Below are 57,671 nucleotides of genomic sequence, written 5' to 3'. Positions count from 1 at the left end.
GCTCCATGAGCAGGTTGTAGACGCTGAGGTCGAGGTCGTGCGGGCTGACACCCACGCCGACGGAGGCCGCGCCCTGCGGGTCGAAGTCGACGAGGAGCACCCGGCGGCCGTACTCGGCGAGCGCGGCGCCGAGGTTGATCGTCGTGGTGGTCTTGCCGACGCCGCCCTTCTGGTTACACATCGCGACGATGCGCGCCGGTCCGTGGGACGCCAGCGGCACGGGGTCGCGGAAATCGGGCATCGGTCGCCCGACGACGTCGGTACGCGGCTCCTCGACCTGCCCGGCCGGACTGCCCGGGGTGGGACTGGCCGCGGAGGCCGCGGCCGGTGAGGCGTCGCTCGTGGTCGTCTGCGTCATGATGTCGCTCCCGAGTCCCTCGCTCACCTGCGTCACGCTACCCCAGGGCCTCCCTGGTTCCGGGCGGCACGCCGGGCGCGGCGCGTGTCAGCCGAGCGCCCGCGGGTGCGCCGCGGCGTACACCTCGCGCAGTGCCTCGGGCGTCACCATCGTGTAGATCTGCGTGGTGGTCACCGACGCGTGCCCCAGCAGCTCCTGGACCACGCGCACGTCGGCGCCGCCCGCGAGCAGGTGCGTCGCGAAGGAGTGCCGCAGGGTGTGCGGCGAGACGTGCTGGGTGAGCCCCGCGCGTCCCGCCGCCGCCTGCAGCACCGACCAGGCGCTCTGCCGCGAGAGCCGCGCGCCGCGCGTGTTGAGGAACAGCGCCGGGGTTCCCCGGCCCGCCGACGCGAGCGGCGCGCGGGCGCGAACCAGGTAGGCCTCGAGTGCCGCGCACGCGTACGAGCCCACGGGCACGACCCGCTCCTTGTCGCCCTTGCCGCGCAGGCGGACGACGCCGCCCTGCGCGTCGCCCGCTTCGACCTGCCCGCCGATCCCGGGGACGCTGAGCAGCCCGTCGACGTCGTCCACGTCGAGGCCCACGACCTCGCTGATGCGGCCGCCGGTCGAGTAGAGCAGCTCGAGCAGCGCCCGGTCGCGCAGCGGGACGGCTCCGTCCCCGGCGCCGGCGGCGTCCAGGAGCCGGGCCACCTCGTCGATCGACAGGGCGTGGGGAAGGCGACGCAGCGCGCTCGGCGCGTGCACCTGGGAGGCCGGGTCGGCCCGGGTCGCCCCCTCGGCGTGCGCGAACCGGTGCCAGCCGCGCACCGCGGCGAGCGCCCGGGCGGTCGACGACGGCGACAGGGTCGCCCCGCCGTCCGTACCCTGACGCAGCACCAGCACGTACTCCTCGACGTCGCGCTCCCCCACGTCGTCGAGGGTGCGACGGTCGGTCGCGTGCAGATGGCGGGCGTACCGCGCGAGGTCCCGGCGGTAGGCGGCCACGGTGTTGGTCGACAGCCCGCGCTCCACGCCGAGGTGTGCGAGGTAGCCCTGCAGCGCGCTGGTCAGCGCGGGCGGCAGGGGCAGGGCGGGCGACGAGTCGGGCACCGGCCCATCATGCCGCGCGACGGCGACTTCTCGGATCGTCGGACGCGATCGTCAGAACGGCAGGAAGACGTCGACCGCCACCGCGATGAACAGCACCGTGAGGTAGGTGATCGAGCCGTGGAAGACCTTCATCGCGCCGAGCTTGCCGCGCTCGGGGTGGTCGGCGCGGCGCAGCATCGCGACCACGAGCCACAGGAACCACGCGCCGGCGGCGACAGCCACCACGGTGTAGGCCCATGTCATCCCCGCCAGCGGGACGAGCACGAGCGAGCAGGCGATCATCGCGACCGTGTGCGCGACCATCTCGATCGCGACCCGGCGGTCGCTGGCGACGACGGGGAGCATCGGTACGCCCGCGTTCGCGTAGTCCTTCTTGAACTTCACCGACAGCGGCCAGTAGTGCGGGGGCGTCCAGAAGAAGATGACGCCGAACAGCGCGAGTGCAGACCAGCTGAGCGACCCGGTCACCGCGGCCCAGCCGATGAAGACGGGCATGCAGCCCGCGATGCCGCCCCAGACGATGTTCTGCGGGGTGCGCCGCTTGAGGATCATGGTGTAGCCGACGACGTAGACGGCGATCGCCCCGAACGTCAGCCACGCGGACGCGACGTTGACCAGCAGCGCGAACCACACGAGCGAGACGACGCCGAGCGCGGTGGCGAAGACGAGCGCGGAGGGGGGTGCGATCTCTCCGGTCGCGAGCGGCCGCCGCTTGGTGCGATTCATGACCTTGTCGATGTCGCGGTCGAGGTAGCAGTTGAAGACGTTGGCCGAGGCGGCCGCCAGGGTGCCGCCGACGAGGGTGAGGAGCACGAGCCACAGGTCGGGCAGGCCGCCCTGGGCGAGGATCATCGTGGGCAGCGTCGTGACGAGCAGAAGCTCGATGATCCGCGGCTTGGTGAGCGCGACGTACGCACCCAGCACGTCGCGCCAGCCCTTGCGCGGCCCCGCGTCCTGGTCCTCGGCCGGCACGCCGGACTGGTCGGACTGGTCGGACCGTTCGGCGTCGGCACGCTCCCGCCGGGCCCGCACTGCCGCTCGGGTCGGCGTCGACGGGTGGGACGTCGTGGTGCTCGTGGTGCTGCTCACGCGCGTGCTTGTCCGTTCTCGGCTGGGGTCCGGGGGGTCTCGGCTGGGGTCCGGGGAGCTAGTGCGACGTGGGACCGCCGCCGCCTCATCGTACGCCGAGGTGCTCCGCGTGGTGGCCCGGGGCGACGTGGCGCGGTTGTGAGAAATGCCCGCCTGCGCTCCGGTCGACGTCCGCTCACCAGGTGGGACGAACGACCCCGGGACAGGCGCCGCGGGAATGCACGGCGCTAGGGTGGTGCTGCACAACGGTGAAGACCTCTTCGCGACATGTCCACACGGCCTGTCCGGGGCAGCCTTCGCCACCATGCCCCGCCGTAGCGTCGACACGCGCGCACGACCACGTGGCCCGCCACGTGCGCCGGCGCGCGGAGTAGTCCCCAGTGGCGTACGACGCGCCGGCGCCCCGTACCGGCAGAGCAGCAGCAATCACCCGGGGCTCGCTCCAGGCAGGAAAGAGGCACATCTGTGAACGCGTTCGACCCCGTCGTCGCCCCGCTCGAGTGGAATGAACTCGACGACCGTGCGGTGAAGACCATCAAGGCGCTGGCGGCCGACGCCGTGGAGAAGGTCGGCAACGGCCACCCGGGCACCGCGATCTCCCTGGCCCCCGCCGCGTACCTGCTCTTCCAGAAGACGATGCGGCACGACCCGGCGGACCCGCACTGGGTGGGTCGTGACCGGTTCGTCCTCTCCGCGGGGCACTCCTCGCTCACGCTGTACCTGCAGCTCTTCCTCGCCGGTTACGGCATGGAGCTGGCCGACCTCGAGGCGCTGCGCACGTGGGGCTCCCAGACCCCCGGCCACCCCGAGTACCGCCACACCCGCGGCGTCGAGATGACCACCGGCCCGCTCGGCCAGGGCCTCGCCTCGGGGGTCGGCATGGCCATCGCCTCCCGCCGCGAGCGGGGTCTGCTCGACCCGGACGCCGCGCTCGGCGAGTCGCCCTTCGACCACCACGTCTACGTCATCGCGTCCGACGGCGACCTGCAGGAGGGCGTGACCTCCGAGGCGTCGTCCCTCGCGGGCACGCAGAAGCTCGGCAACCTCGTCGTGATCTGGGACCAGAACAAGATCTCGATCGAGGACGACACCGACATCTCGTTCACCGAGGACACCGTGGCCCGCTACGCGGCCTACGGCTGGCACACCCAGCAGGTCGACTGGACGCAGGGCGGCACGGGCTACGCGGAGGACGTCGATGCCCTCGCCGCCGCCCTGGACGCGGCCAAGGCCGAGACCGACCGGCCGTCGTTCATCGCGCTGCGCACCATCATCGGCTGGCCGTCGCCCACCAAGCAGAACACCGGTGGCATCCACGGCTCGGCCATGGGCGCGGACGAGGTCGCGGGCCTCAAGACGGCGCTCGGCCTCGACCCGGCAGCCTCCTTCGCCGTCGACGACGAGGTGCTGGCGTACACGCGCGCCGTGGCGGACCACCAGTCCGAGCAGCGCGCCGCGTGGGACCGGTCGTACGCCGCCTGGCGCACGGCGACGCCGCAGGGCGCGGCCCTCCTCGACCGCCTCGTGGAGCACGACCTGCCCGAGGGCTGGACCGACGAGCTGCCGGTCTTCGAAGCCTCCGAGAAGGGCGTCGCGACGCGCGCCGCCTCAGGCAAGGTCCTCACCGCGCTCAAGGACGTGCTGCCCGAGCTGTGGGGCGGCTCCGCCGACCTCGCGGGCTCGAACAACACGACGATGGACGGCGAGCCGTCGTTCATCCCCGTCGAGCACGCGACCAAGAAGTTCCCCGGCCACGAGTACGGCCGCACGCTGCACTTCGGCATCCGCGAGCACGGTATGGGCGCGATCCTCAACGGCATCGTGCTGCACGGCCTGACCCGCCCCTACGGCGGCACGTTCCTGCAGTTCGCCGACTACATGCGCGCCTCCGTCCGTCTGGCCGCGCTCATGGAGATCCCGACGACGTTCGTGTGGACGCACGACTCGATCGGCCTCGGCGAGGACGGCCCCACGCACCAGCCGGTCGAGCACCTCGCGGCGCTGCGCGCCATCCCTGGCCTCGACGTCGTGCGCCCCGCGGACGCCAACGAGACCGCCTGGGCCTGGCGCGGCATCCTCGAGAACACCGCCAACCCGGCCGGCATCGTCCTGACCCGTCAGAACGTGCCGACGTTCCCCCGCGGCGACGCCGGGTTCGCCGGCGCCGAGGGCACGCTCAGAGGTGCGTACACGCTCCTGGACGCCGAGAACGGCGAGCCCGACGTGATCCTCGTGGGCACCGGCTCCGAGGTGCAGCTCGCGGTGCAGGCGCGCGAGCTGCTCGCCGCCGAGGGCGTGACCGCGCGCGTCGTGTCGATGCCGAGCCGCGAGTGGTTCGACAAGCAGGACGCGGCGTACCGCGAGTCGGTGCTGCCGGCGGCGGTCAAGGCGCGCGTGTCCGTCGAGGCGGGCATCGCCCAGGGCTGGCGTGACGTCGTCGGCGACGCCGGCCGCAGCGTCTCGCTCGAGCACTACGGCGCGTCGGCGGACTCCCAGACCCTGTTCCGCGAGTTCGGCATCACGTCGGAGGCCGTCGCGGCCGCCGCGCGCGAGTCGATCGCCGCGGTGCGCGGCACTGGCGACGCCGCCTGACCGCTCGTAGATTCCCAGGGTGGGGCGTCGGCCACCGGCGCCTCACCCGGCCCCCTCGAGACATCACCGGCGAGGGGCCTCCGACTTGGAAGGACGTCCGATGACGCAGAGCACCGTCCCCGCACCCATCACCGACCTGACCGGAGCCGGGGTGTCCATCTGGCTCGACGATCTGTCGCGCGAGCGCCTGCGCAGCGGCAGCCTGGCCGCGCTCGTCGCGGAACGCGGCGTGGTCGGCGTCACGACGAACCCGACCATCTTCGCCAAGGCCATGTCGGCCGGCGACGCCTACGACGAACAGCTGACCGAGCTCGCCGGCACGGACGTCGAGTCCGCGGTGGAGACCATCACCACCGACGACGTGCGGGCCGCGGCCGACCTCTTGCGGCCGGTCTACGACGCGACCGACGGCGTCGACGGCCGCGTGTCCATCGAGGTGGACCCGCGCCTGGCCTACGACGCCGACAAGACGGTGGTCGTCGCGGAGCGGCTGTGGCGCACCGTGGACCGGCCCAACATCTTCATCAAGATCCCCGCGACGGTGCCCGGGCTCGACGCGATCTCGCGCACCCTCGCCCAGGGCATCAGCGTCAACGTGACCCTGATCTTCTCGCTCGAGCGGTACCGGTCCGTGCTCCAGGCGTTCGCGATCGGCCTCGAGCAGGCCCGCGCCGACGGTATCGACCTCGGGCCGATCGGGTCGGTCGCCTCCTTCTTCGTCTCCCGCGTGGACGGCTCGGTCGACGCGGCGCTGGAGAAGGTCGGCACACCCGAGGCGCTCGACCTGCGCGGTCAGGCCGCGATCGCCAACGCGCGGCTCGCCTTCGAGGCGTACGAGCAGTTCCTCGCCACGAACGAGTGGCGCTCGCTCGCGGCGTCCGGCGCCCACCCGCAGCGTCCGCTGTGGGCCTCGACCGGCGTGAAGAACCCCGAGTACCCCGACACGCTGTACGTCTCCGAGCTGGTCACGGACGGCGTCGTGAACACCATGCCCGAGCCCACGCTCCAGGCGTTCGCCGACCACGGCGTCGTCACCGGGGACACGGTCCGCGGCACCGCGACCGCCGCGCGCCGCACGATCGACACCATCGAGTCGTTCGGGATCTCCCTCTCGGAGGTCACCGACCACCTCGAGACGGACGGCGTGCGCAAGTTCGAGGACTCCTGGACCGAGCTCCTGGACACCGCGTCCGCCGGGCTGCAGGCGCAGGACGGCTGACCCGCCCTACCCGGGGCGCCCGTGGCGCGCCGGGGTGCAACCCTCTCCCGCCCGCACGACGAAGAACGGTGCCCACCTCGTGAGACCGGCCAAGATCACCGCCGACCACAACCCGTTGCGCGACCCCCTCGACCTGCGGCTGCCCCGCATCGCCGGCCCCAGCGGCCTGGTGATCTTCGGCGTCACGGGCGACCTCTCGCGCAAGAAGCTCATGCCCGCCGTGTACGACCTGGCGAACCGGGGCCTGCTGCCGCCGGGCTTCGCGCTCACCGGCTTCGCCCGCCGGGACTGGGACGACCAGGACTTTGCGGAGGTCGTCCACGACGCGGTCAAGGAGCACGCCCGCACGCCGTTCCGCGAGGCCACCTGGAAGCAGCTCGCCGAGGGGATCCGCTTCGTCCAGGGCTCCTTCGACGACGAGGACGCCTTCGAGCGCCTGCGCAAGACCGTCGAGCAGCTCGACGCCGAGCGCGGCACCGGCGGCAACCACGCCTTCTACCTGTCCGTGCCGCCGAGCGCCTTCCCCCTGGTGTGCCGCCAGCTGTCGGAGTCCGGTCTGTCGAAGTCTTCCCAGGATGCCTGGCGCCGGGTCGTCATCGAGAAGCCGTTCGGGCACGACCTGGAGAGCGCCCGCGAGCTCGACGCGGTGGTCTCGCAGGTCTTCGACCCCGAGTCGGTGTTCCGCATCGACCACTACCTGGGCAAGGAGACCGTCCAGAACCTCCTGGCGCTGCGGTTCGCGAACCAGATGTTCGAGCCGCTGTGGAACGGCAACTACGTGGACCACGTGCAGATCACCATGGCCGAGGACATCGGCATCGGGGGGCGGGCCAGCTACTACGACGGCATCGGCGCCGCCCGCGACGTGATCCAGAACCACCTGCTGCAGCTCCTGGCGCTCGTCGCCATGGAGGAGCCGGTGAACTTCGACGCCGAGGCCCTGCGCGCCGAGAAGATCAAGGTGCTGTCCTCGGTGCGCCTCCCCCGCGACCTGGGCCGGCACACGGCCCGCGGCCAGTACGCCGCCGCGTGGCAGGGCGGAGAGAAGGTGCCCGGCTTCCTCGAGGAGGAGGGGTTCAACCCGCACTCCACGACCGAGACCTTCGCCGCGGCGCGCCTCGACATCGACAACCGACGGTGGGCGGGCGTCCCGTTCTACCTGCGCACGGGCAAGCGGCTGGGCCGGCGCGTGACCGAGGTCGCGGTGGTCTTCAAGAAGGCCCCGCACCTTCCGTTCGAGTCGTCGCTCACGTCCGACCTGGGCAGCAACGCCCTGGTCATCCGGGTGCAGCCCGACGAGGGCGTCACCCTGCGCTTCGGCGCCAAGGTGCCCGGCACCGCGATGGAGGTCCGTGACGTCACGATGGACTTCGGGTACGGCCACTCGTTCACGGAGTCCTCCCCGGAGGCCTACGAGCGGCTCATCCTCGACGTGCTCCTGGGCGACCCACCGCTGTTCCCCACCCGCGAGGAGGTCGAGCTGTCCTGGCAGGTGGTCGACCCGATCACGTCGTACTGGGCGAGCAGGGGCAAGCCCGAGCCGTACCCGTCCGGTACCTGGGGCCCCCCGTCCGCCGACGCCATGATGGCGCGCGACGGCCGCACGTGGCGGCGCCCGTGAGCCCCGACGACGCAGCCGCCCCCAGCCAGACCCGACACACCGTCGACGTACGGACCGGCCTCGACCGAGGAGAGCCCCGATGATCATCGACATGCCGGACACCACGGCGAACGCCGTCGGCAAGCGACTCACGCACCTGCGCGACGAGGGCGGCGCCGTCGCCCTCGGGCGTGTGCTGACCCTCGTGGTCGTCGCCGAGGAGGCGGACATCGAGGACGCCGTCCGTGCGGCGAACGAGGCCAGCCACGAGCACCCGTGCCGGGTCATCGTCGTCGCGTCGTTGACCCAGGACGACGGCACCCCCCGGCTCGACGCCGAGATCCGGATCGGCGGGGATGCCGGTGCGTCCGAGGTCCTGGTGCTGCGCGGGTCGGGACCCATGGTCGAGCACACCGACACGCTCGTCATGCCCCTGCTGCTGCCCGACGCGCCGATCGTCGTGTGGTGGCCGGCGGGCGGCCCGGTCGACCCGTCGTCCTCCCCGCTCGGCGCGATGGCGCAGCGGCGCATCACCGACACGACGACGTCCGGTGAGCCGGTCGCGATGCTGCACCGCCTCGCCGACACGTTCGCCCCGGGCGACACCGACCTGGCGTGGGCGCGGGTCACGCTGTGGCGCGGGCTCATCGCCGCGGCCGTGGAGCAGCCGCCCTTCGAGCCGGTCACCGCGGTGCGGGTCGAGGGCCAGGACCAGCACACGTCCCTCGACCTGCTGGCGGCCTGGCTCGGACAGAAGCTCCGCTGCCCCGCGACCGTCGTGCGCACCGACAGCGACGACGCCATCACGCGCGTCACGCTCGATCGCAAGAGCGGGCCGATCGTCCTCGACCGCCCCGACGGGCGCGTCGTGACGATCACCCAGCCGGAGAAGCCCGAGCGCCGCATGGCCCTGCCGATCCGCGTGCTGAGCGAGGCGCTGATCGAGGAGCTGCGGCGCCTCGACCCCGACGAGCTGTACGGGGAGGTCCTCACCAAGGGGCTGGCCCGCGTCGAGACCGTGCAGGCGAGCGCGTGAGCCACGACGCGTCCGCGCCGCTCGTCGTCGTCCACCCGGACGCCGGCCTCCTGGCGGAGGCGACCGCCGCACGGCTCCTGACCCGGCTGCTCGACGCGCAGTCGGTCCGCACCCCGGTGCACGTCGTCCTGACCGGCGGCACCGTCGGCATCAGGACCCTCGCGGCGGTCGCGGCCAGCCCGCTGCGACCGGCCGTGGACTGGTCGGGGGTGCACCTGTGGTGGGGCGACGAACGCTTCCTCCCCGACGGCGATGGCGACCGGAACGAGACGCAGGCCCGCGACGCGCTGGTCGACGCGCTCGAGGCGGAGTCCGGGCTCCCGGCCGACCACGTGCACGCGATGCCGGCGCTCGGCGCCGTCATCGACGGTCGGCCGGTGACCACGCCCGAGGAGTCCGCCGCCGCGTACGCGGCGGAGCTCGCCCGGTTCGACGGGACGGCCGGGGAACCGGCGGCCGTGGCCGTGCCGGCCTTCGACGTGCTGCTGCTCGGGATGGGCCCGGACGGGCACGTCGCCTCCCTGTTCCCGGGCCACGCCGCCCTCTCGGCGAGCGGCGCCACGGTCGGGTTGCACGGCTCCCCCAAGCCCCCGCCGGAGCGCGTCTCGCTCACCTTCGACGCCGTCCACCGCGCCCGCGAGGTCTGGGTCGTGGCAGCCGGCGCGGAGAAGGCCGCGCAGGCCGCCGCCGCACTGGCCGGCGCGGACGTCGTCGTGGTCCCGGCGGCCGGCGCGCGGGGCACCGAGCGCACGCTCTGGCTCCTCGACGCCGCCGCCGCGGCGCCCGCCGACTGACCCGGGCGGGGCGGCCCCCCGTCCGCCGGCGAGGGGCCGTCCGCCGGGACGGACTAGCTCGCGGACCGCTTGCGGGCCGCCAGGAGCCTGCCCGGAGTCTCGTCGTCGAACTCGGCGAAGAACTCCCCCACGCGCTCCGTGAGCTCGGACATCCCGTCGCACGCGAAGAGCGTGGGCTGGTAGTGCGAGATGTCGTACTCGACCGTGCCCATGGAGTAGAAGTCGAGCGGGAGGATCGTGGCGCCCCGGAACTCCTCGATCTCGCCGTAGGAGGACAGCAGGCCGGCGCCGTAGCAGCGCAGCTCGCCCTCCTCGTACATCACACCGAACTCGATGGTGAACCAGAAGACGTCCGCCACGAACTGGAGGCCCTCCGCGGTCTCACACCGCCGGGCCGCCTCCCCCGCGCGTCGCTTGACCTCGGCGATCGCCGGGTTCGCCAGCAGGTTCCCGTGCCCGACCACCTCGTGGATGATGTCCGGCTCCGGTGTGTAGAGCGGCTGCGAACCGTGCCGCAGGTACTGCGTGGAGTGGAAGACGCCGTCGGCGAGCGAGCCGTAGAACACGTCAAGGGGCACGAGCCCGGCGGCCGGGTGCAGGCGGAACCTGCTCAGCCGCTCGAGCCCCGCGCTGACCTCGTCGAGCTGCGGGACGTGATCGGTCGGCAGGCCGAGGGCCTCCTTGCCCTCGAGGAACCCGCGGATCGCGAGCCGCTCGTGCTTCGGCGCAAGCTCGGTGCACACCGTGCGCCAGATCGCGTTCTCCGCGTCCGTGTAGTCCACCTGCGGCACCGGGTCCCCCGGTGACCAGCGCAGTGCGGGGCCGGCGATGAGTTCGCGCCGGCGCCGGTACTCGGGATCCTTCGCACCGGGGTGGTCGTCGGCAAGGTGCACCGTGACGCCGTTCTCGTCCTCGGTGACAGGGGCGTAGAGCTGACCTTCCTCAAACATGCCGACAGACTACGCCCGGCGCACCTGTATCGACAGGTGGGACGCCGATGTGGCGTTGCGGCAGGTCAGCCGGCCCGGCGCAGGCCCGACCGGCGTGCCCGCAGCGTCGCGAGCGCCTCCTCCAGCAAGGCCGCCCCGTCCTCCTCGGACCGGCGTTCCTTCACGTAGGCGAGGTGCGTCTTGTACGGCTCGTTGCGGGACGGCTCCGGCGGGTTCGCCGCGTCGAGCCCGGCAGGGAACCCGCACCGCGGACAGTCCCAGAACTCCGGGGCCTCGACATCCCGGTTCGCCGAGAAGCTCGGCGTCGTCTCGTGCCCGTTGGCGCACCAGTAGGAGACGCGCACCCGCGGTGCCGCCTCCCCGCGCTCGGACTCTCCCAACGGGCCCGCGCCCACGCGCGAGCCCCGGATCGCATGACTGGCTGTAGCCACGTCTTGTCGTCCTCACCTTCGACTGAGTGGGCGTCTGCCCACGGACGATCTTCGTGTGCCCCCGCACCGACCCCTGGGGGCCGACGACGGTCGCGGCGCGCGGCCGGGCCTCAGCTCACCCGCGTGATGAGACCGAGCAACACGACCACGACGAACCAGACGAGCGCGAAGCTCACCGTGATCCGGTTGAGGTTGCGCTCGGCGACACCCGAGCCGCCCGCGGCGCTCGAGATCCCCCCGCCGAACATGTCGGACATCCCGCCGCCCTTGCCCTTGTGCATCAGGATGAGCAGGGTCAGGAAGCCGCTGGTGATGACCAGAAGAACCTGAAGGATGATCTGCAACGCGTTCACGATGTCCTCGGCCGTCCTCGTTCGTCGTCCGTCCCGCAGGACGGGCCCGGCTCCGGGACGTCGTCCCGGCCGGGTCAAGAGTAAGTGACGGACGCCTCCCGAGGCGAACACCGTATTTTTCACGGTGTCACGATCTCGGAAGGCGTCCGGCCGGGTGTCCGGCTTAGCGCCGCGGCACCCGCAGGGTCACGCGACGTGCGACTGGTAGCGCGCGATCTTCGCGAACTCGACGGGGTCCAGGCTCGCGCCGCCGACGAGGGCGCCGTCGACGTCGGTCTGGGACATGATCTGCGCGACGTTGCCCGACTTCACGGAGCCGCCGTAGAGCACGCGCACGCCGGCGGCAAGCTCGGCGTCGTACAGCTCGGCGAGGCGCCCACGGATCGCGCCGCAGACCTCCTGCGCGTCCTCGGGGGTCGCGACCTCGCCCGTGCCGATGGCCCACACCGGCTCGTACGCGATCACGACCGTGGCCGCCTGCTCGGCGAGCACACCATCGAGGGCCGCGTCGACCTGCGCGAGCGTGTACGGCACCTGGTCGCCCGCCTTGCGCACGTCCAGGCCCTCGCCCACGCACAGGATCGGGACGAGCCCGTGCTCGAAGGCCGCGCGGACCTTCGCGCCCACCAGGACGTCGTCCTCCGCGTGGTACTCGCGGCGCTCCGAGTGGCCCACGGCCACGTAGGTGCAGCCCAGACGCTTGAGCATCGGACCGGAGATCTCGCCGGTGTACGCGCCGGACGCGTGCGTCGACAGGTCCTGGGCGCCGTAGCGCACCTCGAGCTTGTCGGCGTCCACGAGCGTCTGCACCGAGCGCAGGTCCGTGAACGGCGCCAGGACGGCGACCTCCACGGCCTCGTAGTCGTGCTTCGCGTCCTTGAGCGTCCACGCGAGCTTCTGCACCGCGGCGATCGCCTCGGTGTGGTCCAGGTTCATCTTCCAGTTGCCCGCCATCAGGGGCGTGCGGGTGGTGGCCACCATGGGTCCTCGTCTCTCGTGCTACGGATGGTCGGAAAGGTCAGTCGTCGAGGACGGCGAGGCCGGGGAGCACCTTGCCCTCGAGCAGCTCGAGGCTGGCACCGCCACCGGTCGAGATGTGGCTGAAGCCGGCCTCGTCGAAACCGAGCGTGCGCACGGCCGCGGCCGAGTCGCCGCCGCCGACGATGGAGAAGGCGCCGGCGGCCGTCGCGTCGACGATCCCCTGCGCCACGGCACGCGTGCCGGCGGCGAAGGCGTCGAACTCGAACACCCCCATGGGTCCGTTCCACACGATCGTCCTGGCGTCCGCCAGCTTGGCGGCGAAGAGCGCGCCGGAGTCCGGGCCGATGTCCAGGCCCATCGTGCCGTCCGGGATCGCGTCGGCCGCCACCGTGCGGTGCGCGGAGTCGGCGGCGAACGAGTCTGCCGCGACGATGTCGGTCGGCAGGACGATCTCCACGCCGGCCGACCTCGCCTGCGCCAGGTAGCCCTTGACCGTCTCGACCTGGTCGGCCTCGAGCAGCGACGAGCCGACCGGGTGGCCCTGCGCCGCGAGGAACGTGAAGACCATCCCGCCGCCGATGAGCAGGCGGTCGGCCTTGGCGAGCAGGTTCTCGATGACGCCGAGCTTGTCCGACACCTTCGACCCGCCCAGGACGACGGCGTACGGGCGCTGCGGGTCGGTCGTGGCGCGGGAGAGCGCCTCGACCTCCGTGAGCACCAGGTCGCCGGCGGCGGCCGGCAGGAGCTTCGCGACGTCGTAGACCGACGCCTGCTTGCGGTGCACGACGCCGAAGCCGTCGGACACGAACGCGTCCGCGAGCGCGGCCAGCTCCGTCGCCAGGTCCTCGCGCTCGGCGTCCACCTTCGAGGTCTCGCGGGCGTCGAACCGCACGTTCTCCAGGAGCGCCACGCGGCCGTCCACTAGGCCCGCGACCGTCTGCTGCGCGGAGGCGCCGGTCACGTCCCCCGCGAGGGCGACGTCCTGCCCGAGCAGCTCGCCCAGGCGGGCCGCGACGGGCGCGAGCGAGTACGCGGGGTCGGGAGCGCCCTTGGGGCGGCCCAGGTGCGCCGTGACGACGACGCGGGCGCCCGCGTCGACCAGGCGGCGCAGCGTGGGCAGCGCAGCCCGGATGCGGCCGTCGTCCGTGATGGTGGTGCCGTCGAGCGGCACGTTGAAGTCCGAGCGGACGAGGACGCGCTTGCCGCGCAGCTCGCCCAGGGAGTCGATGGTCTTCATGGGGCACACCTGTCCGTCAAGGCCCGGTGCGTGTCGCATGGCCGCACGTCCCGGGCGAGGGTGATCTTTTCCGTACATGACGACGTCCGCGTGCGCAGCCGGGGTTCGGCGCGCACGCGGACGTCGTAGCTCACGCTCGAGCGGTGTCGGGCGCCGAGATCGTCAGAACTTCTCGCCGACGTAGACCGTCAGCGAGACCAGCGAGTTGGAGTAGCCCCACTCGTTGTCGTACCAGGAGACGACCTTGACCTGGTTGCCGATCACCTTGGTGAGCTTCGAGTCGAAGATGCTCTGGTGCGGGTCGGTGACGATGTCCGACGAGACGATCTCGTCCTCGACGTACTCGAGCACGCCCTTGAGCGGGCCCTCGGCGGCGGCCTTGACCGCGGCGTTGACCTCCTCGACCGTGACCTCCCTCGGCGCCTCGAAGGTGAGGTCCGTGGCCGAGCCGGTGATGACCGGCACGCGCAGGGCGTAGCCGTCCAGCTTGCCCTTCAGCTCGGGCAGCACGAGGGCCACGGCCTTGGCGGCACCCGTCGTGGTCGGCACGATGTTCTGCGCGGCCGCACGGGCACGACGCAGGTCCTTGTGCGGGCCGTCCTGCAGGTTCTGGTCACCGGTGTACGCGTGGATCGTCGTCATGAGGCCGCGCTCGATACCGATCGAGTCGTTGAGGGCCTTGGCGAGCGGCGCGAGGCAGTTGGTGGTGCAGGACGCGTTCGAGATGATGTGGTGCACGGCCGGGTCGTACTGGTCGTTGTTCACACCCATGACGAAGGTCGCGTCCTCGTTCTTCGCCGGGGCGGAGATGATGACCTTCTTGGCGCCGGCGTCGATGTGCGCCTTCGCCTTGGTGGCGTCGGTGAAGAAGCCGGTGGACTCGATGACGATGTCCGCGCCCAGCTCGCCCCAGGGCAGGTTGGCGGGGTCGCGCTCGGCGAGCGCACGGATCTTCACGCCGCCGACGATGATGTTGTCGTCGTCATGGCTGACAGACTTGGGGAAGCGGCCGAGCACCGTGTCGTACTTGAGCAGGTGGGCCAGCGTCTTGTTATCGGTCAGGTCGTTGACTCCGACGACCTCGATGTCCGCACCGGACTCCACGAGAGCCCGGTAGAAGTTCCGTCCGATCCGACCGAAGCCGTTGATCCCGACGCGGATGGTCACGATTGCCCTCCTCAGGGCGCGCCCGGTCATGCCCGGCGCACACGGTTGATGCCGACTTCCGCGCGCCGCGATGGGCGCGCTGATGATTCACGCCGCGACCCTGGGACCCCCGACGTCTTCCTCCGGGCGGTCAGCCTTGGGTCACGTCGTCGTCACCTGACGTCACGAGCCTATACCCAGATCGGCACGCCCGCCGACCCTCGCGGAGGCGTGAGACGGGTGGTCTGACCACAGCCAAGGCAGCCGTTCGCCAGACGCCTGGCGGCCGCGGCGAGGGGCCCTCGTACGGCCGTCAGAGGTCGAGCAGGTCCGGGCTCAGACCCGCCTCGGTGTCCGGCAGACCCAACTCGAGCGCGCGCTTGTCTGCCGTCGACAGCAACCTCCGGATCCGCCCCGCCACCGCGTCCTTGGACAACGGCGGGTCGGCGAGCTGGCCGAGCTCCTCCAGCGATGACTGCTTGTGCGCGAGGCGCAGCTCCCCCGCCTGGCGCAGGTGGTCGGGCACCTCCTCGCCCAGGATCTCGAATGCACGCTCCACCCGCGCCCCCGCGGCGACCGCCGCACGGGCCGAGCGGCGCAGGTTGGCGTCGTCGAAGTTCGCGAGCCGGTTCGCCGTGCCGCGCACCTCGCGCCGGGCGCGCCGCTCCTCCCACACCTCGCGGGTCCGCTCGGCCCCCATGCGGCGCAGGATCTCGCCGATCGCCTCGCCGTCGCGCACCACGACCCGGTCCACGCCACGCACCTCGCGCGACTTCGCCTGCACCGCCAGGCGTCGTGCGGCACCGACCAGCGCGAGCGCCGCCTCCGGGCCGGGGCAGGTCACCTCCAGCGCCATCGACCGGCCCGGCTCCGTGAGCGAGCCGTGCGCGAGGAACGCCCCGCGCCACACGGCCTCCGCCTCCGCGACCCCCGCGGACACGACCTCCGGGGCGAGCCCCCGCACGGGTCGCCCGCGGGAGTCCAGCAGCCCCGTCTGGCGGGCGAGCGACTCGCCGTCGCGCACCACGCGCACCACATAACGGTTGTTCTTCCGCAGCCCGCCCGCCTGCACCACGATCAGGTCGCTCACGTGCCCGTAGAGGTCGGTGATCGACCGCCGCAGGCGCGCCGCGGCCGCCTCGTCGTCCAGCTCCGCCTCGATCACCACGCGCCCGGAGATGATGTGCAGCCCGCCGGAGAACCGGAGCGTCGCCGAGACCTCCGCCTTACGGCACGACGTCCGGGTCACCTTGATCCGAGCGAGCTCGTCCTTCACCTCTGCCGTCAGCGCCATGGCGTCATCCTGCCACGCGCGGCAAGCACCCTCCCGCCGCCCGAGGACGGGCCGACGTGGGCTACGAAGTGGGCTACGACGTGGGCTACGACGTGCGATGCGACGTGCGATGCGACGTGACGTCAGACGTCGCCGTAGACCCCCTCGAACACGTCCCGGTACGCGGCCGCGAGGCGCAACGGGTCGTGTCGGGCGCTGCCGTCGCCGCGCCGCACCTGCCGCATCAGCAGCTTGGCGCCCATCGCTCCCGCGGCCCTGGCCAGCCCGTCCACGTCCTCGACGGCCGACGGGTCGGCGAGCACCGCGTCCACGCGCAGGCCCGGCGCGTGCCGGTACAGGGCCTCCAGGTGGTCGGTCGCCGTCAGCCCTTGAGTCTCGCCCCGCTCGGCGCTGAGGTTGAGCGTCACGCACACCTTCGCGTCGGTCTCGTGCAGCGCCCGTGCGAGCTCCGGGACCAGCAGGTGCACGAGCACCGACGAGTACCAGGAGCCGGGACCGAGCACGACCCAGTCGGCCGTGCGCACCGCCTCGACGGCCTCGACGCACGCCGGCGGGTCGGCCGGCACCAGCCGCAGCTGCTCGATGCGCCCGTCGGTGACCGCGACCTCGCTCTGCCCGACGACGGTCTCGAGCCGGTCCACTCCGCCCGGGGCGCCCCGCCGGACGTCGGCCTCCACCACGAGCGGGACCGACGCCATGGGCAGCACCCGGCCGCGCGCGCCGAGCAGCTTGCCCACCCAGTCCAGGCCCGACACGGTGTCGCCCAGCAGCTCCCAGAGCGCGACGATCATGAGGTTGCCTATCGCGTGCTTGTCCAGGCTCCCGCCGGACACGAACCGGTGTTGCAGCAGGCCGCTCCAGGTGCGCCCCCACTCCGAGTCGTCGCACAGGGCCGCGAGCGCCATGCGCAGGTCGCCGGGCGGCAGCACGTCCAGCTCGTCGCGCAGCCGGCCGGACGACCCGCCGTCGTCGGCGACCGTGACGACCGCGGTCAGCCGGTCCGACATGAGCCGCAGCGCCGACAGGCTCGCGTACAGCCCGTGCCCGCCGCCCAGCGCCGTGACCGCAGGCGCGCCCATCCCTGTGGAGGGCGTCGTCATTCCTTCCCCAGGTCGCGTGCCGTGAGGGTCACGCGCTGGCCGGCGTCGCGCAGCCGCTGGGCGATCTCGCCGGCGATCGCCACGGACCGGTGCTTGCCCCCCGTGCACCCGACGGCGATCGTGACGTATCGCTTCTCCTCGGCCAGGTAGCCGGCCAGGACGGGCTCGAGCGCCGCGACGTACCGGTCCACGAACTCGATCGCCCCGGGCCGCGCCAGCACGTACTCCCGGACCGGGGCGTCGCGGCCGGTGAGGTGGCGCAGCTCCGTGATCCAGTACGGGTTCGCCAGGAACCGCACGTCCACCACGTGGTCCGCGTCGAGCGGCAGGCCGTACTTGAAGCCGAATGCCAGAACGTTCACCCGCAGCGCCTCGGGCGCGCCGTCGGCGACGGCGGCCCGGACCTCGCGGGCGAGGTCGTGCACCGACAGCTCGGACGTGTCGATGACGACGTCGGCCCGCTCCTCGAGGGACGCGAGCCGGCGACGCTCCTCGCCGATGCCGTCGAGGATGCGGCCCTCCCCCTGCAGCGGGTGCGGGCGGCGGACGCTCTCGTACCGGCGCACGAGGGTCTCGTCCCGCGCGTCGAGGTAGAGGATGCGATAGTTCACGCCGGCGTCGTGCAGGTGCTGGAGCACCCGGGTGAGCTCGGCGAAGTACTCCCGGCCGCGCACGTCCACGACGACGGCGAGGCGCTCCACCGACGACCCGGCGCGCGTCATCAGGTCGACCAGGGGCACGATCATCAGCGGCGGCAGGTTGTCGACGACGAACCAGTCGAGGTCCTCCAGCACGCCGGCGGCACGCGACCGGCCGGCGCCGGACATGCCGGTGATGATCAGCACCTCCGGCTCTGACGCCTCCGGCGAGTGTGTGGTGGCCTCGATCTCGGGGATGCCCTGCGGGACTGTGGTGGGCGACGGCTCGCTCATGCGTCCAGCATGCCAGGGGCGACGGCGTCCTGGCCGATAGGCGCGCTGCTCGCGCCCTCTCCGGCCGCAGGACCGGCCACATTGCCGGCCGCATCGCCGGCCAGGGCGGCCACCACGGCCTCCGCCGTGCGGCGGCCCATGCCGCGGACCTCGGCGATCTCCTCGACGCTCGCCGCGCGCATCCGCTTCACGGAGCCGAATCGGGCCAGCAGCGCCTTGCGGCGCGCGGGCCCCAGGCCCGGCACGTCGTCGAGGGCCGACACCGTCATGCCCTTGCTGCGCCGCCGCCGGTGCTGCGTGATGGCGAACCGGTGCGCCTCGTCCCGCACCCGCTGGAGCAGGTAGAGCCCCTCGGACGAGCGCTGCAGGATGACGGGGTAGTCCTCGCCGGGCACCCACACCTCCTCGAGCCGCTTCGCCAGGCCGCACAGCGCCACGTCGGTCACGCCGAGCTCGTCGAGCGCCCGCTGCGCGGCCGCCACCTGGGGCGGGCCGCCGTCGACCACCACGAGGTTCGGCGGGTAGGCGAACCGCTTGCGCTCGCCCGGCTCCGCGGACACCTCGCCCGACCGCGGCGGCACCCCGCCGCGCGGAGCCTCGCCCGCCCCCGGCTCGGTCCCGTCGCCGTCGTCCAGCTCCACCTCGCCCGACGCGAGCCGGTCCGCCAGGTACCGCCGGAACCGGCGCGTGATCACCTCGTGCATCGCGGCCGTGTCGTCCCGGGCGCCGTCCCCCTCCGGGCCCCGGACCGAAAAGGTGCGGTACTCGCTCTTGCGCGCCAGCCCGTCCTCGAAGACCACCATCGAGGCGGACTGGTACGTGCCCTGTGTGTGCGACACGTCGTAGCACTCGATCCGCAGCGGCGCGGACTCGAGACCGAGCGCCTCCTGGATCTCGCGCAGCGCCTGGCTCCGGGTGGTCAGGTCGCCCGCCCGCCGGGTGCGGTGCAGCACGAGGGCGTGCTCGGCGTTGGCCTTGACGGTCGCGGCCAGCTCGCGCTTGTCGCCGCGCTGCGGCACACGCAGCTCCACCCGCGCCCCGCGCAGGCCGGTCAGCCACGCCGTCATCTGGGCCGGGTCCGGCGGCAGCACCGGCACCAGGACCTCGCGCGGCACGGCGTCGCGCGCCTCCCGGCGAGCTGCCGCGCGCGCCTCGGCATCGCCGGCCGCGCCCTCGCCCACGGCGCGCGCGTCCTCGACGGCGCCGTACACCTGCTGCAGCAGGTGCTCGACCAGCTCCGCGTCGGTGACGTCCTCGACCTTCTCCACGATCCAGCCCCGCTGGCCGCGGATGCGGCCGCCGCGCACGTGGAACACCTGGACCGCGGCCTCCAGCTCGTCGCCCGCGAGCGCGAAGATGTCGGCGTCCGTCGCGTCGGGCAGCACCACGGCGTTCTTCTCGGTGGCGCGGCGCAGGGCCTGGACGTCGTCGCGCAGCCGCGCAGCCTGCTCGTACTCCATCGAGGCGGCGGCCTCGTTCATCCGCTCCGTCAGCCGGCGCTCGAACCGCTGTGTGTCCCCCGCCATGAAGTCGCAGAAGTCGCGCGCGAGCTGCTTGTGGTCGTCGATGCCGATGCGGCCCACGCACGGGGCGGAGCACTTGTCGATGTACCCGAGCAGGCAGGGGCGGCCCGTCTGGTGCGCGCGCCGGTAGACCCCCGCGGAGCACGTGCGGATCGGGAAGACCCGCAGCAGGAGGTCGAGGGTCTCGCGGATCGCCCACGCGTGCCCGTAGGGGCCGAAGTACCTGGTGCCGGGCCGCTTCGCGCCTCGCATCACCTGCGCGCGCGGCACCTCCTCGGCCATGGTGACCGCGAGGTACGGGTACGACTTGTCGTCGCGGTACTTCACGTTGAACCGCGGGTCGTACTCCTTGATCCAGGAGTACTCGAGCGCGAGCGCCTCGACCTCCGTGCCCACGACGGTCCACTCGACGGAAGCGGCCGTGGTCACCATCGTCTGCGTGCGGTGGTGCAGGTGCGCGACGTCCTGGAAGTAGCTCGACAGCCGAGCGCGCAGGTTCTTCGCCTTACCCACGTAGATGACGCGGCCGTGCACGTCACGGAACCGGTAGACCCCGGGCGAGGTCGGGATCTCCCCCGGCTTCGGGCGGTACGTCGCGGGGTCTGCCATGCCCGCCAGCCTAGGTCAGGCCACCGACGCCTCCGGTCGGAACACCTGGCGCTACTTCATCGCGCCAGCCGACACGGATCCCTGGAGCTGGCGCTGGAAGATCAGGTAGGCGATCAGCACCGGGACGATCGTGATCACCACGGCCGCGAACATCGCTCCGAAGTCCGCCGCGTACCCCGCGGAGGACACGAAGGCGGCGAGACGCTGGGAGAGCACCCAGTTGTCCGAGTTCGGGTTCAGGGCGACGGGCAGGAGGAACTGGTTCCAGAGCCCCAGGAAGTTGAAGATCGCCACCGACGCCATCCCCGGCCGCGCCATCGGCAGCATCACCTGGAAGAAGGTGCGCCAGTGCCCGGCGCCGTCGATCGCCGCCGCTTCGGCGATGTCGTCCGGCAGCCCGCGGAAGAAGGCGTACAGGAAGAAGACCGTGAACGGCAGCGCGAACGCGACGTAGGTGATGACCAGCCCGGGCAGGGTCCCCAGCAGGCCGATGTTGTCCAGCACGAAGAACAGCGGCACGATCGCGAGGAACACCGGGAACGTCAGCCCGGCGAGCATCAGGTAGTAGATCGCGCGCCGGCCCGGGAACTCGAACCTCCCCAGCACGTAGGCGCACATCGCTCCGAACATCATGACCAGCACCAGGGACGCGCCGACCACGATGATCGTGTTGAAGAACGCCCGACCGATCTCCGCGTCGGTCCAGGCGCTCACGTAGTTGGTCCACGACCACTCGCTCGGCAGCGAGAACGGCGAGCCGAAGATCTCGTCGCTCGTCTTGAACGACCCGATGAGTACCCAGATCATCGGGGCGATCACGAGGACGCACCAGATCACCAGCACCGTGTGCGAGGCGCCGGTGACCGCCCGGTCACCACCCGGCCCGGTCACCCGTCGGGACGGCATCTGCAGGGTGGCGGTTCCGGCCGCCGTGCTCGTCGCGGCGCTCATCGTCGCCCTCCTTCGTCCTTGCCCCTGGTGAGCCGGTTGACGGCGAACACCAGCGCCGCGAAGACCAGCGTGACGATCGCCATCGACACGCCCATGGCACTGGCGTAGCCGAACTTCCCCTCGGTGAACGCGGTCCGGAACAGCTGCTGGGACATCACGAGCGTGCTGTTGTCGGGGCCGCCCTGCGAGTTGAGACCCTGGACGTAGACGAACAGGTCGAGCGCGACGATCCCGATGTAGATGTACGCCGTCTGCACGTTGTCCCGGATCAGCGGGAGCGTGATCGACCACGACATCCGCAGGCGCCCGGCGCCGTCGATCCGCGCGGCCTCGTAGGTCTCGGCGGGCACGCCCTTGATCGCGGCGATGAACAGGAGCATGTAAAACCCGACGAAGCCCCACACGACCACGAACATCGTCACGGGCATCGCCGTCCCGACGTTCCCCAGCCACGCGAACGACTCGAACTGCTCCAGCCCTAGCCCGGTGAGAATCCCGTTCACGAGGCCGTTGCTCGGGTCGAGGATCAGTCGCCACATGATGGCGACGGCGATCGCCGGGATGACGTACGGGAAGAGCGAGACGACGCGGTAGAAACCCGAGCCCCGCACACCGCGGATCCGTCCCTTGCCCGCGCCCCCCACCGTGATGAGGATGGCGAACACGAGCGCGATCGTGATGGTGATCAACGGGATGAAGATCCCGAACATCACGCTGTTGCCGACGGCGTTGACGAACCTCGGGTCCGACAGGAGCGCCGCGAAGTTGTCCAGGCCGATGACGTTGAACTCCGCCGAGAATCCCGACCAGTCGGTGAGGGCATAGAAGCACGCCTGGGCGAACGGCCAGATCACAAAGATCAGGAAGAGCGCCAGCGGGATGCCGAGGAACACCACGAAGAAGCTGACGCTGTCGAAGGACGCCTTGCCAAACCGCCTCTTGCGGGGCCCGGCGACGGACCCCGCAAGAGAGCCCTCCGTAGAGGGCACCGCCGGGGGGATGGCGGTCATGACACCTCGATCTTGTCGATGGTGTCGTCCTCGCGGATCCGGTCGGTGATGGCCTGCAGCTCCTTGGTCGTATCGGCCACCGACTTCTTGCCGTCGAGGAACGAGTTCCAGATCGGCAGCTGCTCCGGGTTCATGCCGTAGGTGTTGACGAAGTTGAAGGTGAAGATGTCGCTGCCCGCCGCGCTGAGCATGTCCGTCTGCGAGACGAGGGCCGTCGACCCGAACCCGTCGGCGGGGACGATGTCCTTGACGATGGTCGGCGCCAGCTTCTCCTTGGAGAACTTCGTGGCCGAGTCCTTGGAGAGCATCACGCGCAGCAGCTCCTTGCCGCCCGCCACGCTCTTGGCGTCCGACGGCACGATGAACGGCTCGCCGGCGGTCGAGTGGAGGGCCGTGGCGGGCATCGCGGCGGCCGAGGTCACCGAGAAGCTCGGCACCCCCTTCATCTCGAAGCCGTCCGCGGTCTGCTTCTTCATCTCGTTCTCGATCCACGCGCCCGAGGGGTAGAGCAGAGCATCCTGCTTTTTGCTCCACTGCGCCTGCGCCGCCGTGAACTGGGTGCCTGACCCGCCGGGCTTGAAGTACCCGAGGTCGACGATCTCCTTCATGATCGCGAAGGTCGCCTGGAGCGAGTCGTTCGACCAGCAGTCCGGCTCAAGGTTCTCCAGGGTGAGGCGCACCTCGTCGCCGCCCTCCTTGATGGCGGACTCGATCGCCAGGGTCTGGTAGTACGTCGCAGCCTCGGTGCCCCACAGGAAGAGGTACTTGTCCGCCGCCTTGGCCTCAGCGCCGAGGGCCTTGGCCTCCTCCCACGTGGTCGGCGGCGTCCACCCGTTCTTCTCGAAAAGGCTCCCGGAGTACCAGACGCCGTACACGGTGAGGACGTAGTTGAGCGCCGCGAACTTGTCCCCATACGTGCCCGGTGCGAGCACGCCCTCGTAGAGGGTGTCGCGGATGGTCGTGCCCTCGATGTTGGGCGCGTCGATGATGTCGGTGAGGTCCTCGAGCTGGTCCAGGATGGTGTTGAAGCCGATCGTCTGGGCGCCGGAGTTGTCCAGGAGGTCCGGCGGGTTGCCGCCCACGAACCGGGGCTGCAGCTCCGTGGCGATCTGTGTCGAGGGCGAGACCTTGACGGAGGACCCGGCGTGCAGGCCCGCGAGGACCTCGCCCGCGAACTCGACGTAATCGACGCCGTAGCCGCCGTCGAACACCACGGCGTCCACCGTGGTGTTCTCCGTCATGCCGAACGGGTTCTTGGGGTCCGCGCTGCCCGTCGGCGCCGTGGTCTCGTCGTCCTGCTGCCCGCCGCCCGTGGCGCAGGCGGCGAGGGGCAGGCCGAGCGGCACCGCTGCCGCGGTGTACATCACTGCTCGGAGCACGGACCTGCGGGAGGGTGCGGCGGTAGGAGAGCTGGGGGTCGAGGTGAGGTTGCTGGTCATCGTCGTTGATGCCCTTCGTGTCAGGGTGCGCCGATCGGCGCCCCGTCAGCAGGTGGCTCTGGGGCCTGATCGGCCTCGGGACGGGGTGCGGTAGATCCCCCTGGGCCGGGATCGCGTCAGGGTGCCGGCACGGGACGTGTCGAACAGGCGGGCGCACCGGGGGCGCGCGGGCGGGCCCGGCCGACGATCGCCGACCGACCGGACGTCCACACCGCGCACGGAACTTTCTCCCATCATTGGAGGGATGCATGGAAAGTATTCACGCGCGGTCGGTACGTCAACATCTGACGCGCACCTGTAACCGGACTGGTACCGGCCTTCACCCTTCGGGCAGGCGCTCCGTCAGGCGGCCGGCGTCGACAGGCGCACGGGGGCCGGCTCGACCAGCACCGAGAAGTTCACCGACCTCGCGATGAAGCACAGCGCGTGCGCACGGTGGTGCAGCCCTGCGACGAACTCGTCCGACACGTGCGGCCCCGGGTCGACGGTCACCCGTGGACGCAGGGTGACGTCGGTAAACTGGCCCTCCCCACGGGACTCCACGCGCATGGTGCCCGTCGTGTCGTCGACGTACTCCCGCACCACGAGCCCCTGCTCCGCAGCGAGGTGCAGGAACCACAGCATGTGGCACTGCGCGAGGCTCGCGACGAACAGCTCCTCCGGATTGTGCCTGGCCGGGTCGCCCCGGAATGCCGGGTCGGCGCTGGCCAGCAGCGGCGGCTTGCCCGTCACGAGCACCCGGTGATCGCGGGGGTACGACGTGTACGAGGTCGTCCCCGTCGCTCCACCACCCACGTCAGGGTCGGGCCAGGCGACGGTGACGGCGTAGTTGTGGTGCGAACCCATGGCCACACGCTAGAGGTTCAGGCCGCGCTGCGCTTACCGGGCCGCTTGGCCTTCGACGCGGCCGGCTTCGTCGTGCCCTTGGCGGAGACCTTGGTCGAGCTCCGGGTGCGCGACGCGGACGACGTCGACGTCGCGGCCGCGCTGCGCGCCTGCGTTCGGGGCGCCGTCGGCACGGCCGGGTGCTCCCTGAGAACCCGGGCCAGGAACTCACCGGTATGGCTTGCCTCGACCTGGGCGACGTCCTCCGGCGTCCCCTCCGCGACGACCGTGCCGCCACCGGAGCCGCCCTCGGGGCCCATGTCGACGATCCAGTCGGCGCTCTTGATGACGTCCAGGTTGTGCTCGATGACGAGGACGGTGTTGCCCTTGTCGACGAGGGACTGCAGCACGCCCAGCAGCTTGCGGATGTCCTCGAAGTGCAGCCCGGTGGTCGGCTCGTCCAGCACGTAGACCGTGCGGCCGGTGGAACGCTTCTGGAGCTCGCTCGCCAGCTTCACGCGCTGCGCCTCGCCGCCGGAGAGCGTGGGGGCCGGCTGCCCCAGACGGACGTAGCCCAGGCCCACCTCGACCAGCGTGGAGAGGTAGCGCGAGATCGCCGGGAACGCCGCGAAGAACTCCGCGGCCTCCTCAATCGGCATGTCCAGCACGTCCGCGACGGTCTTGCCCTTGAAGTGCACCTCGAGGGTCTCGCGGTTGTAGCGCGCACCGTGGCACACCTCGCACGGCACGTAGACGTCCGGCAGGAAGTTCATCTCGATCTTCAGCGTGCCGTCGCCGGCGCACGCCTCGCAGCGCCCACCCTTGACGTTGAACGAGAACCGGCCCGGCCCGTAGCCACGGACCTTCGCCTCCTCGGTCTCGGCGAAGATCTTGCGGATCCGGTCCCAGACCCCGGTGTACGTGGCGGGGTTCGAGCGCGGCGTGCGCCCGATAGGCCCCTGGTCGACGTGCACGACCTTGTCGAGCTGGTCCATCCCGGTGACCCGGGTGTGCCGGCCGGGGACCTGGCGCGCGCCGTTCAGCTCGTTCGCCAGCACGGTGTGCAGGATCGAGTTCACCAGCGTGGACTTGCCCGACCCCGAGACGCCGGTGACGGCGGTCAGCACGCCGAGCGGGAACGAGACGTCCACGCCACGCAGGTTGTTCTCCCGCGCTCCGACCACCGTGATCTGCCGCCCCGCGTCCGTCGCGCGGCGCTCGACCGGCAGGGCGATGCGGCGCCGGCCCGACAGATAGGCGCCCGTCACCGAGCCCTCGGCCTCGAGCAGTCCCGCGTAGTCGCCGGAGTGCACGATCTGCCCGCCGTGCTCCCCCGCGCCCGGACCGACGTCGACGATCCAGTCCGCGGCACGGATGGTGTCCTCGTCGTGCTCCACGACGATCAGCGTGTTGCCCAGGTCGCGCAGCCGCGTGAGGGTCTCGATGAGGCGGCGGTTGTCGCGCTGGTGCAGGCCGATCGACGGCTCGTCGAGCACGTAGAGCACCCCCACCAGCCCCGACCCGATCTGCGTCGCGAGCCGGATCCGCTGAGCCTCGCCGCCGGAAAGCGTGCCCGCAGGACGCTCGAGCGACAGGTAGTGCAGGCCCACGTCGACCAGGAAGCCGAGCCGCGCGTGGATCTCCTTGAGCACCTCGGTGGCGATGGCGCGCTCCCGCTGCCCGAGCTCCAGGCCGTCGAGGAAATACTTGGCCTCGTCGATCGGCATCCGGCAGACGTCCCAGATCGACTTGTCGCCGATCGTGACCGCCAGGACCTCCGGCTTCAGCCGTGCCCCGGAGCAGACCGGGCACGGCACCTCGCGCATGTAGGCCTCGTACTTCTCCTTCGACCAGTCCGACTCGGTCTCCCGGTGCCGCCGCTCCAGGAACGTCACCGCTCCCTCGAAGCCCGTCGAGTACTGCCGCTCGCGCCCCCAGCGGTTGCGGTACTTCACGTGCACCTGGTGGTTGCGGCCGTGCAGGATGGCCTCGCGGGCCCGCTGCGGCAGGGCGCGCCACGGCACGTCCATGGAGAAGCTCATCTCCTCCGCCAGCGCCGTGAGTACCCGCTCGAAGTACTCGGACGACGTCAGTGCCCACGGCACCACCGCGCCCTCGCGCAGCGTCCGCTCCTCGTCCGGGACCACCAGGTCGGGGTCGACCTCGAGGCGGAACCCGATGCCCGTGCACTCCGGGCACGCGCCGTACGGCGCGTTGAACGAGAACGTGCGCGGCTCGATCTCGTCGAGGGTCAGCGGGTGGTCGTTGGGGCAGGCCCGCTTCTCCGAGAACTTGCGGACGCGGAGAAGGTCGTCGACGTCGGCGTCGACCAGCTCGATCAGGACGAGGCCGCCGGCGAGCCGCAGGGCCGTCTCGACCGAGTCGGTGAGCCGTCGCTGCACGCCGTCCCGTGAGACAAGGCGGTCCACGACCACCTCGATGTCGTGCTTGAGCTTCTTCTCCAGCGCCGGCGGGCTGGTCAGCTGCACGACCTCGCCGTCCACCCGCGCGCGGGCGAAGCCCTGCGTCTGCAGCTCCGTGAACAGGTCCGCGTACTCGCCCTTGCGCCCGCGCACGACGGGCGCGAGCACCTGGTAGCGGGTGCCCTCCGGCAGCTCCAGCAGCTTGTCGACGATCTGCTGCGGCGTCTGCGAGCGCACGGGCTCCCCGCACACCGGGCAGTGCTGCGTGCCCGCGCGCGCGAACAGCAGGCGCAGGTAGTCGTACACCTCGGTGATCGTGCCGACGGTGGACCGCGGGTTGCGGTTGGTGGACTTCTGGTCGATCGACACGGCGGGCGACAGGCCCTCGATGAAGTCGACGTCGGGCTTGTCCATCTGGCCCAGGAACTGGCGCGCATAGGCGGAGAGCGACTCCACGTAGCGGCGCTGCCCCTCGGCGAAGATCGTGTCGAACGCCAACGACGACTTGCCCGAGCCCGACAGGCCGGTGAAGACGATGAGCTTCTCACGCGGGAGATCGAGCTCGACGTTGCGCAGATTGTGCTCGCGGGCGCCGGAGATGACGAGGCGGTTGCTCACCCCGGCATCCTACGTCCGCATACCGACGGTCGTACAGGCGTTCGACGTCCTCTGACGGGTTTACACTGTAAACATGGCTGCGCCCCTCACCCGTCGCCGCATCGCTCAGGCGGCCCTCGCCGTCGCCGACGCGGGCGGCCTCGAGGCCGTCTCGACGCGCCGGGTCGGAGCCGACCTCGGCGTCTCCGCGATGGCGCTCTACCGGCACGTCGACGGAAGAAAAGGCCTGCTCGCGGCGATGGCGGCCCTCGCGGCCGAGGAGACGCGGACCGCCCCGGCGCCGGGCGCCGGCTGGCGCGACGGGCTCGCCGCCGTCGCGGAGTCCGGGCGGCGCGCGTTCGAGGCGCACCCCTGGATGCTGCCCCTCGCTTTCGCGCCCGACCGTGTGCTGAACCTCACGCCCCGGTCCACGCTCGCAGACGTCCTCGGCCGGCTCCGCACCGCCGGCCTCGCCGAGGACGACGCCTTCGACGCCCTGCTCGGTGCCGCCGGCATCCCCGTCGGCGTCGCGGCGCTCACCGGGCTCGGGCACCCCCACCCGCCCCGCGTCGTCGACGCCTCCGAGGAGCTGGCCGAGCCCCCGCGCCAGGACGTCGCGGCGGACCCGCTCACGGCGGACCACCTCGTGGCGGACCACCACGTGGCGAACCACCTCGTGGCTAACCATTTCCCAGGGAACTTCGCTGCCGACGATCCGGCGCCGTACGCCGCCCTGCACGCGCGGGGGCTCGCGGCCCCCGTGGCCCGGCGCGTGCACGACCTCACCCTCGCCGCCTACCTCGACGGCATCGACCGGCGGATCCGTCTCAGCGCGACGCGCCCCGGCCGCTCCACGGATCCCGACGGATCCTCCCGATGAAAGGACCACCACCCATGACCGATCACGCAGAGCTGCACGGCAAGGTCGCGATCGTCACCGGCGGCGCCGGCGGCATCGGCCGCGGCATCGTCTCGCGCTTCCTCGCCGACGGCGCACGGGTCATGATCGTCGACCTGCTCCCGCAGGCCGATGGCGAGCAGCTCGTCGCCGACCTCGTCTCCCGGCTGGACGGCGAGCGCGACGGCGAGCGGGACGGCGAGCGCGACGGCGAGGGGGACGGCGAGGCCGCCTACGTCCGCGCGGACATCGCGCAGCCCGATGCGCCCGCCGAGATCGTCGCAGCCACGGTGGAGCGTTTCGGCAGGCTCGACGTGCTGGTGAACAACGCGCACGCGTCGAGGCAGGCGCCCCTGCTGGAGACCACCCAGGAGATGTGGGACCTGTCCTTCGGTACCGGTGCCCTCGCGACCCTGCGCTTGATGCAGGCGGCGCACCCAGAGCTCGCGAAGACCTCTGGGGCGATCGTGAACTTCGGCTCCGGGGCCGGCATCAAGGGCCTGCCCACGCAGGGCGCCTACGCCGCGGCGAAGGAGGCCATCCGCGCCCTGAGCCGCGTCGCCGCCAACGAGTGGGCGGCCGACGGGATCCGCGTCAACGTCGTGTCGCCGGTGGCCATGACCCCCGGCATCGTTCAGTGGTCCCAGGCCTACCCCGCCGACTACCAGCAGGTCGTCGACGGCATCCCGCTGGGCCGGCTCGGATCCCCCGAGGACGACATCGCCCCGGTCGTCGCTTTCCTCGCAGGAGATGGATCCCGCTACGTCACGGGGCAGACGATCATGGCCGACGGCGGGTCGATCAAGCTGTACTGATCGACCCGATGGACGACCCGCTGGCCACCATGGAACGGGCCGCGCGGTGCTTGAATACCGCCATGCCGACCTACGCCGTCACCTACGTCTACGTCACCGACCCCGACCGCCTCGACGCGGTTCGTCCCGAGCACCGCGAGTTCCTCGGCGGCCTGCACGAGCGCGGTGAGCTGCATGTGTCCGGCCCGCTCCCGGCCACCGCGGACGGCGAGCCCCGCGGCGCCCTGCTCGTCGTCGAGGCCGAGGACGCCACGGCCGCGCTCGAGCTGCTCGAGCCCGACCCGATGCGGCGCGAAGGCCTCGTCGCCGACCGCGCCGCGCGCGAGTTCGTCCCCGTGATCGGCGGCTTCGCGGCCTGACGCCGGGTGGGTCGGATCAGGTGGCCGACGGGTCCGGCCCGGTCGGGGAGCCGGCCCGGTCGTCGGCCTGAACGTCGGCCCGGTCGTCGGCCTGGCCGTCGGACTGGCCGGCGGCCTGGCCGTCGGACTGGCCGTCGGACTGGCCGTCGGACTGCTCGGCCCGGTCCGACGGCGACACCGAGTCCGCCGCCAGCGCCGCCGTGAAGCGCGTTTTGAGCAGGCTCGCGACCGTCGCGATCGCGATCGACCCGAGGATGACGGCCAGCGACAGCCAGATCGGGATCTCGGGCGCCCACGCGACGTGTTCGCCTCCGTTGATGAACGGGAGCGTGTTGGTGTGCAGCGCCTCGAGGATGAGCTTCACGCCGATGAAGCCGAGGATCACGGCGAGCGCGATCGGCAGGTAGACCAGCCGCTCCAGCAGGCCGCCGAGGAGGAAGTAGAGCTGGCGCAGGCCCATGAGCGCGAAGATATTCGCGGTGAAGACGATGAACGGGTCCTTCGTCAGGCCGAAGATGGCCGGGATCGAGTCGAGCGCGAACAGCAGGTCGGTCGATCCGATCGCGACGAACACCACGAGCATCGGCGTGAACAGACGCTTGCCGTCCACCACCGTGCGCACCTTGCCGCCGTCGTACTGCTCGCTGAGGGGCAGCACCCTCCGGAGCATCCGGATCGCGACGTTCTCCTTGAAGTCGTCCTCGTCGCCGCCCGCCACCAGCTTGACGGCGGTGTAGATGAGGAAGGCGCCGAACAGGTAGAACACCCACACGAAGTGCTCGAGGATGGCCGAGCCCGCCAGGATGAAGGCGCCGCGCAGCACCAGCGCGATGATGATGCCCACCATGAGCACCATCTGCTGGTGCTGCTTGGGCACCGCGAAGCGCGACATGATGATCACGAAGACGAACAGGTTGTCCACGCTCAGCGAGTACTCGGTGAGCCAGCCGGCGTAGAACTCACCGGCAGGCGCCGCGCCGCCGACCGCGAGCACGATCAGGCCGAACACCAAGGCCAGGCCCACGTAGAAGGCGACCCAGATGCCGCTCTCCTTCATGCTGGGCACGTGCGGGCGCCGGCCGACGACCACGAGGTCCACCGCCAGCAGCAGGATGAGCGCCGCAAGCGACGCCCCCTCGAACCAGAACGGCAACTCGTGGATCATGCATCTCCTTCAGAGGGTGGCTGCGCCGCGGACGCTGCCCCGACCTGGCGGTCGCGGCGGTCGCGGCGGTCACGGACGAGCGAGGCGATCGTGGTGACGGCGAGGACGACCACGATAAAGCCCAGCGACAAGGTCGTCGGGATCTCGGGGATCACCTCGACGTGCTGCCCGCCGTTGAGGAACGGCAGCTCGTTGGTGTGCAGCGCGTGGATGACCAGCTTGACGCCGATGAAGCCGAGGATCGCCGCGAGCCCGTAGTTGAGGTAGACGAGCCGGTCGAGCAGGCCGTCCACGAGGAAGTAGAGCTGGCGCAGGCCCAGCAGCGAGAACGCGTTGGCCGCGAAGACCAGGTACGTCTCCTGGGTGAGCCCGAAGATCGCGGGGATCGAGTCGACAGCGAACAGCAGGTCCGCGCTGCCGATCGCGACCATCACGATGAGCATCGGCGTGATGAACCGCTTGCCGTCGATCTTCGTGATCATCTTGTCGCCGACGTAGGAGTCGGTCGTGGGGAACAGGCGGCGCGTCAGGCGCAGCAGGCCGTTCTCGTTCCACTCCTCGTCATGGCCGGTGCCCGAGCGCGCCTGGGCGATCGCGGTCCAGATCAGGAAGGCACCGAAGACGTAGAACACCCACGCGAAGTTCGCGATGATCGCGGCGCCGGCGACGATGAAGACCGTGCGCAGCACGAGCGCGATCGTGATGCCGATGAGCAGCACCCGCTGCTGGTACTCCCGTGGGACGCGGAAGCTCGTCATGATCAGGACGAAGACGAACAGGTTGTCGACGCTGAGCGACTTCTCGGTGATGTAGCCGGCGAAGTACTCCCCGCCGTACGTGCTGCCCCACACGATCCACACGACCACCCCGAAGACCACGGCGATCGCGACGTAGGCCAGCGACCAGCTCGCGGACTCGCGCAGGGTCGGGGCGTGCGGCGTCCGCACGTGGCCGAGATAGTCGACGGCGAGCATCACCAGGATGACGGCGATGGTGACGATCCAGACCCACACGGGAACATTCACGGGCAAACCTCCGGTACGTAACACTGAGCACCGGAGGTCTTCCCCACCCGGAGCGGCTGCATGCCGAACGTCCGGGCCAACGAGGCCGGACCGGCGTCTGCGCCGGACGTGATGACGACCTCATCGTGGGCGGGGTACTCCCCTCCAACCCGCATACCCTACATGAGACCTTGGCCCGGCAGCCCGCGCACGTCAGGGTGCGGAACCGCTGATGAGAGCCCCTCAGGCCGTGGCGGCCTGCATCTGGCGCAGCTCCTTCTTCAGCCCGCCGATCTCGTCGCGCAGGCGGGCCGCGACCTCGAACTGCAGCTCCGCCGCGGCGGCGTGCATCTGGTCGCTAAGCTCCTGGATCAGCTCGGCGAGCTCGCTCGCCGCCGTGCCGGCGAGGCGGTTCCCGGTGGTGGCCCCCTCCTTGGGTGAACCGAGCACGGATGCGCGGCCGCGACCCTGCCCCGACGCGGGCGTCTTGCGGTACCCGCCCGAGAGCAGCTCCTGGGTGTCGATGTCCTCCCGGGCAAGCATGTCGGTGACGTCGGCGATCTTCTTGCGCAGCGGCTGCGGGTCGATCCCCCGCTCCTCGTTGTACGCGACCTGCTTGGCGCGCCGCCGGTCGGTCTCCTCGAGCGCGAACTGCATCGCGGGCGTCATCCTGTCGGCGTACATATGCACCTGGCCCGTGACGTTGCGCGCCGCGCGCCCGATGGTCTGGATCAGCGACCGCGCCGAGCGCAGGAAACCCTCCTTGTCCGCGTCGAGGATCGCCACGAGCGACACCTCGGGCAGGTCGAGTCCCTCGCGCAGCAGGTTGATGCCCACCAGGACGTCATACTCCCCCAACCGCAGCTCGCGCAGCAGCTCGACGCGGCGAAGCGTGTCGACCTCGGAGTGCAGGTATCGCACCCGCACGTCCTTCTCGAGGAAGTAGTCGGTGAGGTCCTCGGCCATCTTCTTCGTGAGCGTGGTGACCAGCACCCGCTCGTCGCGGTCGACCCGTTCCCGGATCTCGTGCAGCAGGTCGTCGATCTGCCCCGTGGTGGGCTTGACCACGACCTGCGGGTCCACGAGGCCCGTCGGGCGGATCACCTGCTCGACGACGCCGTCCGACACGGACAGCTCGTAGTCGCCCGGCGTGGCGGACAGGTAGACCGTCTGCCCGATCCGCTCGACGAACTCCTCCCACCGCAGCGGGCGGTTGTCCATCGCGCTCGGCAGGCGGAACCCGTGCTCGACGAGCGACCGCTTGCGGGACATGTCGCCCTCGAACATGGCGCCGATCTGCGGCACGGTCTGGTGCGACTCGTCGATGACGAGCAGGAAGTCCTCCGGGAAGTAGTCGAGCAGCGTGTTCGGCGGCGTTCCCTGCTCGCGCCCGTCGATGTGCCGCGAATAGTTCTCGATGCCGCTGCAGGTGCCGATCTGACGCATCATCTCGATGTCGTAGGTGGTGCGCATGCGCAGCCGCTGCGCCTCGAGCAGCTTGTTCTGCTGCTCCAGCTCGGCGAGCCGGTCCGCGAGCTCGGCCTCGATCCCCGTGATCGCCCGTTCCATCCGCTCCGGCCCTGCCACGTAGTGGGTGGCGGGGAAGAGATAGACGCTCTGCTCCGAGCGGAGCACCTCGCCGGTGAGCGGGTGCAGCGTCTGGATCGACTCGATCTCGTCGCCGAACATCTCGATGCGCACGGCGAGCTCCTCGTACACGGGGATGATCTCCACCGTGTCACCGCGCACGCGGAAAGTGCCGCGGGTGAACGCCATGTCGTTGCGCTGGTACTGCATCTGCACGAAGCGCCGGAGCATGTCGTCTCGGTCCACGACGTCGCCGACGTCGAGGCGCACCATCCGGTCCACGTACTCCTGCGGCGTGCCGAGGCCGTAGATGCAGGACACCGAGGCGACCACGATCACGTCGCGTCGGGTCAGCAGGGACGACGTCGCGGAGTGCCGCAGGCGCTCCACCTCGTCGTTGATCGACGAGTCCTTCTCGATGTAGGTGTCCGTCTGCGCGATGTACGCCTCGGGCTGGTAGTAGTCGTAGTACGAGACGAAGTACTCGACGGCGTTGTTCGGCAGCAGCTCGCGGAACTCCGTGGCGAGCTGCGCGGCGAGCGTCTTATTCGGCGCCATCACGAGCGTCGGCCGTTGCACCTTCTCGATGAGCCACGCCGTGGTCGCGCTCTTGCCGGTACCGGTGGCGCCGAGCAGGACGACGTCCTTCTCGCCCGCCTGCACACGCGAGGTCAGGTCGGCGATGGCGGTCGGCTGGTCGCCCGAGGGCACGAACTCGGAGACCACCTCGAAGGGCGCCACCGCACGCTGCAGGTCGGTCACAGGTCGCATGTCACCACCGTACGGCGCCCCTCTGACACCCGACCGAATGACACCGGACCGACGCTCAGGTCCGGGAGGTCTCGGCCTCGGACTCCTCGTCGACCTCCCGCACGAGCCGCTGCCACAGCTGGTCCACCTGCGCCCTGAGCCCGTCCTCGGTCCCGGAGCCGTCGAGCGTCACGTCGGCGACGGCCGCCCGCTCCTCGTCGGTGGCCTGCGCGGCCACCCGTGCCCGCGCCGCCGGCTCGTCCATCCCCCGGCCCGCCACCAGCCGGGCCACGCGTTGGTCTGCCGGGGCGTGCACCACGACGAGCAGATGGAAATGGTCCGCCTGCCCCGTCTCGACCAGGAGCGGGATGTCGTGCACCACGACGGCGCGGTCGTCCGACGCCCCGGCGAGCGCTTCCCGCTCCGCGGCGATCCTTCGGATCTCGGGGTGCAAGATCCCCTCGAGCCGGGCCCTCGCGGCGTCGTCGTCGAAGACGAGCCTGCCGAGCGCGGGACGGTCGAGGGATCCGTCCTCGGCGAGTACGCCCTCGCCGAAGGCCGCGACGACCTCCTCCAGCCCGATTGTGCCGGGGGCCACCACCTCCCGGGCCAGGATGTCGTGGTCGACGACCACCGCACCCAGCTCGGCGAGGTGGTGCGCGACGACGGACTTGCCTGCGGCGATGCCGCCCGTGAGGCCGATGCGGAGCATGGGGACCATCTTGCCCCCGGCGTAGGCTTCCCGCCATGAGCACGCCCCGGGCCGATGACCCGGGGCCGGACAAGGAGGCGGCATGCCCGGTGGGCGCGGGATGCGTACGTTCCTCAACGACTCGTCCGTGACCGACCACCGCCTCGCCGGCACCACGCTCCGCCGGATCCTCGGGTTCGCCCGCCCCTACCGGGGGCAGCTCGCCGTGTTCGTCGCGCTGCTCGTCGTCAGCGCCGCGGCGGGCGCGGTCACGCCGCTCCTCTTCCGGCGGCTCATCGACGACGGCATCACGGGCGGCGACCGCGGCCTGGTCGTGCTCCTCGCCGCAGGCGCGGCGGGCATCGCCCTCCTCACCGCCCTCCTGGCGGTGGCCGAGCGATGGCTCTCCGCGCGCGTCGGCGAAGGGCTGATCCTCGACCTGCGGACGGCAGTCTTCGATCACGTCCAGCGCATGCCGCTCGCGTTCTTCGCCCGGGCGCGCACCGGGGCGCTCGTGCAGCGCCTCAACGGCGACGTCCTCGGCGCCCAGCAGGCGTTCACGTCCACGCTGCAGACCGTCGTGTCCAACGGGCTGACGATCGTGTTCACCCTCGCGGCGATGTTCGCGATGTCGTGGCAGCTCACCCTGCTCTCGCTCGTGCTGGTGCCGGTCTTCGTCCTGCCCGCGCGCTGGTTCGGCCGCCGCCTGTCCGCGCTCGCGCGCACGGGCTACGACCTCAACGCCGACGCCGGGCAGATGATGAACGAACGGTTCAACGTCGCGGGTGCGCACCTCGTCAAGATCTTCGGCGACCCCGAACGCGAGAGCGAACGGTACGCGGCGCAGGTGGGCCGGCTCCGGGACCTCGGCGTGAGCACCGCCCTGCTGGGCACCTGGTTCCGCGTGGGGCTGACGACCTTGGCGTCCGTCGCCATCGCCCTCGTCTACGGCGTCGGCGGACTGCAGGCGATCGCCGGCGAGCTCACGGTCGGGACCCTCGTGGCGCTCACGGCGTACCTCGGGCGGCTGTACGGCCCCCTCTCCGCGATGTCGAACGTCCAGGTGGACGTCATGACCGCGCTGGTCAGCTTCGAGCGGGTGCTCGAGGTGCTCGACCTCGTCCCGATGCTCGACGAGAAGCCCGACGCCGCCGACCTGCGCGCCGCCGTGGCCGCCCGCGGGGCCTCGGTCGAGCTGGCGCACGTCTCCTTCCGGTACCCGCGCGCCGACGAGGTGTCGCTGGCCTCGCTCGAGTCCGTCGCCACCCTGCGGTCCGACCCGAGCGGCGACACGCTGCGTGACGTCACGTTCACCGTCCCGGCAGGCACGATGGTCGCGCTCGTCGGGCCGTCCGGAGCCGGCAAGACGACCATCTCGCAGCTCGTCTCGCGCATGTACGACCCGACGTCGGGGGTCGTCCGCGTCGCGGGCCTCGACATCCGCGACGTCACCGCGGCGTCCCTGCGCGCCACCGTCGGCGTCGTCTCCCAGGAGGCGCACCTCTTCCACGACACAGTGGCCGCCAACCTGCGGTTCGCCCGCCCCGACGCCTCCGACGACGACCTCGAGCGGGCCCTGCGGCAGGCACGGATCTGGGACCTGGTGTCGCGGCTGCCCGAGGGCTTCGACACCGTCGTCGGCGACCGGGGCTACCGGCTCTCCGGCGGCGAGCGGCAGCGCCTCGCGATCGCCCGGCTCCTCCTCAAGGCCCCGGACGTCGTCGTGCTCGACGAGGCGACCGCGCACCTCGACTCGGAGTCGGAGGCCGCGGTGCAGGCGGCGCTCGACCAGGCGCTGGCGGGCCGCACCTCGCTGGTGATCGCCCACCGGCTCTCCACCGTCCGGGCCGCCGACGCCATCGTCGTGCTGCAGGACGGGCGCGTCGTCGAGCACGGCACGCACCCCGAGCTGCTCGCCGCCGGCGGCCTGTACGCCGAGCTCTACGCGACCCAGTTCGCCGACGGCACCCCTGGGCCCCGGGCGTAGGCACAGGGCCCGGGCGCCCGTTCTCCCGCCGGTCGCGAGGGCGGTGGTCGCGAGAGCGGTGGTCGAGAGCGGCGACGAGAGCGGCGACGAGAGCGGCGACGAGAGCGGCACGGGACGACGACGGCCCGTCACCCCTCGGGGTGACGGGCCGTCGTGGGCACCGGTGGGTCGCGGGGCGACCCGGCCGGATCAGTTGCCGGTGAGCTTCTCGCGAAGCGCGGCGAGCGCCTCGTCCGAGGCGAGCGTGCCCGCGGCCTCCTCCGCCGGCGGAGCCGACGAGTAGGAGGACGAGGACGACGACGAAGACGACGAGGAGGACGACGACGAGGACGACGACGAGGAGGAGCCGGAGCTGCTGCTGCTGCCGCCGGGGACCGCGTCGTTCACGGCCGCGTCAGCGTCCGCCGCGATGGCCGCACGGACCTGCTCGCGGTGCGAGTCCCAGCGGGTGTGCGCCTTGGCGTACTCCGCCTCCCAGGCCTCGCGCTGGGTCTCGAAGCCCTCGAGCCACTCGTTGGTCTCCGGGTCGAAGCCCTCCGGGTACTTGTACTCGCCGTTCTCGTCGTACTCGGCAGCCATGCCGTAGAGCGCGGGGTCGAAGTCCTCGGACTCCGCGTCCATGCCCTCGTTGGCCTGCTTGAGCGACAGCGAGATCCGACGACGCTCGAGGTCGATGTCGATGACCTTGACGAACACCTCGGCACCGACGCTGACGACCTGCTCGGGCAGCTCGACGTGGCGCACGGCCAGCTCGGAGATGTGCACGAGACCCTCGATGCCGTCCTCGACGCGGACGAACGCACCGAACGGCACGAGCTTCGTGACCTTGCCCGGCACGACCTGTCCGATGGCGTGCGTACGGGCGAAGGTCTGCCACGGGTCCTCCTGCGTCGCCTTCAGCGACAGGGAGACACGCTCGCGGTCGAAGTCGACGTCGAGCACCTCGACGGTGACCTCCTGGCCGACCTCGACGACCTCGGACGGGTGGTCGATGTGCTTCCAGGACAGCTCGGAGACGTGCACGAGGCCGTCCACGCCGCCCAGGTCCACGAACGCACCGAAGTTGACGATCGACGAGACGACACCGGGGCGCACCTGGCCCTTCTGCAGGGTCTGCAGGAAGGTGGAGCGAACCTCGGACTGCGTCTGCTCGAGCCAGGCGCGGCGCGACAGGACCACGTTGTTGCGGTTCTTGTCGAGCTCGATGATCTTGGCCTCGATCTCCTTGCCGACGTACGGCGCGAGGTCGCGGACGCGACGCATCTCCACGAGCGAGGCGGGGAGGAAGCCGCGCAGGCCGATGTCGAGGATGAGGCCGCCCTTGACGACCTCGATGACGGTGCCGGTAACGACGCCGTCATCCTCCTTGATCTTCTCGATCGTGCCCCAGGCGCGCTCGTACTGTGCGCGCTTCTTGGACAGGATCAGACGACCCTCCTTGTCCTCCTTCTGGAGGACGAGCGCCTCGACGGCGTCACCGACGGCGACAACCTCGCCGGGGTCGACGTCGTGCTTGATCGACAGCTCGCGGGAGGGGATCACGCCCTCGGTCTTGTAGCCGATGTCGAGGAGAACCTCGTCGCGGTCGACCTTGACGATCGTGCCTTCGACGATGTCACCATCGTTGAAGTACTTGATGGTGGCGTCGACGGCGGCAAGGAAGTCCTCCTCGGTGCCGATGTCGTTGACGGCAACCTGCGGGGCGGACTTCGTGGTGGAGATGGTCATTGAGTGGATGCTCCGATGCGGACAGGACGTAGTGCGGACAGAGGAAGTTGGTACGGGGCGACAGGGCAGACGACGAGGCGAGAGATTCCGCGCCCCGGACGTGCTCGGGCGCACTGCACCGCCGGCAATCCTATCGATGGGGATGCGAAGGGTCAACGCGGCGGCTTCCCGCCGCAGGGCGAACCCGTCGATCGCCCCTCGGCCCGGCCCGGCGACGCGACCCTCCGGCGTGCCACGATGACCGGGTGAGCCACCATCCTCCCGCACCCCGGCCGATCGAGCGCACCGGCTACCGCGAGGTCCCGGTCGCCGCCGGCAGCGCCGCCGCCCGCGGGTGGTGGGACGCGAACGCCGCCGAGTACCTCGAGGAGCACGGCGGGTTCCTCGGCGACTCGGGCTTCCGCTGGGGGCCCGAGGGCCTGACCGAGGCGGAGGCAGGTCTCCTGGGTGACGTCGACGGTGCCCAGGTCCTCGAGGTCGGAGCCGGGGCGGCGCACTGCTCGCGGTGGCTCCGCACCCGCGGCGCCCACGCGGTGGCGACCGACGTGTCCGGGGAGATGCTCGCCGGGGCGGCGCGCCTGAACTCGCGCACCGGTGTCGCGGTCCCGCTGGTCCAGGCCGACGCGCGGGCGCTGCCCTTCGCGTCCGCGAGCGTCGACGCCGTCTTCACGTCGTTCGGGGCGATCCCGTTCGTGGCCGACGCCGTGCGGGTGCACGCGGAGGCGGCGCGCGTGCTGCGGCCCGGTGGGCGCTGGGTGTTCTCCGTGACCCACCCGCTGCGTTGGGCCTTCCCCGACGACCCCAGCCTCCGCGGCCTCACCGCGCACCGCTCGTACTTCGACCGGCGGCCCTACGTCGAGATCGACGACCGCGGCGACGTCGCGTACGCCGAGTACCACCGCACGTTGGGCGACCACGTCCGGGACGTCGTCGCCGCCGGGCTGCAGGTCCGGGACATCATCGAGCCGGAGTGGCCCGCGTGGAACACCGCGACCTGGGGAGGCTGGGGGCCCGACCGCGGCGCCTACCTGCCCGGCACGGCGGTCTTCGTGACGACCAAGGGCTGAGCCCGCGCACCGCCGCCAGCGCGCGCCCACGGTCGGTCAGTGCCCCGCGTCGTGCCAGGTCGGCCCGGCCCCGACCGAGACGTCGAGCGGCACATCAAGGCTCACGGCAGAGCCCATCTGCGTGCGCAGCACGTCCTCGGCGGCCTCCCGCTCCCCCGGCGCGACCTCGACCACGAGCTCGTCGTGCACCTGGAGCAGCAGGCGGGACGCGAGCCCGCGCTCGTCCAGCTCGCGCTGCACTCCGAGCATCGCGACCTTGATGATGTCGGCCGCGCTGCCCTGGATCGGGGCGTTGAGCGCCATGCGCTCCGCCATCTGCCGGCGCTGCCGGTTGTCGCTCGTCAGGTCGGGCAGGTAGCGACGACGGCCGAGGATCGTCGCCGTGTACCCGGTGGCGCGCGCCTCCTCGACCACCCCCGTGAGGTAGTCGCGCACGCCGCCGAAGCGCGTGAAGTAGTCGTCCATCAGCGACTGGGCCTCGCCGGTCGGGATGGTCAGCTGCTGCGAGAGGCCGAAGGCGCTGAGCCCGTACGCGAGGCCGTAGCTCATGGCCTTGATCTTCGAGCGCATCGCGGCGGTGACGTCCTCGGGCGCCACCTCGAACACCCGCGAGCCCACGTAACGGTGCAGGTCCTCGCCCGACCGGAACGCCTCGATGAGCCCTTCGTCGCCCGACAGGTGCGCCATGATGCGCATCTCGATCTGGCTGTAGTCGGCGGTCAGCAGCGTGTCGTACCCCTCGCCGACCCGGAACGCCCGGCGGATGCGGCGACCCTCCTCCGTGCGGATCGGGATGTTCTGCAGGTTCGGGTCGGTCGAGCTCAGCCGCCCGGTCGCCGCGATCGTCTGCTGGAACGTCGTGTGGATCCGGCCGTCGGGCGCGACCGACTTCAGCAGGCCCTCCACGGTCGACCGGAGGCGCGTGGCGTCCCGGTGCGCGAGCAGGTGCTCGAGGAAGGGGTGCTCCGTCTTGACGTAGAGGTCCTGCAGCGAGGCGGCGTCGGTGGTGTAGCCCGTCTTGATCTTCTTCGTCTTGGGCATCCCCAGCTGGTCGAAGAGCACCTCCTGGAGCTGCTTCGGGCTGCCAAGGTTCACCTGCCGGCCGATGACGTCGTACGCCTCGGCCGCGGCGTCGGCCACCGCGACCGCGAACTGCTGCTCGAGCTCGGTGAGGTACTCGACGTCGGCGGCGATCCCCGTGGCCTCCATCCGGCCCAGGACGCCGGTCAGCGGCAGCTCGAGGTCGGTGAGCAGCCCGTCCGCCCCGCGGTCGGCGAGCTGGCCCGACAACGCCTCGGCGAGATCGACCACGGCCGCGGCCCGGACCGCCGCCTGCCGGGCGCGCGGGTCGTCGGTGTCCACGCCGTCGAGCGCGAGGTCGAGGGCACCCTGCCCGCCCGCACCGGCAGGCTCACCCGTTGTCAGCTCACGGCCCAGGAGCCGCACCGACAGGTCCGCCAGGTCGTAGCCCCGCTGGTCGGGGTAGCACAGGTAGGCGGCGAGCTCGGTGTCGAAGGTCACGCCCGACAGGTCCAGCCCTCGCCCGGCGAGCTCGTGCCAGGACGTCTTGGCCCCGTGCACCACCTTGGGCGCCGCCGGGTCCGCGAGCCAGGCCGCCAGGGCGCGCTCGTCCTCGGGCGCCGCGTCGGAAAGGTCGACGACCGCCGCCGCGCCCTCGTCCGTGGCGCCGTCGGCGATCGCGACCTCCCAGGCGTCGCCGGCTCCCGGGGTCGCCGTCCCCGTGACCTCGAGGCCAAGGGCGTGGCCCGCCCGCGCCGCGAGCCACGCGCCGAGGCCGCCCGCCTCGAGCGCCGCGAGCGCGACCTGGACACTGGCGACCGCGGCGGGCTCGGCCGGCTCGGCCGCGGGGTCCGCCGCGAGCAGTCGGTCACGCAGGGTGCCGAACTGCAGCGTGTCGGAGACGCGGTGCACGGCCTCGAGGTCGAACCCGCTGAGCTTCAGCTCGTCCACCGCGAGTGGCAGCTCGAGGTGGTCCAGCAGGGCGTTGAGCTCGCGGTTGAGCCGCACCTGCTCGACGGCGGCGCGCAGGTTCTCGGCGGCCTTGCCCTTGAGCTCGTCCACGTGGTCGAGCAGCGGCTCGAGGCCCCCGTACGTGGTGACCCACTTCGCCGCCGTCTTGGGCCCGACGCCGGCCACACCGGGCAGGTTGTCGCTCGTCTCCCCGACCAGCGCCGCCAGGTCGGGGTACTGCTCCGGGGGTACGCCGTACTTCTCCGCGACAGCCTCGGGCGTCATGCGCGCGAGATCGGAGACGCCGCGCTTCGGGTAGAGCACGGTCACCCGCTCCGTGACGAGCTGGAGCGCGTCGCGGTCGCCGGAGCACACCAGCACGTCCAGACCCGCCTCGGCGCCCTCTCGGGCCAGGGTGGCCAGGATGTCGTCGGCCTCGATGCCGTCGCGCTCCAGGGCCGGGATCCGGAGCGCCTCGAGGACCTCCTTGATGAGCGGCACCTGCCCCCGGAACACCTCCGGCGTCGCGTCACGGTTGCCCTTGTACTCGGGGAACCTCTCCGTGCGGAACGTGACGCGGCCCGCGTCGAACGCGACGGCGGCGTGCGTGGGCTGCTCGTCGCGCAGCAGGTTGGTCAGCATCGAGGTGAAGCCGTAGACGGCGTTCGTTACCTGTCCGCTCGACGTCACCAGGGTGTCCGGCAGCGCGAAGAACGCGCGGTACGCCATGGAATGGCCGTCGATCAGGAGGAGGCGTGGGCGGGTCCCGTGCGGGCTCACGCCGGTGCTCGCGGTCCCGGTTCGCGCAGAGGTCGTCACGGGTGCCAACCTATCGCCCATGACCGACACCCCGACCGACGCCTCCCAGCCGGAGTTCCCCCGCACGCTGGAGCAGTGGGTGTCCGCGAGCCGTGGCACGCTCATCGAGCGATTGGGCATCGTCCTCACGAGCGTCGGGGCCGACCTGACGACCGGGACCATGCCTGTGGCGGGCAACATCCAGCCCGCCGGGCTGCTCCACGGCGGCGCGACGGCGTCGCTGGCGGAGACCCTCGCGTCCGTCGCGGCGCAGCAGCACGCCGGCCCCGGGCGCGCGGCGGTGGGACTGGAGCTCAACGCCACCCACCATCGGGGTGTGCGTTCGGGCACGGTGCACGGCGAGGCGCGCGCGCTGCACCTCGGGCGCTCGACGGCCGCCTACGAGATCGTGATCGCCGACGACGAGGGCCGCCGGGTCTGCACGGCCCGGCTCACGTGCATGGTGCTCGACGCCCGCTGATCCCCGGTCCGACGGCGCGACCGGCTTCGATCAAGCCCGGCCCCCGGACCTCAGGAGGGGATGGGCTCGCTGGTGTCCCGGCGGGGGACGATCCCGAGCGCGGTGGCGCCGTCCACCACGGCGTCGACGGCGTCGCCTGCCTGGTTCTCCGCGGCCCGTCCGGTCGCCTCGTGCAGGGCCGCGTCCCGCTCGGCCTGGAACACCCGCAGGTCGACCGGACCGGTGGGTAGCCCCGCGGCCCGCGCGCGACGGCGGCGGGCGACGAGGTCCTCGATGGCGGCCCGAGTGGCGGCCCGCCGGCCGACGCGCGCCGCCGCTCGCGACGACCGCGGCCCTTCCTGGACGAGGCGTCGCTGGAGCGTGGCCGCGGCCACCACGCGGTGGCCGGACGTGGGCGCGAACCCGAGACGCGCGAGGAACCGGTGCATCCCGCGGGCACCCGGGGCGGGGGCGCAGTACACGTTCTCCGCACCTCGGTCCGCGGCCGTCGCGGCCGCCGAGGCGAGCAGCGCGTGCCCGACGCCACGCCGCCGGGCGGCGGGCGAGACGAAGACAGCGTCGACGTACAGGCTCGTCGTGGTCGCGAACAGGAGAGGGTCGATGACGCGCAGCACAGCGAAGCCGCAGACCTCGTCCTCGTGGGTCGCGACGAGCACCTGCCCGCCGGCCCCGACGAGCACGCTCAGGTGCTCCAGCAGACGCGAGGTTTCGGCGGGCGGCCCCTGCACGACGGTCGGCGACTCCTCGACGGCGCGCTCGGCCAGGTGCGCGACGTCGACCATGTCGTCCCGGCCGGCCGGCCGGACCTCGACCGTTGCACGCATCGGCACCTCCTCGACGAGGACCGTGGCCCGTGCACGCGGGAACGTTCCCGTCGTCGCCCCGGACCTCGGCTCGGGCGGCGCCCGGCCTCACGGTCGTTGAAGCATGAATATCACAGATTGGTCACGACACCCACGCGACGATAGCGGCCGTGGGGGTGTCGCACAATGGCCGTGGCCCGGCCGCAGGAACGTGTCCTACGGCCGGATCACGGCCCGCGGGTCAGGCGCCGCCGACCTGCTCGATCACGGCGTCGGCGACCTCGCGCATCGTGAGGCGACGGTCCATCGACGTCTTCTGGATCCAGCGGAAGGACTCCGGCTCGCTCAGACCCATCTTGGTCATGAGCAGGCCCTTGGCGCGGTCGACGCGCTTGCGGGTCTCGAACCGCTCGGTGAGGTCCGCGACCTCCGACTCGAGCGCACCGATCTGCTGGTAGCGGGAGATCGCGATCTCCACCGCCGGCAGCAGGTCGGCCGGGGTGAACGGCTTGACGACGTACGCCATCGCGCCGGCGTCACGCGCCCGCTCGACGAGCTCCGTCTGCGAGAACGCCGTGAGCAGGACGACCGGGGCGGCGTGGGCCTTGCCGATCCGCTCGGCCGCGGAGATGCCGTCGAGCTCGGGCATCTTGACGTCCATGACCACGACGTCGGGCTTGAGCTCGATCGCCAGCTGCACCGCGGTCTCGCCGTCGCCGGCCTCGCCGACGACCTCGAACCCCGCCTCGCGCAGGGTCTCGACGACATCCATCCGGATGAGCGCCTCGTCCTCGACGACGACGGCCCGGCGGGCCGGCCGTTCGTTCGTCGGCTTCGGCGCCTCCTCCGGCGCCTGGTCGATCATGGGCGGCAGGTCGAGCGGCACCGTCGCCCCGGTCTCGTCGTTGGGCTTCTCGTCGGTCACGTCCCACATCCTAGTCCGCGGGAGGCAGGTCGCGTGCGGTCACCGGTGTGACGCATGCGACCCGGCGAGGTGCCGTTCGCCCCGCTGCGCGCGATTGGGCGGCCCCCTGCCGTTGTGGTTCGATGGTCCACGCACGCCCCGGTAGCCCAACTGGCAGAGGCATCCGACTCAAAATCGGAGTGTTGCGGGTTCGAATCCCGCTCGGGGTACCCCTCAGGCCCGGACACCACGACGAGGACCCCGCACCGCCGGAGCGGTACGGGGTCCTTTTCGTGCTCGAGGTCGACCGGGTCGCTGCCGACCCGGGACGGGCTCACATGTCGCTGTGGCTGCCGACCTGGTGCACGAGGATCGAGTTCGTCGTCCCGGGGACGCCCACCGGGGCGCCGGAGACGATCACCACGCGGTCGCCGGGCTCCGCGAGCCCGTTCGCGCGCAGGGTCGAGTCGACCTGGCCGACCATCGCGTCGACGCTCTCGACCCGCGGCACCTGGTAGGAGGTGGTGCCCCACGTGAGCGCGAGGACGTTGCGCACGCTCTCCTCCGGGGTGAACGCCAGCAGCGGGATCCCCGAGCGCAGGCGCGACATGCGCTTCGCGGAGTCGCCCGACTGCGTGAAGGTCACGAGGTACTTCACGCCGAGCGAGTCGCCGATCTCCGCGGCGGCGCGGGTGATGATGCCGCCACGCGTGTGCGGCGTCGAGCCGAGCGGCGCGATCCGCTCGCGACCCGCCTCCTCCGTCGCCTCGATGATCCGCGCCATCGTCTGCACGGTGACGATCGGGTAGTCGCCGACGCTGGTCTCGCCCGAGAGCATGACCGCGTCCGCGCCGTCGAGCACGGCGTTCGCGCAGTCGGAGGCCTCGGCGCGCGTCGGGGTGGGGCTGGTCGTCATGGACTCCAGCACCTGCGTCGCGACGATGACCGGCTTCGCGTTGCGGCGCGCGAGCTCCACGATGCGCTTCTGCACCAGCGGCACCTGCTCGAGCGGCATCTCCACGGCAAGGTCGCCACGGGCCACCATGAAGGCGTCGAACGCGGCGACGACCTCCTCGAGGTTCTCCACCGCCTGCGGCTTCTCGATCTTGGCGACGACGGGCACGGTGCGCCCCTCCTCGGCCATGATCTGCGCGACGTCGTCGTAGTCCTTCGCGGACCGCACGAACGACAGCGCGATGATGTCCGCGCCCAGGCGAAGCGCCCAGCGCAGGTCGTCGGTGTCCTTCTCCGACAGCGCGGGAACGGAGACCGCGACGCCCGGCAGGTTCAGACCCTTGTTGTTCGAGACCGGGCCGCCCACCTCGACCGTCGTCACGACGCGCGGGCCCTCGACGGCGGTGACCCGCACGCGGACCTTGCCGTCGTCGATCAGGATCGGGTCGCCGACGCGGGCGTCGTTCGGCAGGCCCTTGTGGGTGGTCGAGACGAGCTCCTTGGTGCCCGCGACCTCCTCCGTGGTGATGGTGAAGGTGTCGCCCTCGTTGAGGAAGTGCTTCACGTCGCCCGCGAACCGGCCGAGCCGGATCTTCGGACCCTGCAGGTCGACGAGGACCGCGACGTTACGACCGGAGTCCTTCGCCGCCGCTCGTACACCGTGGTAGACGGCCTCGTGCTCCGCCTGCTCGCCGTGGCTCCGGTTGATCCGGGCCACGTCCATGCCCGCGTCGACCAGCTCCCGGAGCTTCTCCGGGGACTCCGTCGCGGGTCCGATGGTGCACACGATCTTCGCTCTGCGCATGTCTCCAGCCTCGTCGTCGATCGGCCCCGGCGCGAACCGGGACCGGCACCGGGTGCCGGTCCCGGCACCCGGGTACTGCTTCATCCTTGTACTGCTTATCCTCGCAGCGCGACCGTCCGCGGGCCCACCGGCGCGGGCAGCTCGGTGCTGCCCTGCAGGTAGGCGTCGACGGCGGCCGCCGTGGCGCGCCCCTCCGCGATCGCCCAGACGATCAGCGACTGCCCCCGGCCGGCGTCGCCCGTCGCGAACACGCCAGGCACGCTGGTGGCGTAGTCGTCGCCGCGCCGCACGAGCCCACGGCTGGTCAGCTCCGCGCCGGTCTGCGTCTCCAGCTCGTCCGTCTCCGGACCCGTGAAGCCCATGGCGATCAGCACCAGGTCGGCCGGGATCTCGTGCTCGGTGCCCGGCTTGGGCGCCCGACGACCGTCCGGCAGGTACTCGGTCTCCGCGACCCGCAGGGAGCGGACGTTGCCGTACCCGTCGCCCACGAACTCTACCGTCGAGGCGAGGTAGGTGCGCTCACCGCCCTCCTCGTGGGACGTCGAGACCTCGAAGACGATCGGGTCGGTGGGCCACGGCTGGGTCGCCGACCGCTCGAGCGGCGGCTTCTTGCCGATCGCCAGCGTCGTGACGCTCGCGGCTCCCTGCCGCAGCGACGTGCCGAGACAGTCGGAGCCGGTGTCGCCGCCGCCGATGATGACGACGCGCTTGCCCTCGGCGCTCGGGGCGCCCTCGACGTGGTTCCCTTGCACCGCCTTGTTGGACGGCGTCAGGAAGTCCATCGCGACGTGGATGCCCGCCAGGTTGCGGCCGGGCAGGCCCAGGTCACGCGGCACGGTGGCGCCGGTCGCGACGACGACGGCGTCGAACCGCCGGCGCAACGCGTCCCAGGTGATGTCCCGGCCGATCGCGACGCCCGGCCGGAACCTGGTGCCCTCAGCCTCCATCTGCGCCAGGCGCCGGTCGATGTGCAGCTTCTCCAGCTTGAAGTCCGGGATGCCGTAGCGCAGCAGGCCGCCGATCGCGTCGTCCCGCTCGTACACGACGACGGTGTGGCCGGCCCGGGTGAGCTGCTGGGCCGCCGCGAGGCCGGCCGGGCCGGAGCCGACGACGGCGACGGTCGAGCCCGTGAGCCGCTGAGGCACCTGGGGCGTGACCAGGCCGCGGGCGAACGCCTCGTCGATGATCGAGACCTCGACGTTCTTGATCGTCACCGCGGGCTGGTTGATGCCCAGCACGCAGCTCGTCTCACACGGCGCCGGGCAGACGCGACCGGTGAACTCCGGGAAGTTGTTGGTCGCGTGCAGGCGCTCGATGGCGTCGGCCCACTGGCCCCGCCACACCAGGTCGTTCCACTCGGGGATGAGGTTGCCCAGCGGGCAGCCCTGGTGGCAGAACGGGATGCCGCAGTCCATACAGCGGCCGGCCTGCTCCTTCAGGAAGGGCTGCCCGTCCTCCCGGTGGTCGTGCGTGTCCTTCCAGTCGCGCAGGCGCACCTCGACCGGACGGTTGGGAGGGAGCTCGCGCTCCCGCACCTTCAGGAATCCGCGGGGGTCAGCCACGCGCCACCTCCATGATCCGCTCCCACATCGCGGGGTCGAAGTCGTCGCCCTCGCCCAGCGTCTTCCCGGCGGCCTCCGCGTCGGCCAGGGCAGCGCGCACGCGCGCCCAGCCCACCGGCACGACGCGCGAGAAGCGCGCCCTGACGTCGGCCTCCTCGAGCAGCTCCGCCGCCACGGGCGAGCCCGTCTCCTCGCGGTGCCGCTCCAGCAGCCCGCGCACGCGGGCCCAGTCCTCGTCGTCCAGCGGCCCCACGTCGAGCTCGCCGCTCGCCACGGCCCGGCCGTTCATCGCGACGTCCCGCAGGTTGAGCACGTACGCGACGCCGCCCGACATGCCCGCGCCGAAGTTGCGGCCCGTCGGGCCCAGCACCAGCACGGTGCCGCCGGTCATGTACTCGCAGCCGTGGTCGCCCACGCCCTCCACGACCAGCGTCGCGCCCGAGTTGCGCACGCCGAAGCGCTCGCCGACCCGCCCGCGCAGCAGGATCTCGCCGGAGGTCGCGCCGTAACCGATGACGTTGCCCGCCACGACGTTCGCGGCGCCCTCAAGCACGGCCGAGCGGTCCGGCCGCACGACGATCCGCCCGCCCGACAGCCCCTTGCCCACGTAGTCGTTGGCGTCGCCGAAGAGCCGCAGCGTGACTCCCCGCGGCAGGAACGCGCCCAGCGACTGGCCGGCGGAGCCGGTCAGGGTGACGTCGATCGTGTCGTCAGGCAGGCCCACGCCGCGGTACCGCTTGGTCACCTCGTGGCCGAGCATCGTGCCGATCGTCCGGTTGACGTTGCGCACCGGCGCCTCGATGTGCACGGGGAGCGCGTCCTCGAGAGCCGGGCGCGCCTTCTCGATGAGCTGGTTGTCGAGCGCCTTCGCCAGGCCGTGGTCCTGCGTCCGCACCTGGTGCAGCTTCGAGCCCGGCGCCGCCTCGGTGGCGGCCAGCACGGGCGCCAGGTCCAGTCCCTGCGCCTTCCAGTGGTCGACGGCCTTGCGGGTGTCGAGCGCGTCGACGTGCCCGACCGCCTCCTCGACGGACCGGAAGCCGAGCGAGGCGAGGTGCTCGCGCACCTCCTGGGCGATGAACTCGAAGAAGTTCACGACGAACTCGGGCTTGCCCGTGAACCGCCGGCGCAGCTCCGGGTTCTGCGTCGCCACGCCCACCGGGCACGTGTCCAGGTGGCACACGCGCATCATGACGCAGCCCGAGACGACCATCGGCGCCGTCGCGAAGCCGAACTCCTCGGCCCCCAGCAGCGCGGCCACGACGACGTCGCGCCCGGTCTTCATCTGCCCGTCCACCTGCACGACGATGCGGTCGCGCAGGTTGTTGAGCACGAGGGTCTGCTGGGTCTCGGAGAGGCCGATCTCCCAGGGGGTCCCCGCATGCTTGAGCGACGTGAGCGGGCTCGCACCCGTGCCGCCGTCGTGCCCCGAGATCAGGACGACGTCCGCGTGCGCCTTGGACACGCCCGTGGCCACGGTGCCGACGCCGAACTCGGACACGAGCTTGACGTGCACGCGCGCCGCGGGGTTCGCGTTCTTGGCGTCGTGGATCAGCTGCGCCAGGTCCTCGATCGAGTAGATGTCGTGGTGCGGCGGCGGCGAGATGAGGCCGACGCCGGGCGTCGAGTGCCGGGTCTTCGCGACCCACGGGTACACCTTGGGCCCGGGCAGCTGGCCGCCCTCCCCCGGCTTCGCGCCTTGGGCGAGCTTGATCTGGATGTCGTCGGCGTTCGTGAGGTACTCGCTGGTCACGCCGAAGCGGCCCGACGCGATCTGCTTGACCCGCGAGCGACGCTCGGGGTCGTACAGGCGCTCCGAGTCCTCGCCGCCCTCGCCGGTGTTGGAGCGTCCGCCGAGGCGGTTCATCGCGATCGCCAGGGTCTCGTGCGCCTCGGCCGAGATCGAGCCGTAGGACATGGCGCCGGTGTTGAACCGCTTGACGATCTCGCTGACCGGTTCGACCTCGTCGATCGGCACCGGTTCGCGTTCGGGGTCGAAGCGCAGCAGGCCGCGCAGCGTCATGAGGCGACGCGACTGCTCGTCCACCCGCCGGGTGTACTGGCGGAAGATATCCATCCGGCCGGTGCGCGTCGCGTGCTGCAGGCGGAAGACCGTCTCCGGGTCGAAGAGGTGCTCCTCGCCGTCGCGGCGCCACTGGTACTCGCCGCCGCTGGTGAGCCGCTGGTGCGGCTTGTGGTTGCCGGACGCCGGGTACGCCTCGGCGTGCCGGGCCGCGACCTCGGCCGCGACGACGTCCAGGCCGATGCCGGCCAGCCGGCTCGTGGTGCCGGTGAAGTAGTCCTCCACCAGCTCGTGCGACAGCCCGACGGCCTCGAAGATCTGCGCACCGCGGTACGACATGATCGTCGAGATGCCCATCTTGCTCATCACCTTGAGCACACCGTTGCCGAGCGCCTTGATGAGGTGGGCGACCGCCGTCTCGGGGGTGACGTCGAGGTAGCCGCGCAGGGCGAGGTCCTCGACCGTCTCCATCGCGAGGTACGGGTTGACCGCCGCCGCCCCGTAGCCGATGAGGAGCGCCACGTGGTGCACCTCGCGCACGTCACCGGCCTCGACGACGAGCGAGATGCGGGTGCGCGTGCCCCGGCGCAGCAGGTGGTGGTGCACCGCGCTGGTCAGGAGCAGCGACGGGATCGGCGCGAGCTCGGAGTCCGAGTCGCGGTCGGACAGCACGACGTGCGTCACGCCGCCCGCGAGCTGCGCGTCCACCTCGGCGAAGATCTCGTCCAGCCGCTCCTGGAGCGCCTTGCCGCCGCCCGAGACCTGGTAGAGGCCCCGCACGATGCCCGCGCGGAACTCGCCCTCCAGGCGCGGGTCCCGGTCGATGCGCACGATCTTGGCGAGCTCGTCGTTGTCCAGCACCGGGAAGGGCAGGTCGAGCTTGCGGGCGTGCTGCGCGACCTCCTCGAGCAGGTTCGGCTCCGGGCCGATGGTGCTGTCGATCGCGGTGACCAGCTGCTCGCGGATCGAGTCCAGCGGGGGGTTGGTCACCTGCGCGAACATCTGCGTGAAGTAGTCGAACAGCAGTCGCGGCCGGCTCGACAGGACGGCGATCGGCGTGTCCGAGCCCATCGCCCCGAGCGGCTCCGCGCCCGTGTCCGCCATCGGCGTCAGGATGACCTTGAGCTCCTCGGTCGTGTACCCGAAGGCCCGCTGCCGGCGCTGGACCGACGCGGGCGAGTGGGCGACGTGCTCACGCTCGGGGAGCGAGTCGAGGGTGATCGTGTTGCCCGCGATCCACTCGCCGTACGGGCGCTGGGCGGCGAGCTGCGACTTGAGCTCGTCGTCCTCGACGATCCGGCCCTGGGCGGTGTCCACCAGGAACATCCGGCCCGGCTCCAGGCGGCCCTTGCGCACGATGGTCGCCGGGTCGAGGTCCAGGACGCCCGCCTCCGAGGCGAGGACCACGAGCCCGTCCTCGGTGACCCAGTAGCGGCCCGGGCGCAGCCCGTTGCGGTCCAGGACCGCGCCGATCAGGGTGCCGTCGGTGAACGTGAGACAGGCGGGCCCGTCCCAGGGCTCGATGAGATTGGCGTGGTACTGGTAGAAGGCGCGCCGTGCGGGGTCCATCTCGGCGTGGTTCTCCCACGCCTCGGGAACCATCATCAGCACGGCGTGCGGCAGCGACCGGCCCGACAGGTGCAGCAGCTCCAGCACCTCGTCGAAGCTGGCAGAGTCGCTCGACCCCTCGGTGCACACCGGCAGCAGCGGGGCGAGGTCGCCCAGCGCCTCGCTGGCCATGGTGCTCTCGCGGGCCGCCATCCAGTTGCGGTTGCCGCGCACCGTGTTGATCTCGCCGTTGTGCGCCACGAGCCGGAACGGCTGCGCGAGCGGCCAGGAGGGGAACGTGTTGGTCGAGAAGCGCGAATGGACGAGTGCGAGCTCGGACGCGTACCGGGGGTCGCTGAGGTCGGGGAAGAACGGCTCGAGCTGCGCCGTGGTGAGCATGCCCTTGTAGGTCAGGGTGCGGCTCGACAGCGACGCGAGGAACAGGTCCAGCTCGTGCTGCGCCCGCTTGCGCAGGCGGTACGTGCGGCGGTCGAGCTCGAGCCCGGACAGCTCGCGCGACGGGTCCGCCACGACGACCTGGCGGAACAACGGCATCGACGCCCGCGCGGTGGGGCCGACGAGGTCGCGCGTGACGGGCACGTCGCGCCAGGCCAGCACGTCGAGCTTCTCCTCGGCGGCGATCGTCTCGAACCGGCGCGCGACGGCGTCGGCCTCGGCCTCGGAGGGATCCTGCGGCAGAAAAGCCATGCCGATCGCGTAGTGGCCGGCGGGCGGCAGCTCGGCGGCCACCACGTCGCGGACGAAGGCGTCCGGGATCTGCGTGAGGATCCCGGCCCCGTCACCGCTGTTCTCCTCGGCGCCCACAGCGCCACGGTGGTCCAGGTTCAGCAGGGCCGTCAGACCCGCGTCCACGATGTCGCGGCCGGGCGTCCCGCGCAGGGTCGCGACGAACGCGACACCGCACGCGTCGTGCTCGGCCGCGGGGTCGTAGAGGCCTTGGGCCGAGGGCCGCGCGACCCGATGCTGCGGCGTGGTCATCAACACCGTCCTCCTGCACGCCCGCACGCGGGCGCGTCATGCTCAAACGTGGTCGGGACGCCCTCGGCCCGTCGGAAATATGAGAGGCACCCCCGGGTGGTCCCCGGTCGGTACCGCCTCAGACGCGGCCGGCCGGCCCCTGGTCGGGCCCGGCGGCGTCCGCGTCCGCGGTGCTCGTCGTGTCGAGCTGGGTGTCGAGCTCGGTGTCGTGCAGGTCGTCCGCGCCGGCCTCGGCCGACGCATCCTGGGTGCGGTCGCCCTCAGCCTGCCCGGCAGGGGTGGCGCCGGGCAGTGCGACCCCGACCTCTCGGTCCGGGTACCGCCTGCCGATGACGACGAACGCGATGACGGCGCCGAGGCCCACCACGATCGACGTCCACACGTTCAGCCGGAGTCCGAGCACGTGCTCGGCGGTGTCGATGCGGAGCATCTCGATCCACACCCTGCCGAGAGTGTAGAGCGCGACGTAGGCCCAGAATACCCGCCCATGACCGAGTCTGTACCGTCGGTCGAGCCAGATGAGAACCGCGGCCGCCGCGAGGTTCCAGAGCATCTCGTACAGGAACGTCGGATGGAACAGGGTTCCCTCCACGAACGAGGTGCCGGTCGAGTAGTTCAGACGCTCGATGACCTCGGGAGAGATCTCCAGGCCCCACGGCAGCGACGTGGGGGCGCCGAAGAGCTCCTGGTTGAACCAGTTGCCCAGCCTGCCGACGGCCTGTGCCACCAGCAGGCCGGGGGCGACGGCGTCGGCGAAGGAGCTCAGTCGCACGCCCTTGCGGCGGCAGCCGATCCACGCACCGAGGCCGCCGAGCGCGACGGCGCCCCAGATCCCCAGGCCGCCCTCCCACACGTACAGGGCGCGGATGGGGTCGCCGCCCGCGCCCCAGTAGGGCTCGGGCGTGCTGATCACGTGGTACAGCCGCCCGCCGACGATGCCGAACGGGACGGCCCAGAAAGCGATGTCGAGCACGTCGTCGGCCTCGCCGCCGCGGGCGACCCAGCGCTTGGTCGTCATCCAGATCGCGACGACGATGCCGGCCAGGATCGCGAGCGCGTAGGCGCGCAGGGGCACGGGGCCCAGGTACCAGGTGTGCTGCGACGGGCTCGGGATGGCGGCCTGCACGGCGGTCACCAGGGACGTCGCGATCACGGGGTCTCCTCCTGAAGGGGCGCATGCTCGGACTGGTCGGCCGTGTGGTCGGGCGCGCGAGAACGGCGGACCCCGTCGGCGAGCTCCGCGACGGTCGACTGCAACGTCTCGACCCGCTCCGCCCAGGGACGGTCGGCCAGCAGCGGGCGCACCAGCGCGGAGCCGACGATGACACCGTCGGCGTACCGGCCGACCTCGGCGGCCTGGTCGCCCGTCGACACGCCGAGACCGACGCAGACGTGCTCGGCTCCTGCTGCCCGGGTGTCGGCCACCAGCTGCTCGGCACGCCCGCCCACCGTGGCCCGGACGCCGGTCACGCCCATCGTGGACGCCGCGTACACGAAGCCGCGCGAGGCGCGGGCGGTGAGCCGCAGGCGCTCCGGCGTCGAGCTCGGCGCGACGAGGAAGACCCGGTCCAGCCCATGCGCGGCAGAGGCCTCGATCCACTCGGCCCCCTCGTCAGGGATCAGGTCGGGCGTGATCAGACCGGCGCCGCCGGCGCCGGCGAGGTCCCGCGCGAACGCGTCGACGCCGTACCGCAGCACCGGGTTCCAGTAGGACATCACCAAGGCGGGCACGCGCCCGCCGGAGTGCTCCGCGACCGCCTCGACGACGCGCAGCACGTCACGCACCCGCGCGCCGGCGGCGAGCGCCACCTCCGCGGCGCGCTGGACCACCGGGCCGTCCATGACCGGGTCCGTGTACGGCACACCGATCTCGACGACGTCCACGCCGGCGTCGACCATGGCGAGCACGGCCTCCACGGAGCGGTCGACGTCGGGGAAGCCGACGGGAAAGTAGCCCACGAGCGCCGCGCGCCCCTCGGCACGCAGCGCGTCGAGTCGGGCGGCCGTCGGCGAGGTGCTGGTCGTCGTGGTCACAGGTCCCCCTCGTGCTCGCTCGGGCCGCCGGTCTCCTGGTCGTCGAGGAGGCCGAACCACCGCGCCGCCGTGGCCACGTCCTTGTCCCCCCGGCCCGAGAGGTTCACCAGGATGATCTGGTCGGTGCGACCCGCCGCCGCCTCGGACCGGCCGAGGCGCAGCGCGCCCGCGAGCGCGTGCGCCGACTCGATCGCGGGGATGATCCCCTCGGTGCGGCACAGCAGCTGGAACGCCTGCATGGCCTCGTCGTCCGTCACCGGCTCGTACGTGGCCCGACCGAGGTCGTGCAGCCACGCGTGCGCCGGCCCCACGCTCGGGTAGTCCAGGCCCGCGGAGACGGAGTGGCTCGGCAGCGTCTGGCCGTCGTCGTCCTGCAGCAGGTAGGAGCGCGCGCCGTGCAGCACCCCCGGCGCACCGCCCGAGAAGCGCGCGGCGTGTCGTCCGGACTCGATGCCCTCGCCGCCCGCCTCGTAGCCGTGCAGGGCCACGCCCTCGTCGTCGAGGAAGGCGTTGAAGAGCCCGAGGGCGTTGGAGCCGCCGCCCACACAGGCGGCGAGGGCGTCCGGCAGCCGGCCCGTGCGCTCGAGGATCTGCTCGCGCGCCTCCTCGCCGATGATGCGGTGGAACTCGCGCACCATCTCGGGGAACGGGTGTGGCCCGGTGACGGTGCCGAGCAGGTAGTGCGTGGACTCGACGTTGGCGACCCAGTCGCGCAGCGCCTCGTTGATGGCGTCCTTCAGCGTACGCGAGCCGATGCTCACGGGGATCACCTCGGCGCCGAGGAGCCGCATGCGCGCGACGTTGAGCGCCTGGCGCTGCGTGTCCTCCTCGCCCATGTACACCACGCACTCGAGGTCGAGGAGGGCGGCAGCGGTCGCCGTCGCGACGCCGTGCTGGCCCGCGCCGGTCTCCGCGATCACGCGCGTCTTGCCCATACGCTTGACCAGCAGGGCCTGGCCCAGCACATTGTTGATCTTGTGCGAACCGGTGTGGTTCAGGTCCTCGCGCTTGAGGAAGATCCGGTGACCCGCCTGCGCGCCCCCCGCGTGCTCCGCGAAGCGCGGGACCTCGGTCAGGGGCGACGGGCGGCCGGTGTAGTCCCGGTGCAGCCGCGCCAGCTCGTCGGTGAACGCGGGGTCGCCGAGGGCCTTGCGGTACTCCGTCTCGAGCTCGTCGAGCGCGGCGATCAGGGCTTCGGGCACGAAGCGGCCGCCGAACTGCCCGAAGTACGGGCCCTCGACGTCCGCGAGCTTGCCGAGCACCTGGTGGGCCAGGGTCTCGGTCAGCGCCTCCCGTACGGGCTGGTCGGGCACGGGTCCTCCGTCTCGGTGGGGGCGGTGCATGGTGAGTCGTCCGAGGCTACCGGTCCGCAGTGGCCTCGGGGCCGGGCGTGGTGCTGCCGTCCAGGGTGGCCCGCCGCGCGCCGCCCCTGCGAGGGATCAGGGCTGGGCCGCCGGGCGGACCGACCACAGCGCCGGGTGCTGGCCGGCCGCCACCAGGTCGGCCACGGAGCGACGCGGCGTCCCGTCGGTCACGAGGGCCTCGCCCACGAGCACCGCGTGCGCGCCGGAGCGCGCGTAGTCGAGCACGTCGTGCGGGCCCCGCACGCCCGACTCGGCGACGCGCACGACGTCGTCCGGGACGAGCGGGGCGAGCCGGGCGAAGGTCGACCGGTCCACCTCGAGGGTCTTGAGGTTGCGGGCGTTGACCCCGACGACCCGTGCCCCGGCGTCGAGCGCGCGGCGCACCTCGTCCTCGGTGTGGGCCTCGACCAGCGCCGTCATGCCGAGCGAGTGCACGCGCTCGATCAGCGACGTGAGCACGGTCTGCTCCAGGGCCGCGACGATGAGCAGCACCAGGTCCGCCCCGTGCGCCCGCGCCTCCCACACCTGGTAGGGCGTGACGACGAAGTCCTTGCGCAGCACCGGCACGTCGACGCGGGCGCGCACCGCGTCCAGGTCGGCCAGGCTGCCGCCGAACCGGCGCTGCTCGGTGAGCACCGAGATGACGCTCGCCCCGCCGCGGGCGTAGTCCTCCGCCAGCGCCGCCGGGTCCGAGATCGGTGCCAGGTCGCCCTTGCTGGGGCTCGAACGCTTGACCTCGGCGATCACGGCGACGCGATCCTCCGAGAGCAGGCGGCGCTGGCACTCGAGAGCGCCCGGCACGCGTGCCGCGCGCTCCTTCAGGTCGTCGAGCGGCGTCCGCGCCTGACGCACGGCCAGGTCCTCACGGACCCCCGCGACGATGTCCTCCAGGACCGTCATGGTCTGCCTCCCCCGTCCCCGCGACGCCGCACCGGCGTCTGACTGTCATCGTAGGCCCGCCCGCGAGGGGCCCCTGCCACGTCTCCGAGCGTGAGACGACGGCGCGCGCCCGCCCCGAGGGGGTGGGCGCGCGCCGTCTCTGCGGTGCTGGTCCGCTCAGTGACCGGAGGAGGTACGCCGCGGCGTGACGCCCGCCTTGGCCTGGCCGTAGCCCATGCTGCGGAGCACGCCGCCGACCACGAGCGCGCCGACCACGATCACGGCGCCGACCCAGACCAGCGCGTCGGGGACACCGGGGAGTATCCCGACGGCGCCGACGAGCACTCCCAGCATGATGCCGATCATCGCGGTCCACGCCGCGGTCGTGTGGCCGTGGTTCGAGGGCGGGACGGCCGGAGGCAGGTAGGCGACCTCGGCGTTGCGGTTCTCGGTCATGGAATGTGATTGCCCTTTCGTGACGTGGTGCGCGGACCAGCCTAGCGGTCCGTCGACGGGTCCGTGCCCCGGGAGAGCGCGTCCCACGCGTCGTGCGGGTCGTGCTGACCTCCCTCGTCAGCCTGCTCGCCAGGCCCCCTCCCGTCGGCGTCCGGCAGGTCGCCGCCCGGGGCGTCCTCGGAGCCGGCGCCCGGGGCCCGCTCGTGGCGGCCGGACGTCGCGCCCCAAGCCGCGGACCCGAGGGCGGCGAGCACCGCGACGACCACCGCGGCTGCGCCGAGCACCACCGTGAGCCACGGCCAGACCGCGACCGTGATCGCCGACGTGAGGTCCGTCACGCCCGCCGACTCCGACGCCCCCGACGTCGCCGCAGGCACCGGGTCGGCCAGCACCCCGGCCGCCGACACCGCCGCCAGCACGCCCGCGAGCGCCACCACCGCGAGCGCCACCCAGCGCGCCACCCG

Annotated in this window: 46 protein-coding genes and 1 tRNA gene (2 of these 47 running past the window's edge); 12 read left to right on the top strand and 35 right to left on the bottom strand. The window is 71.8% G+C overall.

What is annotated here, in order from left to right; genetic code table 11:
* From AC1C2V_RS08880 to AC1C2V_RS08870, 3 genes are all read right to left on the bottom strand, one after another.
* Positions 1-241, bottom strand: partial view of a ParA family protein gene (locus AC1C2V_RS08880; RefSeq protein ID WP_495389498.1) — the beginning only. 575 nt of this gene lie to the left of the window's left edge; only the first 241 of its 816 coding nucleotides appear in the window; it begins with the start codon at positions 239-241; the stop codon falls past the left edge of the window.
* 204 nt (positions 242-445) lie between these two features.
* Positions 446-1,447, bottom strand: coding sequence for a site-specific tyrosine recombinase XerD (gene xerD, locus AC1C2V_RS08875; RefSeq protein WP_495389230.1), 1,002 nt, complete (start codon positions 1,445-1,447; stop codon positions 446-448).
* A 51-nt stretch (positions 1,448-1,498) separates the two neighbouring features.
* Entirely contained in the window at positions 1,499-2,419 is a 921-nt protein-coding gene (locus AC1C2V_RS08870; RefSeq protein ID WP_495389497.1) for a heme o synthase, read from the bottom strand.
* Between the two features lie 582 nt (positions 2,420-3,001).
* On the opposite strand from AC1C2V_RS08870, the gene tkt reads away from it, so the two are divergent.
* From tkt to pgl, 5 genes are all read left to right on the top strand, one after another.
* On the top strand, positions 3,002-5,128 hold the full coding sequence (gene tkt / locus AC1C2V_RS08865) for a transketolase (protein ID WP_495389229.1): 2,127 nt from the start codon (positions 3,002-3,004) through the stop codon (positions 5,126-5,128).
* 100 nt (positions 5,129-5,228) lie between these two features.
* Complete coding sequence (tal, locus tag AC1C2V_RS08860; protein WP_495389228.1) at positions 5,229-6,347, top strand: transaldolase; 1,119 nt, start codon at positions 5,229-5,231, stop codon at positions 6,345-6,347.
* A 79-nt stretch (positions 6,348-6,426) separates the two neighbouring features.
* Positions 6,427-7,968 (top strand): glucose-6-phosphate dehydrogenase, encoded by a 1,542-nt coding sequence (gene zwf, locus AC1C2V_RS08855; RefSeq protein WP_495389227.1) that lies wholly within the window; start codon positions 6,427-6,429, stop codon positions 7,966-7,968.
* Between the two features lie 79 nt (positions 7,969-8,047).
* Positions 8,048-8,983 (top strand): glucose-6-phosphate dehydrogenase assembly protein OpcA, encoded by a 936-nt coding sequence (opcA, locus tag AC1C2V_RS08850; protein ID WP_495389226.1) that lies wholly within the window; start codon positions 8,048-8,050, stop codon positions 8,981-8,983.
* On the top strand, positions 8,980-9,777 hold the full coding sequence (gene pgl / locus AC1C2V_RS08845; protein WP_495389225.1) for a 6-phosphogluconolactonase: 798 nt from the start codon (positions 8,980-8,982) through the stop codon (positions 9,775-9,777). The genes opcA and pgl overlap by 4 nt, the downstream gene beginning before the upstream one ends.
* Positions 9,778-9,830: 53 nt before the next feature.
* Here the strand turns inward: pgl and AC1C2V_RS08840 are convergent, their stop codons facing one another.
* The 15 genes from AC1C2V_RS08840 to uvrA all read right to left on the bottom strand — a co-directional run bounded on the left by AC1C2V_RS08840 (position 9,831) and on the right by uvrA (position 27,599).
* A complete protein-coding gene (locus tag AC1C2V_RS08840) occupies positions 9,831-10,727 on the bottom strand; it encodes a phenylalanine 4-monooxygenase (RefSeq protein ID WP_495389224.1) in 897 nt (298 codons plus the stop codon).
* A gap of 65 nt (positions 10,728-10,792) precedes the next feature.
* On the bottom strand, positions 10,793-11,158 hold the full coding sequence (locus tag AC1C2V_RS08835; RefSeq protein WP_495389223.1) for an RNA polymerase-binding protein RbpA: 366 nt from the start codon (positions 11,156-11,158) through the stop codon (positions 10,793-10,795).
* Positions 11,159-11,268: 110 nt separating this feature from the next.
* Positions 11,269-11,511, bottom strand: coding sequence for a preprotein translocase subunit SecG (gene secG, locus AC1C2V_RS08830; RefSeq protein WP_495389222.1), 243 nt, complete (start codon positions 11,509-11,511; stop codon positions 11,269-11,271).
* Positions 11,512-11,697: 186 nt separating this feature from the next.
* Positions 11,698-12,492 (bottom strand): triose-phosphate isomerase, encoded by a 795-nt coding sequence (tpiA, locus tag AC1C2V_RS08825; protein ID WP_495389221.1) that lies wholly within the window; start codon positions 12,490-12,492, stop codon positions 11,698-11,700.
* Between the two features lie 37 nt (positions 12,493-12,529).
* Positions 12,530-13,729 (bottom strand): phosphoglycerate kinase, encoded by a 1,200-nt coding sequence (locus AC1C2V_RS08820; protein WP_495389220.1) that lies wholly within the window; start codon positions 13,727-13,729, stop codon positions 12,530-12,532.
* Between the two features lie 162 nt (positions 13,730-13,891).
* Positions 13,892-14,896 carry a type I glyceraldehyde-3-phosphate dehydrogenase gene (gene gap / locus AC1C2V_RS08815; RefSeq protein WP_495389219.1) on the bottom strand — a complete coding sequence of 335 codons (1,005 nt, stop codon included), beginning with the start codon at positions 14,894-14,896 and terminating at the stop codon, positions 13,892-13,894.
* A gap of 292 nt (positions 14,897-15,188) precedes the next feature.
* Entirely contained in the window at positions 15,189-16,169 is a 981-nt protein-coding gene (gene whiA, locus AC1C2V_RS08810; protein WP_495389218.1) for a DNA-binding protein WhiA, read from the bottom strand.
* 122 nt (positions 16,170-16,291) lie between these two features.
* Complete coding sequence (locus tag AC1C2V_RS08805) at positions 16,292-17,269, bottom strand: gluconeogenesis factor YvcK family protein (protein ID WP_495389217.1); 978 nt, start codon at positions 17,267-17,269, stop codon at positions 16,292-16,294.
* Entirely contained in the window at positions 17,266-18,201 is a 936-nt protein-coding gene (gene rapZ, locus AC1C2V_RS08800) for an RNase adapter RapZ (protein ID WP_495389216.1), read from the bottom strand. The genes AC1C2V_RS08805 and rapZ overlap by 4 nt, the downstream gene beginning before the upstream one ends.
* A complete protein-coding gene (uvrC, locus tag AC1C2V_RS08795; RefSeq protein WP_495389215.1) occupies positions 18,198-20,333 on the bottom strand; it encodes an excinuclease ABC subunit UvrC in 2,136 nt (711 codons plus the stop codon). Before uvrC ends, rapZ begins: the two co-directional genes overlap by 4 nt.
* Before the next feature lie 51 nt (positions 20,334-20,384).
* Positions 20,385-21,239 (bottom strand): carbohydrate ABC transporter permease, encoded by an 855-nt coding sequence (locus AC1C2V_RS08790; RefSeq protein WP_495389496.1) that lies wholly within the window; start codon positions 21,237-21,239, stop codon positions 20,385-20,387.
* A 41-nt stretch (positions 21,240-21,280) separates the two neighbouring features.
* On the bottom strand, positions 21,281-22,294 hold the full coding sequence (locus tag AC1C2V_RS08785; protein ID WP_495389214.1) for a carbohydrate ABC transporter permease: 1,014 nt from the start codon (positions 22,292-22,294) through the stop codon (positions 21,281-21,283).
* A complete protein-coding gene (gene ngcE / locus AC1C2V_RS08780) occupies positions 22,291-23,673 on the bottom strand; it encodes an N-acetylglucosamine/diacetylchitobiose ABC transporter substrate-binding protein (protein ID WP_495389213.1) in 1,383 nt (460 codons plus the stop codon). Before ngcE ends, AC1C2V_RS08785 begins: the two co-directional genes overlap by 4 nt.
* 402 nt (positions 23,674-24,075) lie before the next feature.
* Positions 24,076-24,579, bottom strand: a complete 504-nt coding sequence (locus AC1C2V_RS08775) for an OsmC family protein (RefSeq protein ID WP_495389212.1) — start codon at positions 24,577-24,579, stop codon at positions 24,076-24,078.
* A gap of 17 nt (positions 24,580-24,596) precedes the next feature.
* A complete protein-coding gene (uvrA, locus tag AC1C2V_RS08770) occupies positions 24,597-27,599 on the bottom strand; it encodes an excinuclease ABC subunit UvrA (protein WP_495389211.1) in 3,003 nt (1,000 codons plus the stop codon).
* Positions 27,600-27,672: 73 nt separating this feature from the next.
* Between uvrA and AC1C2V_RS08765 the strand changes: the two genes are divergently transcribed.
* The 3 genes from AC1C2V_RS08765 to AC1C2V_RS08755 all read left to right on the top strand — a co-directional run bounded on the left by AC1C2V_RS08765 (position 27,673) and on the right by AC1C2V_RS08755 (position 29,650).
* A complete protein-coding gene (locus AC1C2V_RS08765; protein ID WP_495389210.1) occupies positions 27,673-28,458 on the top strand; it encodes a TetR family transcriptional regulator in 786 nt (261 codons plus the stop codon).
* Positions 28,459-28,472: 14 nt separating this feature from the next.
* Positions 28,473-29,291, top strand: a complete 819-nt coding sequence (locus AC1C2V_RS08760; RefSeq protein ID WP_495389209.1) for an SDR family NAD(P)-dependent oxidoreductase — start codon at positions 28,473-28,475, stop codon at positions 29,289-29,291.
* A 62-nt stretch (positions 29,292-29,353) separates the two neighbouring features.
* Positions 29,354-29,650: a YciI family protein gene (locus AC1C2V_RS08755; RefSeq protein ID WP_495389208.1), complete on the top strand. Its 297-nt coding sequence runs from the start codon at positions 29,354-29,356 to the stop codon at positions 29,648-29,650.
* Between the two features lie 16 nt (positions 29,651-29,666).
* Here AC1C2V_RS08755 and AC1C2V_RS08750 read toward each other — a convergent pair whose 3' ends face one another.
* The 4 genes from AC1C2V_RS08750 to coaE form a co-directional block, all read right to left on the bottom strand.
* On the bottom strand, positions 29,667-30,815 hold the full coding sequence (locus AC1C2V_RS08750) for a TerC family protein (RefSeq protein ID WP_495389207.1): 1,149 nt from the start codon (positions 30,813-30,815) through the stop codon (positions 29,667-29,669).
* A complete protein-coding gene (locus AC1C2V_RS08745) occupies positions 30,812-31,840 on the bottom strand; it encodes a TerC family protein (protein WP_495389206.1) in 1,029 nt (342 codons plus the stop codon). Before AC1C2V_RS08745 ends, AC1C2V_RS08750 begins: the two co-directional genes overlap by 4 nt.
* A 222-nt stretch (positions 31,841-32,062) precedes the next feature.
* Positions 32,063-34,177, bottom strand: coding sequence for an excinuclease ABC subunit UvrB (gene uvrB, locus AC1C2V_RS08740; RefSeq protein WP_495389205.1), 2,115 nt, complete (start codon positions 34,175-34,177; stop codon positions 32,063-32,065).
* Between the two features lie 55 nt (positions 34,178-34,232).
* Positions 34,233-34,868 carry a dephospho-CoA kinase gene (gene coaE, locus AC1C2V_RS08735; protein ID WP_495389204.1) on the bottom strand — a complete coding sequence of 212 codons (636 nt, stop codon included), beginning with the start codon at positions 34,866-34,868 and terminating at the stop codon, positions 34,233-34,235.
* A gap of 82 nt (positions 34,869-34,950) precedes the next feature.
* Between coaE and AC1C2V_RS08730 the strand changes: the two genes are divergently transcribed.
* Positions 34,951-36,834: an ABC transporter ATP-binding protein gene (locus AC1C2V_RS08730; RefSeq protein ID WP_495389203.1), complete on the top strand. Its 1,884-nt coding sequence runs from the start codon at positions 34,951-34,953 to the stop codon at positions 36,832-36,834.
* A gap of 189 nt (positions 36,835-37,023) precedes the next feature.
* On the opposite strand, the gene rpsA is transcribed toward AC1C2V_RS08730, so the two are convergent.
* The gene (gene rpsA / locus AC1C2V_RS08725; protein ID WP_495389202.1) at positions 37,024-38,562 is read right to left on the bottom strand and encodes a 30S ribosomal protein S1; all 1,539 of its coding nucleotides are present in this window, start codon (positions 38,560-38,562) and stop codon (positions 37,024-37,026) included.
* Between the two features lie 245 nt (positions 38,563-38,807).
* Here rpsA and AC1C2V_RS08720 point away from each other — a divergent pair, with 245 nt between their 5' ends.
* Complete coding sequence (locus tag AC1C2V_RS08720; protein WP_495389201.1) at positions 38,808-39,629, top strand: class I SAM-dependent methyltransferase; 822 nt, start codon at positions 38,808-38,810, stop codon at positions 39,627-39,629.
* A 36-nt stretch (positions 39,630-39,665) separates the two neighbouring features.
* On the opposite strand, the gene polA is transcribed toward AC1C2V_RS08720, so the two are convergent.
* On the bottom strand, positions 39,666-42,440 hold the full coding sequence (gene polA, locus AC1C2V_RS08715) for a DNA polymerase I (protein ID WP_495389200.1): 2,775 nt from the start codon (positions 42,438-42,440) through the stop codon (positions 39,666-39,668).
* Between polA and AC1C2V_RS08710 the strand changes: the two genes are divergently transcribed.
* On the top strand, positions 42,439-42,879 hold the full coding sequence (locus AC1C2V_RS08710) for a hotdog fold thioesterase (protein WP_495389199.1): 441 nt from the start codon (positions 42,439-42,441) through the stop codon (positions 42,877-42,879). The two genes, polA and AC1C2V_RS08710, sit on opposite strands and share 2 nt — an antisense overlap.
* Positions 42,880-42,929: 50 nt before the next feature.
* Here the strand turns inward: AC1C2V_RS08710 and AC1C2V_RS08705 are convergent, their stop codons facing one another.
* Together AC1C2V_RS08705 and AC1C2V_RS08700 are read right to left on the bottom strand one after the other, a co-directional pair.
* A complete protein-coding gene (locus AC1C2V_RS08705) occupies positions 42,930-43,703 on the bottom strand; it encodes a GNAT family N-acetyltransferase (protein ID WP_495389198.1) in 774 nt (257 codons plus the stop codon).
* A gap of 220 nt (positions 43,704-43,923) precedes the next feature.
* The gene (locus AC1C2V_RS08700) at positions 43,924-44,547 is read right to left on the bottom strand and encodes an ANTAR domain-containing response regulator (protein WP_495389495.1); all 624 of its coding nucleotides are present in this window, start codon (positions 44,545-44,547) and stop codon (positions 43,924-43,926) included.
* Positions 44,548-44,742: 195 nt separating this feature from the next.
* On the opposite strand from AC1C2V_RS08700, the gene AC1C2V_RS08695 reads away from it, so the two are divergent.
* Positions 44,743-44,816, top strand: a tRNA-Leu gene (locus AC1C2V_RS08695).
* A gap of 104 nt (positions 44,817-44,920) precedes the next feature.
* Here AC1C2V_RS08695 and pyk read toward each other — a convergent pair.
* From pyk to AC1C2V_RS08650, 9 genes are all read right to left on the bottom strand, one after another.
* Positions 44,921-46,345, bottom strand: coding sequence for a pyruvate kinase (pyk, locus tag AC1C2V_RS08690; protein ID WP_495389197.1), 1,425 nt, complete (start codon positions 46,343-46,345; stop codon positions 44,921-44,923).
* Between the two features lie 95 nt (positions 46,346-46,440).
* The gene (locus tag AC1C2V_RS08685) at positions 46,441-47,907 is read right to left on the bottom strand and encodes a glutamate synthase subunit beta (protein ID WP_495389196.1); all 1,467 of its coding nucleotides are present in this window, start codon (positions 47,905-47,907) and stop codon (positions 46,441-46,443) included.
* The gene (gltB, locus tag AC1C2V_RS08680) at positions 47,900-52,474 is read right to left on the bottom strand and encodes a glutamate synthase large subunit (RefSeq protein WP_495389195.1); all 4,575 of its coding nucleotides are present in this window, start codon (positions 52,472-52,474) and stop codon (positions 47,900-47,902) included. Before gltB ends, AC1C2V_RS08685 begins: the two co-directional genes overlap by 8 nt.
* 118 nt (positions 52,475-52,592) lie before the next feature.
* Complete coding sequence (gene lgt / locus AC1C2V_RS08675; protein ID WP_495389494.1) at positions 52,593-53,624, bottom strand: prolipoprotein diacylglyceryl transferase; 1,032 nt, start codon at positions 53,622-53,624, stop codon at positions 52,593-52,595.
* The gene (gene trpA / locus AC1C2V_RS08670) at positions 53,624-54,508 is read right to left on the bottom strand and encodes a tryptophan synthase subunit alpha (RefSeq protein ID WP_495389194.1); all 885 of its coding nucleotides are present in this window, start codon (positions 54,506-54,508) and stop codon (positions 53,624-53,626) included. Before trpA ends, lgt begins: the two co-directional genes overlap by 1 nt.
* Positions 54,505-55,851: a tryptophan synthase subunit beta gene (gene trpB / locus AC1C2V_RS08665; RefSeq protein ID WP_495389193.1), complete on the bottom strand. Its 1,347-nt coding sequence runs from the start codon at positions 55,849-55,851 to the stop codon at positions 54,505-54,507. Before trpB ends, trpA begins: the two co-directional genes overlap by 4 nt.
* A gap of 96 nt (positions 55,852-55,947) precedes the next feature.
* Positions 55,948-56,772: an indole-3-glycerol phosphate synthase TrpC gene (trpC, locus tag AC1C2V_RS08660; protein ID WP_495389192.1), complete on the bottom strand. Its 825-nt coding sequence runs from the start codon at positions 56,770-56,772 to the stop codon at positions 55,948-55,950.
* Positions 56,773-56,928: 156 nt separating this feature from the next.
* On the bottom strand, positions 56,929-57,207 hold the full coding sequence (locus tag AC1C2V_RS08655) for an HGxxPAAW family protein (RefSeq protein ID WP_495389191.1): 279 nt from the start codon (positions 57,205-57,207) through the stop codon (positions 56,929-56,931).
* Between the two features lie 41 nt (positions 57,208-57,248).
* Positions 57,249-57,671 carry the 3' portion of a Trp biosynthesis-associated membrane protein gene (locus tag AC1C2V_RS08650; RefSeq protein ID WP_495389190.1) on the bottom strand. It continues 267 nt past the right edge of the window, so the window shows 423 of its 690 coding nt (coding positions 268-690); its start codon lies off the right edge, out of view; it ends in the stop codon at positions 57,249-57,251.

The organism is Isoptericola sp. Y541 (assembly GCF_059445465.1).
The sequence above is the reverse complement of the archived record's forward strand: the minus strand, read 5'-3'. Positions and strand labels throughout refer to the sequence as shown.

Coding starts and splice junctions, on each gene's coding strand:
- uvrC (WP_495389215.1), bottom strand. CDS start 20,333: ATGGCAGACCCCGCGACGTACCGCCCGAAGCCGGGGGAGATCCCGACC.
- AC1C2V_RS08775 (WP_495389212.1), bottom strand. CDS start 24,579: ATGGGTTCGCACCACAACTACGCCGTCACCGTCGCCTGGCCCGACCCT.
- rpsA (WP_495389202.1), bottom strand. CDS start 38,562: ATGACCATCTCCACCACGAAGTCCGCCCCGCAGGTTGCCGTCAACGAC.
- AC1C2V_RS08790 (WP_495389496.1), bottom strand. CDS start 21,239: ATGCCGTCCCGACGGGTGACCGGGCCGGGTGGTGACCGGGCGGTCACC.
- AC1C2V_RS08700 (WP_495389495.1), bottom strand. CDS start 44,547: ATGATCGACCAGGCGCCGGAGGAGGCGCCGAAGCCGACGAACGAACGG.
- AC1C2V_RS08750 (WP_495389207.1), bottom strand. CDS start 30,815: ATGATCCACGAGTTGCCGTTCTGGTTCGAGGGGGCGTCGCTTGCGGCG.
- coaE (WP_495389204.1), bottom strand. CDS start 34,868: ATGCTCCGCATCGGCCTCACGGGCGGCATCGCCGCAGGCAAGTCCGTC.
- trpB (WP_495389193.1), bottom strand. CDS start 55,851: ATGCACCGCCCCCACCGAGACGGAGGACCCGTGCCCGACCAGCCCGTA.
- AC1C2V_RS08765 (WP_495389210.1), top strand. CDS start 27,673: ATGGCTGCGCCCCTCACCCGTCGCCGCATCGCTCAGGCGGCCCTCGCC.
- AC1C2V_RS08805 (WP_495389217.1), bottom strand. CDS start 17,269: ATGACGACGCCCTCCACAGGGATGGGCGCGCCTGCGGTCACGGCGCTG.
- AC1C2V_RS08730 (WP_495389203.1), top strand. CDS start 34,951: ATGCCCGGTGGGCGCGGGATGCGTACGTTCCTCAACGACTCGTCCGTG.
- AC1C2V_RS08820 (WP_495389220.1), bottom strand. CDS start 13,729: ATGAAGACCATCGACTCCCTGGGCGAGCTGCGCGGCAAGCGCGTCCTC.
- AC1C2V_RS08840 (WP_495389224.1), bottom strand. CDS start 10,727: ATGTTTGAGGAAGGTCAGCTCTACGCCCCTGTCACCGAGGACGAGAAC.
- AC1C2V_RS08785 (WP_495389214.1), bottom strand. CDS start 22,294: ATGACCGCCATCCCCCCGGCGGTGCCCTCTACGGAGGGCTCTCTTGCG.
- AC1C2V_RS08710 (WP_495389199.1), top strand. CDS start 42,439: ATGACCGACACCCCGACCGACGCCTCCCAGCCGGAGTTCCCCCGCACG.
- whiA (WP_495389218.1), bottom strand. CDS start 16,169: ATGGCGCTGACGGCAGAGGTGAAGGACGAGCTCGCTCGGATCAAGGTG.
- AC1C2V_RS08755 (WP_495389208.1), top strand. CDS start 29,354: ATGCCGACCTACGCCGTCACCTACGTCTACGTCACCGACCCCGACCGC.
- tpiA (WP_495389221.1), bottom strand. CDS start 12,492: ATGGTGGCCACCACCCGCACGCCCCTGATGGCGGGCAACTGGAAGATG.
- trpC (WP_495389192.1), bottom strand. CDS start 56,772: ATGACGGTCCTGGAGGACATCGTCGCGGGGGTCCGTGAGGACCTGGCC.
- opcA (WP_495389226.1), top strand. CDS start 8,048: ATGATCATCGACATGCCGGACACCACGGCGAACGCCGTCGGCAAGCGA.
- tal (WP_495389228.1), top strand. CDS start 5,229: ATGACGCAGAGCACCGTCCCCGCACCCATCACCGACCTGACCGGAGCC.
- rapZ (WP_495389216.1), bottom strand. CDS start 18,201: ATGAGCGAGCCGTCGCCCACCACAGTCCCGCAGGGCATCCCCGAGATC.
- uvrB (WP_495389205.1), bottom strand. CDS start 34,177: ATGCGACCTGTGACCGACCTGCAGCGTGCGGTGGCGCCCTTCGAGGTG.
- polA (WP_495389200.1), bottom strand. CDS start 42,440: ATGGGCGATAGGTTGGCACCCGTGACGACCTCTGCGCGAACCGGGACC.
- gltB (WP_495389195.1), bottom strand. CDS start 52,474: ATGACCACGCCGCAGCATCGGGTCGCGCGGCCCTCGGCCCAAGGCCTC.
- pyk (WP_495389197.1), bottom strand. CDS start 46,345: ATGCGCAGAGCGAAGATCGTGTGCACCATCGGACCCGCGACGGAGTCC.
- AC1C2V_RS08705 (WP_495389198.1), bottom strand. CDS start 43,703: ATGCGTGCAACGGTCGAGGTCCGGCCGGCCGGCCGGGACGACATGGTC.
- AC1C2V_RS08655 (WP_495389191.1), bottom strand. CDS start 57,207: ATGACCGAGAACCGCAACGCCGAGGTCGCCTACCTGCCTCCGGCCGTC.
- AC1C2V_RS08760 (WP_495389209.1), top strand. CDS start 28,473: ATGACCGATCACGCAGAGCTGCACGGCAAGGTCGCGATCGTCACCGGC.